At 71.6% G+C, this 57,671-nt stretch carries 45 protein-coding genes and 1 tRNA gene (2 of these 46 cut by a window edge); 1 reads left to right on the top strand and 45 read right to left on the bottom strand.

Going from position 1 to position 57,671, the window contains the following annotated elements:
• The 14 genes from ACZ4TW_RS06720 to ACZ4TW_RS06655 form a co-directional block, all read right to left on the bottom strand.
• Window positions 1–1,166 carry the 5' portion of a phosphoglycerate kinase gene (locus ACZ4TW_RS06720; protein WP_465541376.1) on the bottom strand. Its footprint begins 49 nt before the window's first position, so the window shows 1,166 of its 1,215 coding nt (coding positions 1–1,166); it begins with the start codon at window positions 1,164–1,166; its stop codon lies off the left edge, out of view.
• Between the two features lie 11 nt (window positions 1,167–1,177).
• On the bottom strand, window positions 1,178–2,182 hold the full coding sequence (gap, locus tag ACZ4TW_RS06715; RefSeq protein ID WP_465541374.1) for a type I glyceraldehyde-3-phosphate dehydrogenase: 1,005 nt from the start codon (window positions 2,180–2,182) through the stop codon (window positions 1,178–1,180).
• Window positions 2,183–2,284: 102 nt separating this feature from the next.
• Window positions 2,285–2,911, bottom strand: coding sequence for a superoxide dismutase (locus tag ACZ4TW_RS06710; protein WP_465541373.1), 627 nt, complete (start codon window positions 2,909–2,911; stop codon window positions 2,285–2,287).
• 129 nt (window positions 2,912–3,040) lie between these two features.
• Entirely contained in the window at window positions 3,041–4,021 is a 981-nt protein-coding gene (whiA, locus tag ACZ4TW_RS06705; RefSeq protein ID WP_465541371.1) for a DNA-binding protein WhiA, read from the bottom strand.
• Window positions 4,022–4,071: 50 nt separating this feature from the next.
• On the bottom strand, window positions 4,072–4,944 hold the full coding sequence (gene rapZ, locus ACZ4TW_RS06700) for an RNase adapter RapZ (protein WP_465541369.1): 873 nt from the start codon (window positions 4,942–4,944) through the stop codon (window positions 4,072–4,074).
• Between the two features lie 42 nt (window positions 4,945–4,986).
• Entirely contained in the window at window positions 4,987–6,915 is a 1,929-nt protein-coding gene (gene uvrC, locus ACZ4TW_RS06695; protein ID WP_465541367.1) for an excinuclease ABC subunit UvrC, read from the bottom strand.
• Between the two features lie 2 nt (window positions 6,916–6,917).
• Entirely contained in the window at window positions 6,918–9,809 is a 2,892-nt protein-coding gene (gene uvrA, locus ACZ4TW_RS06690; protein WP_465541365.1) for an excinuclease ABC subunit UvrA, read from the bottom strand.
• Between the two features lie 109 nt (window positions 9,810–9,918).
• Window positions 9,919–11,982 carry an excinuclease ABC subunit UvrB gene (gene uvrB / locus ACZ4TW_RS06685; protein ID WP_465541364.1) on the bottom strand — a complete coding sequence of 688 codons (2,064 nt, stop codon included), beginning with the start codon at window positions 11,980–11,982 and terminating at the stop codon, window positions 9,919–9,921.
• Between the two features lie 84 nt (window positions 11,983–12,066).
• Window positions 12,067–12,684, bottom strand: a complete 618-nt coding sequence (gene coaE / locus ACZ4TW_RS06680; protein ID WP_465541362.1) for a dephospho-CoA kinase — start codon at window positions 12,682–12,684, stop codon at window positions 12,067–12,069.
• 124 nt (window positions 12,685–12,808) lie between these two features.
• A complete protein-coding gene (gene rpsA, locus ACZ4TW_RS06675; RefSeq protein ID WP_465541360.1) occupies window positions 12,809–14,257 on the bottom strand; it encodes a 30S ribosomal protein S1 in 1,449 nt (482 codons plus the stop codon).
• A gap of 160 nt (window positions 14,258–14,417) precedes the next feature.
• Complete coding sequence (locus ACZ4TW_RS06670) at window positions 14,418–16,082, bottom strand: DUF885 domain-containing protein (protein WP_465541359.1); 1,665 nt, start codon at window positions 16,080–16,082, stop codon at window positions 14,418–14,420.
• An 80-nt stretch (window positions 16,083–16,162) separates the two neighbouring features.
• Window positions 16,163–18,850: a DNA polymerase I gene (polA, locus tag ACZ4TW_RS06665; protein ID WP_465541358.1), complete on the bottom strand. Its 2,688-nt coding sequence runs from the start codon at window positions 18,848–18,850 to the stop codon at window positions 16,163–16,165.
• 63 nt (window positions 18,851–18,913) lie between these two features.
• Window positions 18,914–21,229, bottom strand: a complete 2,316-nt coding sequence (gene ppsA, locus ACZ4TW_RS06660; protein WP_465541356.1) for a phosphoenolpyruvate synthase — start codon at window positions 21,227–21,229, stop codon at window positions 18,914–18,916.
• Between the two features lie 95 nt (window positions 21,230–21,324).
• On the bottom strand, window positions 21,325–21,930 hold the full coding sequence (locus ACZ4TW_RS06655) for an ANTAR domain-containing response regulator (RefSeq protein ID WP_129233325.1): 606 nt from the start codon (window positions 21,928–21,930) through the stop codon (window positions 21,325–21,327).
• A gap of 37 nt (window positions 21,931–21,967) precedes the next feature.
• Between ACZ4TW_RS06655 and ACZ4TW_RS06650 the strand changes: the two genes are divergently transcribed.
• Window positions 21,968–22,050: transfer RNA gene (locus ACZ4TW_RS06650), tRNA-Leu, on the top strand.
• A 33-nt stretch (window positions 22,051–22,083) separates the two neighbouring features.
• Here ACZ4TW_RS06650 and ACZ4TW_RS06645 read toward each other — a convergent pair.
• The 31 genes from ACZ4TW_RS06645 to ACZ4TW_RS06495 form a co-directional block, all read right to left on the bottom strand.
• On the bottom strand, window positions 22,084–23,067 hold the full coding sequence (locus ACZ4TW_RS06645; RefSeq protein WP_465541354.1) for a CapA family protein: 984 nt from the start codon (window positions 23,065–23,067) through the stop codon (window positions 22,084–22,086).
• Window positions 23,068–23,168: 101 nt separating this feature from the next.
• Entirely contained in the window at window positions 23,169–24,584 is a 1,416-nt protein-coding gene (pyk, locus tag ACZ4TW_RS06640; RefSeq protein ID WP_465541352.1) for a pyruvate kinase, read from the bottom strand.
• Window positions 24,585–24,654: 70 nt separating this feature from the next.
• Window positions 24,655–26,112: a glutamate synthase subunit beta gene (locus ACZ4TW_RS06635; protein ID WP_465541350.1), complete on the bottom strand. Its 1,458-nt coding sequence runs from the start codon at window positions 26,110–26,112 to the stop codon at window positions 24,655–24,657.
• On the bottom strand, window positions 26,105–30,628 hold the full coding sequence (gltB, locus tag ACZ4TW_RS06630) for a glutamate synthase large subunit (RefSeq protein ID WP_465541437.1): 4,524 nt from the start codon (window positions 30,626–30,628) through the stop codon (window positions 26,105–26,107). Before gltB ends, ACZ4TW_RS06635 begins: the two co-directional genes overlap by 8 nt.
• 166 nt (window positions 30,629–30,794) lie before the next feature.
• On the bottom strand, window positions 30,795–31,787 hold the full coding sequence (gene lgt / locus ACZ4TW_RS06625; protein ID WP_465541348.1) for a prolipoprotein diacylglyceryl transferase: 993 nt from the start codon (window positions 31,785–31,787) through the stop codon (window positions 30,795–30,797).
• A gap of 65 nt (window positions 31,788–31,852) precedes the next feature.
• On the bottom strand, window positions 31,853–32,638 hold the full coding sequence (trpA, locus tag ACZ4TW_RS06620) for a tryptophan synthase subunit alpha (RefSeq protein WP_465541346.1): 786 nt from the start codon (window positions 32,636–32,638) through the stop codon (window positions 31,853–31,855).
• On the bottom strand, window positions 32,635–33,840 hold the full coding sequence (gene trpB, locus ACZ4TW_RS06615; RefSeq protein WP_465541345.1) for a tryptophan synthase subunit beta: 1,206 nt from the start codon (window positions 33,838–33,840) through the stop codon (window positions 32,635–32,637). The genes trpA and trpB overlap by 4 nt, the downstream gene beginning before the upstream one ends.
• Before the next feature lies 1 nt (window position 33,841).
• Entirely contained in the window at window positions 33,842–34,612 is a 771-nt protein-coding gene (gene trpC, locus ACZ4TW_RS06610; RefSeq protein WP_465541343.1) for an indole-3-glycerol phosphate synthase TrpC, read from the bottom strand.
• 3 nt (window positions 34,613–34,615) lie between these two features.
• Window positions 34,616–34,846, bottom strand: a complete 231-nt coding sequence (locus tag ACZ4TW_RS06605) for a DUF6704 family protein (RefSeq protein WP_465541341.1) — start codon at window positions 34,844–34,846, stop codon at window positions 34,616–34,618.
• Window positions 34,847–34,878: 32 nt separating this feature from the next.
• A complete protein-coding gene (locus tag ACZ4TW_RS06600) occupies window positions 34,879–35,517 on the bottom strand; it encodes a Trp biosynthesis-associated membrane protein (RefSeq protein WP_465541339.1) in 639 nt (212 codons plus the stop codon).
• Window positions 35,518–35,528: 11 nt separating this feature from the next.
• The gene (locus ACZ4TW_RS06595; protein ID WP_465541337.1) at window positions 35,529–37,064 is read right to left on the bottom strand and encodes an anthranilate synthase component I; all 1,536 of its coding nucleotides are present in this window, start codon (window positions 37,062–37,064) and stop codon (window positions 35,529–35,531) included.
• Window positions 37,061–37,510: a phosphoribosyl-AMP cyclohydrolase gene (gene hisI, locus ACZ4TW_RS06590; RefSeq protein WP_465541335.1), complete on the bottom strand. Its 450-nt coding sequence runs from the start codon at window positions 37,508–37,510 to the stop codon at window positions 37,061–37,063. The genes ACZ4TW_RS06595 and hisI overlap by 4 nt, the downstream gene beginning before the upstream one ends.
• Entirely contained in the window at window positions 37,507–38,268 is a 762-nt protein-coding gene (gene hisF, locus ACZ4TW_RS06585) for an imidazole glycerol phosphate synthase subunit HisF (protein ID WP_465541333.1), read from the bottom strand. The genes hisI and hisF overlap by 4 nt, the downstream gene beginning before the upstream one ends.
• Window positions 38,269–38,279: 11 nt before the next feature.
• Entirely contained in the window at window positions 38,280–39,119 is an 840-nt protein-coding gene (gene hisG, locus ACZ4TW_RS06580; protein WP_465541331.1) for an ATP phosphoribosyltransferase, read from the bottom strand.
• A gap of 47 nt (window positions 39,120–39,166) precedes the next feature.
• Window positions 39,167–39,430: a phosphoribosyl-ATP diphosphatase gene (locus ACZ4TW_RS06575; RefSeq protein WP_376950775.1), complete on the bottom strand. Its 264-nt coding sequence runs from the start codon at window positions 39,428–39,430 to the stop codon at window positions 39,167–39,169.
• Between the two features lie 9 nt (window positions 39,431–39,439).
• Complete coding sequence (gene rpe / locus ACZ4TW_RS06570; RefSeq protein ID WP_465541328.1) at window positions 39,440–40,108, bottom strand: ribulose-phosphate 3-epimerase; 669 nt, start codon at window positions 40,106–40,108, stop codon at window positions 39,440–39,442.
• 40 nt (window positions 40,109–40,148) lie between these two features.
• Window positions 40,149–41,585, bottom strand: a complete 1,437-nt coding sequence (locus ACZ4TW_RS06565; protein ID WP_465541326.1) for an RsmB/NOP family class I SAM-dependent RNA methyltransferase — start codon at window positions 41,583–41,585, stop codon at window positions 40,149–40,151.
• On the bottom strand, window positions 41,582–42,517 hold the full coding sequence (gene fmt, locus ACZ4TW_RS06560) for a methionyl-tRNA formyltransferase (protein WP_465541324.1): 936 nt from the start codon (window positions 42,515–42,517) through the stop codon (window positions 41,582–41,584). Before fmt ends, ACZ4TW_RS06565 begins: the two co-directional genes overlap by 4 nt.
• 38 nt (window positions 42,518–42,555) lie before the next feature.
• Window positions 42,556–44,496 carry a primosomal protein N' family DNA-binding protein gene (locus ACZ4TW_RS06555; protein WP_465541323.1) on the bottom strand — a complete coding sequence of 647 codons (1,941 nt, stop codon included), beginning with the start codon at window positions 44,494–44,496 and terminating at the stop codon, window positions 42,556–42,558.
• Window positions 44,497–44,512: 16 nt separating this feature from the next.
• Complete coding sequence (gene metK / locus ACZ4TW_RS06550) at window positions 44,513–45,706, bottom strand: methionine adenosyltransferase (protein WP_465541321.1); 1,194 nt, start codon at window positions 45,704–45,706, stop codon at window positions 44,513–44,515.
• Entirely contained in the window at window positions 45,703–47,019 is a 1,317-nt protein-coding gene (locus ACZ4TW_RS06545) for a bifunctional phosphopantothenoylcysteine decarboxylase/phosphopantothenate synthase (protein WP_465541435.1), read from the bottom strand. Before ACZ4TW_RS06545 ends, metK begins: the two co-directional genes overlap by 4 nt.
• 19 nt (window positions 47,020–47,038) lie before the next feature.
• The gene (gene rpoZ / locus ACZ4TW_RS06540) at window positions 47,039–47,296 is read right to left on the bottom strand and encodes a DNA-directed RNA polymerase subunit omega (protein ID WP_092669843.1); all 258 of its coding nucleotides are present in this window, start codon (window positions 47,294–47,296) and stop codon (window positions 47,039–47,041) included.
• Window positions 47,289–48,275, bottom strand: a complete 987-nt coding sequence (gene gmk / locus ACZ4TW_RS06535; protein ID WP_465541319.1) for a guanylate kinase — start codon at window positions 48,273–48,275, stop codon at window positions 47,289–47,291. Before gmk ends, rpoZ begins: the two co-directional genes overlap by 8 nt.
• Entirely contained in the window at window positions 48,268–49,146 is an 879-nt protein-coding gene (gene pyrF, locus ACZ4TW_RS06530; protein WP_465541317.1) for an orotidine-5'-phosphate decarboxylase, read from the bottom strand. The genes gmk and pyrF overlap by 8 nt, the downstream gene beginning before the upstream one ends.
• Complete coding sequence (carB, locus tag ACZ4TW_RS06525) at window positions 49,143–52,436, bottom strand: carbamoyl-phosphate synthase large subunit (protein WP_465541315.1); 3,294 nt, start codon at window positions 52,434–52,436, stop codon at window positions 49,143–49,145. Before carB ends, pyrF begins: the two co-directional genes overlap by 4 nt.
• Complete coding sequence (carA, locus tag ACZ4TW_RS06520; RefSeq protein ID WP_465541313.1) at window positions 52,436–53,647, bottom strand: glutamine-hydrolyzing carbamoyl-phosphate synthase small subunit; 1,212 nt, start codon at window positions 53,645–53,647, stop codon at window positions 52,436–52,438. The genes carB and carA overlap by 1 nt, the downstream gene beginning before the upstream one ends.
• Window positions 53,640–54,206: a PH-like domain-containing protein gene (locus ACZ4TW_RS06515; protein WP_465541311.1), complete on the bottom strand. Its 567-nt coding sequence runs from the start codon at window positions 54,204–54,206 to the stop codon at window positions 53,640–53,642. Before ACZ4TW_RS06515 ends, carA begins: the two co-directional genes overlap by 8 nt.
• Window positions 54,199–55,512 (bottom strand): dihydroorotase, encoded by a 1,314-nt coding sequence (locus tag ACZ4TW_RS06510; RefSeq protein WP_465541310.1) that lies wholly within the window; start codon window positions 55,510–55,512, stop codon window positions 54,199–54,201. The genes ACZ4TW_RS06515 and ACZ4TW_RS06510 overlap by 8 nt, the downstream gene beginning before the upstream one ends.
• The gene (locus tag ACZ4TW_RS06505) at window positions 55,509–56,462 is read right to left on the bottom strand and encodes an aspartate carbamoyltransferase catalytic subunit (protein ID WP_465541308.1); all 954 of its coding nucleotides are present in this window, start codon (window positions 56,460–56,462) and stop codon (window positions 55,509–55,511) included. The genes ACZ4TW_RS06510 and ACZ4TW_RS06505 overlap by 4 nt, the downstream gene beginning before the upstream one ends.
• A complete protein-coding gene (pyrR, locus tag ACZ4TW_RS06500) occupies window positions 56,459–56,998 on the bottom strand; it encodes a bifunctional pyr operon transcriptional regulator/uracil phosphoribosyltransferase PyrR (RefSeq protein ID WP_465541433.1) in 540 nt (179 codons plus the stop codon). The genes ACZ4TW_RS06505 and pyrR overlap by 4 nt, the downstream gene beginning before the upstream one ends.
• A 215-nt stretch (window positions 56,999–57,213) precedes the next feature.
• Window positions 57,214–57,671: the 3' portion of a DoxX family membrane protein gene (locus ACZ4TW_RS06495; RefSeq protein ID WP_465541306.1), read on the bottom strand. It continues 73 nt past the right edge of the window; the window shows 458 of its 531 coding nt (coding positions 74–531); its start codon lies beyond the right edge, outside the window; it ends in the stop codon at window positions 57,214–57,216.

The following is a 57,671-nucleotide window of genomic DNA, read 5'->3' as shown; positions in this document are numbered from 1 at the left end:
AATTCCAGGCTCGCGCCGCCTCCGGTCGAGATGTGCCCGAAGGCGCCCTCGTCGAAGCCGAGCTGGCGGACCGCCGCGGCCGAGTCACCGCCGCCGACCACGCTGAGGCCGTCGACCTCGGTCAGGGCGGATGCCACCGTGCGGGTGCCCTCGGCGAAGGGCGCGAGTTCGAACACGCCCATCGGGCCGTTCCAGAACACGGTCTTCGCGCCGCGGATCCGCTCGGCGAACGCGGCCGCCGTGTCGGGTCCGATGTCGAGCCCGAGGCCGGAGGCACCAAACGGCGTCTCCTCGATCGCGTCGGCCGCGGCGACCTGGTGCTCGGCATCGGCCGAGAACGAGGCGGCGACCACGACATCGGTCGGCAGGACGATGTCGACGCCGCGCTCCGTCGCATCCGCGAGGTAGCCCTTCACGGTGCCGATCTGGTCGGCCTCGAGCAGGCTCGAGCCGACCTTGTGGCCCTGCGCGGCGAGGAACGTGAACAGCATGCCGCCCCCGATGAGCAGCGCGTCGACGCGGGGAAGCAGGTGCTCGATCACGCCCAGCTTGTCGGACACCTTGGACCCGCCGAGCACGACCACGTACGGGCGCTCGGGGTTCTCGGTGAGCCGGTCGAGCACGTCGAGCTCGGACGCGATCAGCGTGCCGGCCGCGCTGGGGCGCAGCTGCTCGAGTTCGTACACGCTCGCCTGCTTGCGGTGCACGACGCCGAAGCCGTCGGAGACGACGGCATCGGCGAACTCGGCGAGCTGCCCGGCGAATGCCGTGCGCTCGGCCTCGTTCTTGCTGGTCTCCCCCGGGTTGAAGCGCAGGTTCTCGAGCACGAGCACCTCGCCGTCGCCGAGGGCGGCGACCTTGGCCGCGGCATCCTCGCCGACCGTGTCGGTCGCGAACGAGACGGGAGCCTGGAGCAGCTCGCCGAGTCGCGTCGCGACCGGTTCGAGGCTGTATTTCGGGTCTGGCGCGCCCTCGGGACGGCCCAGGTGCGAGATCACGATCACCCGGGCGCCCTGGTCGACGAGCGCGGTGAGCGTGGGGACCGACGCGCGCACGCGGCCGTCGTCCGTGATGACCCCGTCCTTCAGCGGGACGTTGAGGTCGCAACGGACGACGACACGCGAGCCGGCGAGCGGACCCAGGGAATCGATGGTTCGGAGGGTCACGTCGTCTCGATTCAGAGACGCTCGGCGACGTACTCGGTCAGGTCGACGAGTCGGTTCGAGTAGCCCCACTCGTTGTCGTACCACGCCGAGAGCTTGACCTGGTCGCCGATGACGCGCGTGAGACCGGCGTCGAAGATCGACGAGTGCGGGTCGGTCACGATGTCGCTCGAGACGATGTCATCCTCGGTGTACTTGAGGATGCCCTTGAGCGGCCCCTCGGCGGCCTTCCTGTAGGCGGCCTTCACCTCGTCGACCGTGACCGGGCGCGACGCGGTGACCGTGAGGTCGGTGATGGAGCCGGTCGGCACCGGGACGCGAAGCGCGAAGCCGTCGAGCTTGCCGACGAGCTCGGGCAGCACCAGGCCGATGGCCTTCGCGGCACCCGTCGAGGTCGGCACGATGTTCACGGCCGCCGCGCGGGCGCGGCGGAGGTCCTTGTGCGGGCCATCCTGGAGGTTCTGGTCGGCCGTGTACGCGTGCACGGTCGTCATGAGGCCGCGCTCGATGCCGAACTCGTCGTTGAAGACCTTCGCGAGCGGTGCGAGGCAGTTCGTCGTGCACGACGCGTTCGAGATGATGTGGTGCTTCTCGGGGTCGTACGAGTCCTCGTTCACGCCGATGACGAACGTGGCATCCTCGTCGGTCGCCGGTGCCGAGATGAGCACCTTCTTGGCGCCGGCATCGATGTGCTTGCGCGCATCGGCGGCCTTCGTGAAGAACCCGGTCGACTCGATGACGATGTCGACGCCGAGCTCGCCCCAGGGCAGGTTCGCGGGATCGCGCTCCGCGAACGCCTTGATCGGCTTGCCGTCGACGATCAGGTGCTCGTCGTCGTAGTCGACGGTCGCATCGAGGCGGCCGGTGATCGAGTCGTACTTCAGCAGGTGGGCGAGCGTCTTGTTGTCGGTGAGGTCGTTGACGGCGACGATCTCGAGGTCGGCGCCCTGGGCGAGGGCGGCGCGGAAGTAGTTGCGGCCGATGCGGCCGAAGCCGTTGATGCCGATCTTTACGGACACAGGTGTCTCCTGGGTGACGGGCGCGATCGCGCTTTCGAGATGGATCTGTTGGAGCTGATCGGACGGCGGTGTCCCCGGACGGCGCCCGGGGACGCCATCCGTTTACGACAGTAGCAGCAGCCCTGAGGTCTTCTCAGTCGCGGCCTGGAGGCGCTGCTGGACGTTCTCCCAGTTCACGATGTTCCAGAACGCCGTCACGTAGTCGGCACGCACGTTCTTGTAGTCGAGGTAGTAGGCGTGCTCCCACACGTCGAGCATGAGCAGCGGCACGATGCCGGCAGGGAGGTTGCCCTGCTGGTCGAAGAACTGCACCACGATCGGCCGCTGGCCGATCGAGTCCCATGCGAGGACGGCCCAGCCCGAGCCCTGCACGCCCAGCGCCGTCGCGGTGAAGTGCGCCTGGAACTTGTCGAACGACCCGAAGTGGTCGTCGATCGCCGAGGCGAGCTCGCCGGTGGGCTTGTCGCCGCCGTCGGGCGAGAGGTTCGTCCAGAAGATCGAGTGGTTCACGTGACCGCCGAGGTTGAAGGCGAGGTCCTTCTCGAGCTTGTTCACGTTCGCCAGGTTGCCGGAGTCGCGCGCCTCGGCGAGCTGCGCCAGGGCGGTGTTCGCGCCGGTGACGTAGGCCTGGTGGTGCTTCGTGTGGTGCAGCTCCATGATGGTGCCGCTGATCGACGGTTCGAGCGCCGAGTAGTCGTAGGCGAGTTCAGGGAGGGTGTAGTCAGCCATTGCTTCTCCTTGTCAGCAGCCGGGCGACCCGGACCCCTGCCCGGGCGGACCGCGGCTTCCTCGATCCTATGCCCGTGCCCACGGCGGATGACGGGGGTTGACGAGGTTCGCCGCTCGTTCGAGCGCCGTTCAGACGTCGTCGAGGTCGGCCGGCAGGTTCGCCTCGGTGCCCGGGAGGCCCAAGTCGGCCGCGCGCTTGTCGGCCATGGCGAGCAGCCGGCGGATGCGGCCGGCGACCGCGTCCTTCGTCAGCGGCGGGTCGGCGTGGTGGCCGAGCTCGTCGAGGCTCGCATCGCGGTGCGCGAGTCGCAGCTCGCCCGCGTACTTCAGGTGGTCGGGGATGTCGTCGCCGAGCAGCTCCATGGCGCGCTCGACGCGTGCGCACGCCGCGACCGCCGCCTGCGCGGAGCGGCGGAGGTTCGCATCGTCGAAGTTCACCAGGCGGTTGGCCGTCGCGCGCACCTCGCGACGCTGCCGCAGTTCCTCCCAGTTGCGCACGGTCTCGCTCGCGCCCATGAGCGCGAGCATCGAGCTGATGGCCTCGCCGTCGCGGATCACCACGCGGTGCACGCCCCGGACCTCGCGCGCCTTGGCCGACACGCCGAGGCGGCCGGCGGCGCCGACGAGCGCCATCGCGGTCTCACCGCCTGGGCACGTCACCTCGAGGGCGGCGGAGCGGCCGGGGTCGGTGAGACTGCCGCGTGCGAGGAACGCGCCGCGCCAGACGGCGGCGACGTCGTCGCGCGACCCGGTCGTCAGCTTGTTCGGCAGGCCGCGCACCGGTCGACGCCGCGCATCGAGCAGGCCCGTCTGCCGGGCCAGGGTCTCACCGCCCTCGAGGACGCGCACGAGGTACTGGTTGGTGCGACGCAGCCCCGACGCGGAGATCACCGACACGTCGGGCCGCACGCCGTACAGCTCGCCGAGATCGCGCGTCACGCGGCGTGCGATCGTGGGCGAGTCGAGCTCGGCCTCGATGGCGATCCGCCCCGAGATGATGTGGAGTCCTCCGGCGAACCGGAGCACCGAGGCGAGCTCGGCGGCGCGCACCGAGGTCTTGGTCACCTCGACTCTCGCGAGCTCCTCTTTCACCTCAGCCGTCAGGGCCACGTGGTCGTCCTCTCTGTCGTCTCAGTCGTCGGCCGGCGCTTCGCGCCCGGTCATTCTCGTCCGAGGTCGCGGTGCTTCACGCTGACCGCCAGCCCCGGGATGGATCGGAGTCGCGCCGCGAGCTCGCGGACCAGTGCGACCGAGCGGTGCTTGCCCCCGGTGCAGCCGATCGCGATCATCGCGTGGCGCTTGTTCTCCCGCTGGTAGCCCTCGAGCACCGGCCGCAGCGCGGCGACGTACGCGTCGAGGAACTCGCGCGCCCCCGGCTGGTCCATCACGTAGTCGCCCACCCTCTGGTCCTCGCCGGTCAGCGGGCGCAATTCATCATTCCAGAAGGGATTGGGCAGGAACCGCGCGTCGGCGACGAGATCGGCGTCGGCCGGCACCCCGTACTTGAAGCCGAAGCTCTGGACGGCCACCCGGAGCCCGGCGCGGCCGGCCTCGGCGAAGGTCTCGGTCACGAGGTTCGCCAGCTGGTGGATGTTCAGGTCGGACGTGTCGACGATCAGGTCGCTCGCCTCGCGGACCTCGGCGAGCCGCACCCGCTCGGCGGCGATGCCGTCGAGCAGCGTGCCGTCGCCCTGGAGCGGATGGGGACGCCGGACGGACTCGAAGCGCCGCACCAGCACGGCATCGTCGGCGTCGAGGAACATCACGCGCACGTTCACGCCGTTGCGCAGCACCTGGACGACGTCGCGGATCTCGGAGAAGAATCCGCCGCCGCGGATGTCGACGACGGCGGCGATCCTCGGCAGCGATGCGCCGGCGCGTTCCGCGAGGTCGACCAGGGGCCGCAGCATCTGCGGTGGAAGGTTGTCGACGACGTACCAGCCCAGGTCCTCCAGCGCGTCGGCCACCGTCGACCGTCCGGCACCGGACATCCCCGTGACGATGAGCATCTCCTGCCGGTCGCCGTCGCCCATGCTGTCGGCGCTCCCTTCCTGCAACTCCCCCGGCCTCCCAGCCTAGTCGGCGCCCGAGGCGGCCTCTCGCCGCAGGTGGGCCCGGACGCTCGTCGCGAGCGCCGGGCCGATGCCCGGAACCTCGGAGATGGCGGCCTCGTCGGCGCCGCGCAGGCGCGCGACGGAGCCGAAGTGCTTCAGGAGCGCGCGAACGCGCGCAGGACCGAGTCCGGGCACCTCGGAGAGGACCGTGCCGATGTCGCGCTTGCGCCGCTGCCGCTGGTGCGTGATCGCGAACCGGTGCGCCTCGTCGCGGATGCGCTGGAACAGGAAGAGCGCGTCGCTGTTGCGCGGCAGGATGACCGGGAAGTCGGAGTCGGGCGTCCAGATCTCCTCGAGGCGCTTCGCGATGCCGCAGAGGGAGATGCCCTCGACGCCGGATTCTCGGAGCGCGCGCTCGGCCGCGGCGACCTGCGGCTGCCCGCCGTCGACGACGAGCAGGTTCGGCCGGTAGGCGAACTTCGCTCGGCGCTGCGGCGTGACGGGGGCCTCGGTCGGCGGCGCAGCGTCGGCCGCCGGCTCGCCCTCCGAGGGTGCGCTCCGCTCGGCCGGCTCGGCAAGGTAGGCGAGCCGACGGGTGAGGACCTGGTGGATCGAATCGGTGTCGTCGGTCGAGCTCGGGATGACGAAGCGCCGGTACTCGTCCTTGCGCGGCAGGCCGTCTTCGAAGACGACCATCGACGCCACGATGTTCGTGCCGCTCAGGTGCGACACGTCGAAGCACTCGATGCGCAACGGGGCGTCGGCCATGCCGAGCGCCTCCTGGATGTCCTCGAGCGCCTGGGAGCGCGTGGTGAAGTCGGCGCTGCGACGGGTCTTGTAGAGCATCAGCGACTGCTTGGCGTTCTGCGTCGCCGTGGCGAGCAGCTGCGCCTTCGCGCCGCGCTGCGCCACGCGCAGGCTCACGTTGCGGCCCGCCAGCCCTCCGAGCCAGGCCTCGAGCGCCTCGACGCCGTCGGGCAGCTCGGGCACGACCACTTCGCGGGCCGGCGTCTGGCCGTCGCCGTAGGCGTTCTCGACCACGAAGCCGACGAGCTCGCCGAGCGGCACGTCGAGCTCCTTGTCGACCGTCCACGACCGTTCGCCGCGGATGCGACCGCCGCGGACCATGAACAGGTGCACCGCGGCCGCGAGCTCGTCGTGCTCGATGCCGAACACATCGAGGTCGACGCGGTCGCCGAGCACGACGGCGCTCTTCTCGAAGAACGCCGTGGCGGCCTGCAGCTGGTCGCGCTTGCGGGCGGCCGTCTCGTAGTCCTGCGCGGCCGACGCCTCGCGCATCTCGCGCTCGAGGTCGCGGACGATGCGCGGGTCCTGGTTCTGCATGAACGCGACGAACCGGTCGACGTTGGCGCGGTGCTCCTCGATGCTGACCTTGCCCGAGCACGGCCCGAAGCATCGACCGATCTGGCCGGCGAAGCACGGCTTGCCCGTCGCCATCGCGCGCCGGTAGTCGCTGTCTTTGCAGGTGCGGATCGGGAAGAGCTTGATGAGGATCTCGAGCATGTCGGTCACGGCCCACATCTTGGGATACGGGCCGAAGTAGCGGGCGCCGGGGATGCCGCGCTTGCGCGAGACCATCGCCCGTGGCGCCTCGTCGGCGACCGTCACGACCAGGTACGGGTAGGACTTGTCGTCCTTGAAGCGGACGTTGAACGGCGGCTTCAGCTCGTTGATCCACGTGATCTCGAGGTTGAGGGCCTCGACGTCGCTCGCGACCACGGTCCATTCGACGGACGCCGCGGTGGTGACCATGCGGCGGGTGCGCTCGTGGAGTGTGTGCAGCGGTGCGAAATAGTTCGAGAGCCGCGCGCGGAGGTTCTTCGCCTTGCCGACGTAGAGGACCCGGCGCTCGGCGTCGCGGAACCGGTAGACGCCGGGGTCGGTCGGGATCTCCCCCGGTCGCGGCCGATAGGGAACGGTGCTGCGCATCGTCAGCTCGCGGCGACGGCGGGCGGCGCCGCGGCCTCGAAGATCTCGCGCAGGAAGTACCCGGTGTGGCTCTCGTGGACCTCGGCCACCTGCTCGGGCGTGCCCACCGCGACGACCTGGCCCCCGCCGGAGCCGCCCTCGGGGCCGAGGTCGACGATCCAGTCGGCCGACTTGATCACGTCGAGGCTGTGCTCGATGACGATCACGGTGTTGCCCTTGTCGACCAGCTTGCCGAGCACCTTGAGGAGCTTCCGCACGTCCTCGAAGTGGAGGCCGGTCGTGGGCTCGTCGAGCACGTAGACGCTGCGCCCGTTCGAGCGGCGCTGGAGCTCGGTCGCGAGCTTGACGCGCTGCGCCTCGCCACCGGAGAGCGTCGTGGCGCTCTGGCCGAGCTGCACGTAGCCGAGGCCGACGTCGACGAGCGTCTTGAGGTAGCGGTGGATGGCCGAGATGGGCTCGAAGAACTCGGCCGCCTCGCTGATGGGCATCTCGAGCACCTCGGCGATGTTCTTGCCCTTGTAGTGCACCTGCAGGGTCTCCCGGTTGTACCGCTGGCCGCCGCACACCTCGCACGCCACGTACACGTCGGGCAGGAAGTTCATCTCGATCTTGATGGTGCCGTCGCCCGAGCACGCCTCGCAGCGCCCGCCCTTGACGTTGAAGCTGAATCGACCCGGCAGGTAGCCGCGCGCCTTGGCCTCGGCGGTCTCGGAGAACAGCGTGCGGATGCGGTCGAACACGCCCGTGTACGTCGCCGGGTTGGAGCGGGGCGTACGGCCGATGGGTGCCTGGTCGACGTGCACGACCTTGTCGAGGTGGTCGAGTCCGCCGACGCGGCGGTGCTTCCCGGGAACCTTGCGGGCGCCGTTGAGCCGGTTGGCGAGCACGCGATACAGGATGTCGTTGACGAGCGACGACTTGCCCGAGCCGCTCACGCCGGTCACCGCCGTGAACGTGCCGAGGGGGAACGACACGTCGACGTTCCGGAGGTTGTTCGCCTGGGCGCCCTCGACCGTGATCATCCGATCGGGATCGATCGGGCGTCGCCTGGCGGGGATCGGGATCTCCCTGCGGCCTGCGAGGTAGTCGCCGGTGAGCGAGCGCGTGTTCTTCACGAGGTCGGCGTAGCTGCCGCTGTGCACGACGGTACCGCCGTGCACCCCGGCGCCCGGGCCGATGTCGACGATCCAGTCGGCGGTGCGGATGGTGTCTTCGTCGTGCTCGACGACGATGAGCGTGTTGCCGAGGTCGCGCAGCGCCACGAGGGTGTCGATGAGGCGCCGGTTGTCGCGCTGGTGCAGGCCGATGCTCGGCTCGTCGAGCACGTAGAGGACGCCCGTGAGGCCGGAGCCGATCTGGGTCGCGAGCCTGATGCGCTGCGCCTCGCCGCCGGAGAGCGTTCCCGCGGCGCGGGCGAGGTCGAGGTAGCTGAGGCCGACGCGGATGAGGAAGTCGAGCCGGAGCTTGATCTCGCGCAGCACCTGCGCAGCGATCGTCTGCTCGCGGTCGGTGAGCTGGAGCCGGTCCATGAACGATCGCGCATCGTGCAGGCTGAGCCGGCACACGTCGGCGATCGACGCGTCGTGGATGAGGACGGAGAGCACCTCGGGCTTCAGCCGGTCGCCCTCGCACACGGGGCACGGCACCTCGCGCAGGTACTCGGCCCAGCGAGCGCGCTGCACGTCGGTCTCGGCCTGCAGGTATTGCCGCTCGATGTACGGCACGACGCCCTCGAAGCCCGAGGTGTAGCTCATCTCGCGCCCGTAGCGGTTGCGCCAGCGCACCTTGACCTCGAAGTTGTCGCCGCGGAGCACCGCATTGCGCGCGGCCCCCGGCAGCTGCTCCCACGGGGTGTCGAGCGAGAAGCCGAAGTCGCGCGCGAGCCCGTCGAGCAGCTTCTCGTAGTAGTTGTAGAGGCTCTTGCCCTGCGAGGTCCAGGGAAGGATGACGCCCTCGGCGATGCTCATCGTGGGGTCGCCGAGCAGCAGCTCCTCGTCGACCGACATGCGCGTGCCGAGACCCGAGCATTCGGGACAGGCGCCGAACGGCGCATTGAACGAGAACGTGCGCGGCTCGATCTCGGTGAGCGCGATCGGGTGCTGGTTGGGACAGCTGAGCTTCTCGGAGAAGGTCTGCCATGCGTCGTCGCCCTCGCGGTCGACGAAGTTGATCTGCACGACGCCGTCGGTGAGGCGCAGCGCCGTCTCGAGCGAGTCGGTGAGGCGGCCGAGCATCTCGTCGGATGCCACGAGCCGGTCGATCACGACCGAGATGTCGTGCTTGACCTGCTTCTTCAGCTGCGGCGGCTCGTCGAGGCGGATGACCTCGCCGTCGACGACGGCCCGCGAGTAGCCCTGCGAGGAGAGCTCGCGGAACAGGTCGACGAACTCGCCCTTCTTCTGCGAGACCATGGGGCTGAGGATCTGGAAGCGCGTGCCGGCCTCGAGCTCCATCAGCCGGTCGGCGATCTGCTGCACGGTCTGACGCTGGATGCGCTCGCCGCACACCGGGCAATGCGGAACACCGATGCGGGCCCACAGCAGCCGCATGTAGTCGTAGATCTCGGTGATCGTACCGACGGTCGAGCGCGGATTGCGGTTCGTGGACTTCTGGTCGATCGAGACCGCGGGGCTCAGGCCCTCGATGAAGTCGACGTCGGGACGGTCGACCTGGCCCAGGAACTGGCGCGCGTACGCCGAGAGCGACTCGACGTACCGTCGCTGGCCCTCGGCGAAGATGGTGTCGAACGCGAGGGAGGACTTGCCCGAGCCCGAGAGGCCCGTGAAGACGACCATGGCGTCGCGCGGGATCTCGACGTCGACGTTGCGCAGGTTGTGCACGCGGGCACCGCGGACGCTCAGGCGCGAGTGGGCATCGAGACGTGAAACTGGCACCCTACGAGTGTACGAACGCCCTCCGACACTCCGCCCCCGATCGCACGTGCCGAGAGCGAACACACGTTCGATTCAGGACGACGGGCCGGTCACGGTGGTGCCAGGCGGGTCAGCCGAGGTGCCCCGCCTTCTCCATCTGGCGCAGTTCGCGCTTGAGCTCGGACACCTCGTCGCGAAGCCTAGCGGCGAGCTCGAACTTGAGCTCGCCCGCGGCCTCGAGCATCTGGTCGTTGAGGTCGCGGATCAGCTCCTCGAGGTCGTTCGCGCCGGCCGCGGCGATCCCCTCCCTGCGCATCGGCACCGGCGAGGTCTTGCGAGTGTCGCGGCCGGCGAGCAGGGCCGCCGTGTCGGCCTCCTCGCGCGCGAGCACCTCGGTGATGTCGGCGATGCGCTTGCGCAGCGGCGTCGGGTCGATGCCGTTGACGCGGTTGTACTCGAGCTGCTTGTCGCGACGGCGGTTCGTCTCGTCGATCGCCGAGGCCATCGACTCGGTCATGACGTCGGCGTACATGTGCACCGCGCCAGAGACGTTGCGGGCGGCGCGCCCGATCGTCTGGATGAGCGAGGTCGACGAGCGGAGGAAGCCCTCCTTGTCGGCGTCGAGGATCGCGACCAGCGAGACCTCGGGCAGGTCGAGGCCCTCGCGGAGCAGGTTGATGCCGACGAGCACGTCGTACACGCCCGCGCGCAACTCGGTGAGCAGCTCGACGCGGCGCAGCGTGTCGACGTCGGAGTGAAGGTAGCGCACGCGCACGCCTGCCTCGGTGAGGAAGTCGGTGAGCTCCTCGGCCATGCGCTTGGTGAGCGTGGTGACCAGCACGCGCTCGTCGCGCTCGGCGCGAGTGCGGATCTCCTCCAGCAGGTCGTCGATCTGGCCCTTGGAGGGCTTCACCACGATCTGCGGGTCGACGAGGCCGGTGGGCCGGATGATCTGCTCGACCACGCCGTCGGCGATCCCGAGCTCGTACTTGCCCGGCGTCGCCGAGAGGTAGACGGTCTGGCCGACGCGCGCCTTGAACTCATCCCACTTCAGCGGACGGTTGTCGAGCGCGCTCGGGAGCCGGAAGCCGTGCTCGACGAGCGTGCGCTTGCGCGACGCGTCGCCCTCGTACATCGCGCCGATCTGCGGCACGGTGACATGCGACTCGTCGATCACCACCAGGTAGTCGTCGGGGAAGTAGTCGAGCAGGCAGTGCGGCGCCTCGCCCGGCGCGCGCCCGTCGATGTGCCGCGAGTAGTTCTCGATGCCCGAGCAGAAGCCGATCTGCTCCATCATCTCGAGGTCGAACGTGGTGCGCATGCGGAGCCGCTGGGCCTCGAGCAGCTTGCCCTCGCGCTCGAGCTCCTGCAGCCGCTCGTCGAGCTCGTCGCGGATGGTGCCGATCGCGCGCTGCATAACGTCGACGCTGGCGACGTAGTGCGAGGCCGGGAAGACCGGGACCGCGTCGAGCTTGGCGAGCACCGATCCGGTGAGCGGGTGCAGGCTGTGCAGCGACTCGACCTCATCGCCGAACATCTCGATGCGGATCGCGTGCTCCTCGTACACCGGGATGATCTCGATCGTGTCGCCCCGCACCCGGAACGTGCCCCGGGAGAAGGCGACGTCGTTGCGCTGGTACTGCATCGAGACGAACTTGCGGATGAGCCAGTCGCGGTCGACGCGCTGACCCACCTGGAGGGGCATCATCGCATTGAGGTACTCCTCGGGCGTGCCGAGGCCGTAGATGCACGACACGGTCGAGACGACGACGACGTCGCGCCGGCTCAGCAGCGAGTTGGTGGTCGAGTGCCGCAACCGCTCGACCTCGGCGTTGATCGAGCTGTCCTTCTCGATGAAGGTGTCGGTCTGCGGGACGTACGCCTCGGGCTGGTAGTAGTCGTAGTACGACACGAAGTACTCGACCGCGTTGTTCGGCATGAGCTCGCGGAACTCGTTCGCGAGCTGCGCGGCGAGCGTCTTGTTGTGCGCGAGCACGAGCGTGGGACGCTGCACCTGCTCGATGAGCCACGCGGTGGTCGCGGACTTGCCGGTGCCGGTCGCACCGAGGAGCACGACGTCGGTCTCGCCGGCGTTGATCCGGGCGGCGAGCTCGGCGATCGCCTGCGGCTGGTCGCCGCTCGGCGCGTACTCGCTGACGACCTCGAATGGGCGCACGGAACGGGTCGACTGCATGGATTCGAGTCTAGGTCGGCCCACCGACACGGGGGCCGGGTACGCCCAGGGCGAAGCGGATGGCGCGCCTGCGCCATCGGCTCGTCAGCGCTTCGCCGCGCGTCGCGCCCGATCGATGCGCACCCAGAGGTCGTCGGCCTGGCCCATCGTGTGCGCGAGCGAACCGCCCGTGTCGATGACGACATCGGCGACCGCCCGACGGTCGGCGTCGTCGACCTGCGCGTCGACCCGGGCCTCGGCCTGGATGGGGTCGAGCCCACGCTCCTCGACCAGCCGCCTCACCTGTGTGCGCTTGGGCGCGCTCGTCACGACGATGAGGTCGAACGGGTGGTCGACCTGTGCTTCGACGAGGAGCGGCACGTCGTACACGACGACCGCGTCGGGGTCCTCCTGCTCGGCCTTCGCGATGAGCCGGCCCGAGAGCTCGCGCACGGCCGGATGGACGATCGCGTTGAGGCGGGCGCGCGCGTCCTCGTCGTGGAAGACGATCTCGCCGAGCTTGTGCCGGTCGAGCATGCCGTCGTGGTTCAGCACGCCCTCGCCGAACTCGCGCACGATGGCGTCGAGGCACGGGGAACCGGGCTCGACGACGCGACGCGCGAGCTGGTCGGCATCGAGGTGGATGGCGCCGTGCTCGACGAGACGGCGGGCGACAGTGGACTTTCCGGAGGCGATCCCGCCGGTGAGGCCGATCAGATACACATGCCCACCCTATCCGGGTGCGGCGTCCGCGCCCGACCCGCGGCCGCCCGACGGCGCACCTGCGGAGACGCCGGAAGGCCGGCCCCGTGCGGGACCGGCCTTCCGTGTGCCGTTCGAGCGGCGACTAGTTGCTCGAGAGCTTCTCGCGCAGCGCCGCAAGCGACGCGTCGTCGGCGAGGGTGCCGCCCGATGCGGAGTCGCTCGAGTACGACGAGGTGCCCGACGAGAACGAGTCGTCCGAAGCCTGGGCCGCGAGCGACGCGGCGACCTGCTTCTTGTGCGCCTCCCAGCGAGCCTGGGCCGCAGCGTACTCCTGCTCCCACTTCTCGCGCTGGGCCTCGAAGCCCTCGCGCCACTCGTTGGTCTCGGGGTCGAAGCCCTCGGGGTACTTGTAGTTGCCCTGCTCGTCGTACTCGGTGAGCATGCCGTAGAGCGCCGGGTCGAACTCGGTGCCCTCGGGGTCGACGCCCTCGTTCGCCTGCTTGAGCGAGAGCGAGATGCGGCGACGCTCGAGGTCGATGTCGATGACCTTGACGAAGACCTCCTCGCCCACCGACACGACCTGCTCGGCGAGCTCGACGTGACGGCCGGACAGCTCGGAGATGTGCACGAGGCCCTCGATGCCGTCGGCGACGCGGACGAACGCACCGAACGGCACCAGCTTGGTGACCTTTCCGGGCGTGACCTGGCCGATGGCGTGCGTACGGGCGAAGACCTGCCACGGGTCCTCCTGCGTCGCCTTGAGCGACAGCGAGACGCGCTCGCGGTCGAGCTCGACGGAGAGCACCTCGACGGTGACCTCCTGGCCGACCTCGACGACCTCGGACGCGTGCTCGATGTGCTTCCACGAGAGCTCGGAGACGTGGACGAGACCATCGACGCCACCGAGGTCGACGAACGCACCGAAGTTGACGATCGACGAGATGACGCCCTTGCGGATCTGGCCCGGGTGGAGGTTCTGGAGGAAGGTCGAGCGCGACTCCGACTGGGTCTGCTCGAGCAGCGCACGGCGCGAGAGGACCACGTTGTTGCGGTTCTTGTCGAGCTCGAGGATCTTCGCCTCGATCTCCTGGCCGAGGTACGGCGTGAGGTCGCGCACGCGGCGCAGCTCGATGAGCGAGGCGGGCAGGAAGCCGCGGAGGCCGATGTCGACGATGAGGCCGCCCTTGACGACCTCGATGACCGAGCCGGTGACGACGCCGTCGTTCTCCTTGATCTTCTCCACGTCGCCCCAGGCGCGCTCGTACTGCGCGCGCTTCTTCGACAGGATCAGACGGCCTTCCTTGTCCTCCTTCTGGAGGACGAGGGCCTCGACGGTGTCGCCGACCTCGACGACCTCGCTGGGGTCGACGTCGTGCTTGATGGAAAGTTCGCGCGAGGGGATGACGCCCTCGGTCTTGTAGCCGACGTCGAGGAGGACCTCGTCGCGGTCGATCTTCACGACGGTGCCCTCGATGAGGTCGCCGTCGTTGAAGAACTTCAGAGTCTTCTCGACCGCGGCGAGGAAATCGTCAGCAGACCCGATGTCGTTGATCGCGACCTGCTTGGGCGCCTTGGTCGTTGCGGTTGTCATGTAGTGGATGCTCCGTTAATGGACAGAATCAGGCCCGTGGCGGAAAAGAGCGTTGTGTTGGGATCCGCGGCGGGCAGGCGGACATGGATGTCACACGAGTGACGCTCCATCCTAGCGGCTTCATTCCCGGTGCGGCAACCGCACCGTGCCGGCACGCGCCTCAGCCGGCCAGCGCTCCCCGGAGCGTGTCGAGCCCGACGCCGCCGAGCGCGAGCGCACGGGAGTGGAACGAGCGGATGTCGAAGCGCTCCCCCTCGCGGCGGCGCACGTCGTCGCGCACCTGCTCCCAGATCCGCTGGCCCACCTTGTACGACGGCGCCTGGCCGGGCCATCCGAGGTACCGATGCACCTCGAAGCGGACGAACTCCTCGGGCATGTTCACGTTCGCGGCCATGAACTCGAACGCGTACTCGCCGGTCCACGCACCCTCGCCGTCGGGCCGGGGCTTGCCGAGGTGCACGCCGATGTCGAGCACGATCCGCGCCGCGCGCATCCGCTGGCCGTCGAGCATGCCCAGCCGGTCGGCCGGGTCGTCGAGGTAGCCGAGCTCCTCCATGAGCCGCTCGGCGTAGAGCGCCCAGCCCTCGGCATGCCCGGACGTGCCCGCGAGTTGGCGGCGCCACGTGTTCAGCTGCCCGCGGTTCACCACGGCCTGGCCGATCTGCAGGTGGTGGCCCGGCACGCCCTCGTGGTAGACCGTCGTCTTCTCCCGCCACGTGTCGAATTCCGTGACGCCCTCGGGCACCGACCACCACATGCGTCCGGGGCGAGTGAAGTCGTCGCTCGGCCCCGTGTAGTAGATGCCGCCCTCCTGCGTGGGCGCGATGAGGCACTCGAGGGTACGGATCTCGTCGGGGATGTCGAAGTGCGTCGCCCCGAGCTCGGCGACCGCCTGATCACTCGTCGCCTGCATCCAGCGCTGCAGCGCCTCCGTGCCCACCAGCTTCCGCGAGGCGTCGGCCTCGAGATGCGCGACCGCCTCGTCGACCGAGGCCCCCGGCAGGATCTCCCGGGCGATGGACTCCTGCTCGGCGACCATGCGCGCGAGTTCCTGGATGCCCCACTCGTAGGTCTCGTCGAGGTCGACGACCGCACCGAGGAACCGGCGCGACTGCAGCGCGTACGCGTCGCGGCCGACCGCGTCTGTGCTGCCCGCGCGCGGGGCGAGCTCCCGGTCGAGGAACTCGGCCAGCCGGTCGTAGGCGGATGCCGCGCGTGCGGCGTTCGCGTCGAGCTCGCGACCCAGCGACTCGCCCGCGATCCCGGCCGCGCCCTCGACGAAGGTCGGGAAGAACCCGTCGGACCGCGCGGTGCGGCGCGCCTGCTCGGCCACCTCCCGGACCTGGCGGACGGCGGGCACGACGCCGCGATCGATGCCGAGCCGGAGCGTGTCGACGTAGCCGTCGATGGCGGCGGGCACCGCGGCGAGTCGTGCGGCGATGCGCGCCCACTCGTCGGCTCCGGTCGTCGGCATGAGGTCGAAGACCTCGCGGATCTCCTGCGCCGGGCTCGCGATCACATTGAGGTCACGCAGCTGCAGCGCCGCGTCGTCACTCTCGAGTGCGAGCTCGAGCTGGCTGCCGAGGTCGGCGACGGTGATGCGGTCGACGTCGTCGGCGGGGGCCGCCGAACGCAGCGCCGCGAGCGTCGCACGCACGGCCCCGAGCCGAGCCGCGTGCCCCTCCGGCGAGTAGTCGGGGAGCCGATGGTCCTGCTCGGTGCGTCCGATGTACGTCGCGGTCGCGGGGTCGAGTTCGACGAGGGCGTCCACCCAGTCCTCGGCGACGCGGTCGACCTCGGTGGCGGTGCGCTCTGGGGTGGCCATGCGCGCGAGCCTAGACGAGCGGATGGCGCGGCCGCCAACCTGCGAGCACTCCTCGGATCGCCCGGGACCCCGACCGCGGCTCAGTGCGCCGCATCCTCCCAGTCGCGACCGCGACCGACCTGGACGTCGAGCGGCACGAGCAGGTCGACGGCATGCGACATACGGTCGTGCACGATGGCCTCGACCTCGTCGCCTTCACCCGCGGCCACCTCGAAGATGAGCTCGTCATGCACCTGCATGAGCATGCGCGAGCGCAGCTCGCGAGCCACCAGTTCGCGTTCGACGCCGATCATCGCGAACTTCATGATGTCGGCGGCGGAGCCCTGGATCGGGGCGTTGAGCGCCGCACGCTCGGCGTTCTCGCGCAGCACGCGGTTGGGGCTGTTCAGGTCGGGGAACGGGCGACGCCGGCCGAAGATCGTCTCGGTGTACCCGTCGACCTTGGCCTGCCCCACGACACCCCGCAGGTAGTCGCGCACGGCGCCGAAGCGCTCGAAGTAGTCCTTCATGAGCTGGGTGGCCTCGGCCCGGTCGATGCGCAGCTGCTTCGAGAGGCCGAACGCGCTGAGCCCGTACGCGAGCCCGTAGGACATGGCCTTGACCTTGGTCCGCATGAGCGGCGTCACGTCGGACGGATCGACGTCGAAGATGCGCGCGCCGACGAAGCGGTGCAGGTCTTCGCCCGAATGGAACGCCTCGATGAGCCCGGGATCCTGCGAGAGGTGCGCCATGATGCGCATCTCGATCTGCGAGTAGTCGGCCGTCAGCAGCTCGCCGAAGTCGGCGCCGTAGGTGAAGGCGCCGCGGATGCGGCGACCCTCCTCGGTGCGGACGGGAATGTTCTGCAGGTTCGGGTCGGTCGAGGAGATCCGGCCGGTGGTCGTGCCGACCTGCACGTAGCTCGTGTGGACGCGCCCGTCGGACTGGATCGACTTGTCGAGCGCGTCGACGATCTGGCGGAGCTTGGTCGCATCGCGATGCTCGAGCAGGAGGCCGAGGAAGGGGTGCGGATGCGACTCCTGCAGGTCGGCGAGGGCGCCGGCATCGGTCGAGTACCCGGTCTTCGTCGCGCGCGTCTTCGGCATGCCGAGCTGGTCGAACAGGATCTCCTGCAGCTGCTTCGGCGAGCCGAGGTTGACCTCGCGGCCGATCTCGGCGTAGGCGGCCTCGGCGAGCGATGCGGCCCGCTCCCCCAGTTGCGCCGAGAGCTCGGCGAGCTTGTCGTGCTCGACGGTCACGCCGCGCAGCTCCATCTCGGCGAGGATGCCGACGATTGGGATCTCGATATCGGCGAGCACCCGGCGAGACCCCTCGGAGAGCGCCGCGAGCACGACCGGCGCGACTCGCAGCGAGTACCACGCGAACTCGGGTGCACCGGCGGTCGAGTCGGCATCGGGGACGAGCTGGGCCGGATCGGCCATCGGGACCGTCTCGCCGAGGTACCGCGAGACGAGGTCGGGCAGGTCCTTCTCGACGAGGCTGGGCCGCATGAGCCATCCGGCCACGAGATTGTCGACGACGAGCCCGGCGAACCCGAGCCCCGAGCGTCGCATCGCCTTCAGCTGCGGCTTGGCGTCGGTCATGACCTTCGGCGCATCGCTCGCGAGCCATCGTTCGAACGGCTCGAGGTCGGGCGTGCCCGGGCGCCACGCGAGCTGCACCGACTCGGTCGTCGAGGCCACACCCGCACCGATCACCTTGCCGTCGAGGATCTCGAGGCTCAGGCCGAGTCCGGCCGGCTCCGCGGCGGTCGCCGTGGCGAACCAGGCCGCGAGCTCGGCGCCGCGCAACTGCTGCGGCACCGGCGCGACGGCGGCCGGCGTCGACTCGGCGGCGAGGGCCTCGGTGCCATCGGCCGTGAGCCCGTTGGACTCGGCCGCCATCTTGGTGACCCGCTCGAGCAGCGTCTTGAACTCGAGCCGGTCGAACAGCTCGCGCACGGCCGCCTCGTCCATCGGCTGCGCCGCGAGGTCGGGCACGTCGACGTCGAGGTCGAGGTCGCGCACGAGCCGGTTGAGGCGCCGGTTGCGGATCGCGTTCTCGCGCTCGCGGCGGAGGTTGTCGCCGACGACGCCCTTGATCTCGTCGATGTGCTCGATGATGCCGTCGAGGCTGCCGTACATGCCGAGCCACTTGACGGCGGTCTTCTCGCCGACCTTCGTGATGCCGGGCAGGTTGTCGCTGGTCTCCCCCACGAGCGCCGCGACATCGGGATACTGCTCGGGCCGCACGCCGTAGCGCTCGACGACGGCGTCGGCGTCGTAGCGCTTGAGCTGCGACACGCCCTGCACGTTCGGGTAGAGGAGCGTGATGTCGTCGTCGACGAGCTGGATGGTGTCGCGGTCGCCCGAGACGACCAGGACGTCGTACCCCTCGGCCTTGCCGCGCGTCGCGAGCGTCGCCAGGATGTCGTCGGCCTCGTAGTCCTCCTTCTCGAGCACCGTGATGCGCATGGCGCGGAGGGCATCCTTCAGGAGGCCGATCTGGCCCTTGAACTCGGGCGGGGTCTGGCTGCGGTTGGCCTTGTACTCGGTGTACTCGCGCGTGCGGAACGACTGGCGCGAGGTGTCGAACGCGACGGCGAGGTGCGTGGGCTTCTCGTTGCGCAGCAGCATGAGCAGCATCGACAGGAAGCCGTGGATGGCGTTGGTGTGCTGGCCGTCGCGGGTGCTGAAGCTGTCGACGGGCAGCGCGTAGAAGGCGCGGTAGGCCAGCGAGTGGCCGTCGACGACGAGGAGGGTGGGCTTTTCGGGGGTGGGGTCCGACACCCCCCAAGACTACAAGCGGCCACCGACGTCCCGACGGTCGCGAGGGCCCCGCCGAGGGCGCCGTCAGTCGGCCGCCGACCGCCGCGCCGCGTCCAGCAGGATGCGCCGCTCCGCGGCCGCGATGACGCGTCTCGTGCGATCCGCGGCATCCGGGTTCACCGAGATCGAGTCGATGCCGAACCGCACCAGGTGCTCGGCGAACGCGGGCGAGTTGGAGGGCGCCTGACCGCACAGCGACGAGGTGATCCCCGCCGCTCGGCATGCCGTGACGATGCGCTCGATCGCGTCGAGCACCGCCGCATCCGACTCGTCGAACAGCTCGGCGCACACCTCCGAGTCGCGGTCGACGCCGAGCATGAGCTGCGTGAGGTCGTTCGAGCCGATCGAGACGCCGTCGATGCCCATCGCGGCGTACTCCGGGATCCGGTACACGATCGAGGGGACCTCGGCCATGACCCAGCGCTTCAGCCCGCGCTGGCGGCCGAGCGGGCTCCCGTCGATCAGGTCCAGGCACGCCTCCAGCTCCCAGCGCGTGCGGACGAACGGCAGCATGACATGGAGGTTCGGCGTCTCCTCGCGCACGCGCGCGAGCAGTTCGAGCTCGAGCTCGAACAGCTCCGACTCCTTCACGTACCGGAACGCGCCCCGGTACCCGATCATCGGGTTGTTCTCCTTCGGCTCGAACCGATCGCCGCCCTCGAGCCCGCGGAACTCGTTGGTGCGGAAGTCGATCGTGCGGTACACCACGGGGCGGCGGCCGAACGCACGCGTCACCTCGAGCAGCGATCCGGTCATCCGGCGGACGAACTCCTCGCGCTGCCCGCGAGCGAGCATCTCGCGGGGATGCAGGCCGCCGAGCGCGTCGGTGATCATGAACTCCGCGCGCAGCAGGCCCACGCCGTCGACCTCCAGCGCGGCGACGTCCGCAGCACGCTCGGCGATCGCCAGGTTGACGTAGAGCTTCGTCGCGAGCGCCTCCGGCGCCACGGGGGCCCGCACCTCGGAGACGACGGCCGCCGGTGCCCGTGCGACGGATGGCGCGACATCCGCCCCCTCGACGATCTCGCCCTTGGCCCCGTCGACCGTGACCAGCTCGCCGTCGCGCAGTACGGTCGTCGCCGTGCGGGCGCCCACGACGGCGGGCACGCCGAGTTCGCGCGCGACGATCGCGGCGTGGCAGGTCATGCCGCCACCGTCGGTGACGACCGCGCCGGCGCGTCGCATCGTCGGTACCCAGTCGGGGTTCGTCATTGGCGCCACCAGGATCTCCCCCGACTGCAGTGCGGCGCCCTCGGCCGGACCTTGCAGGATGCGCACGCGCCCCGACACGCGACCCGGCGCCGCTGCCAGCCCGCGGAGCAGCACCGTGCCGACCGGCGGGCCGTCGGTCGGCACGCCCCCCGGGCCGCCGCCCAGCGTGGTGACCGGGCGCGACTGCAGCATCCAGAGCCGACCGCCAGAGTACGCCCACTCGGTGTCCTGCGGCTCGCCGTAGTGCGCCTCGACGCGCAGGCCCAGGGCGGCCACCTCGAGCACCTCGTCGTCCGTGAGCACTCGGGCATCCGCCGACGCGGACTCGAGATCCTCGCGCTGCACGGTGCCGTCGCCGGCCGCCACGAGCCGATGCGTCTGGCGGCCCACGCGGACCGACAGCATCCGCGGGCCGTCCTTGGCGACGATGTACGTGTCGGGCTCCACCGCGCCCGACACGACGACCTCGCCCAGCCCGAGCGCGGCCTCGATCACGAGCCGGTCGCGGGCACCGGTCGACGGGTCCACCGTGAACATGACCCCCGAGCGGTCGGACACGACCTGCGTCTGGACGACGACCGCGAGCTCCGGCTCCTCGTCCATGTGCTGGCTCGCGCGGTAGGAGATGACGCGGTCGCCGTACAGCGACGCCCAGCAGTCCCGCACGCGCTCGATCACGGCGTCGTCGCCGACGACGTTGTTGTAGGTCTCGTGCATTCCCGCGAACGAGGTGCCCTCGGCATCCTCGGACGTGGCCGACGAGCGGACCGCGACCGCCATGCCGTCGCCGAGCCGGTGGTACTCCCCCAGGATGGCCTCGCGCACCTCGTCGGGCACGGCGATGGCGCCCACCGTGTCGCGCAGGGAGGCCGCCGCCTCCGCCAGCGCCGCCGGATCGTCGACGGCCTTGGCCGCCGCACGGAACCCCTCGAGGAGGCCCTGCCGCACCCCCGCTGCATCCACCGCGCGAAGGTAGGCCTCGGCGGTGACGACGAAGCCGGGCGGGATGGGCAGCCCTGCCGAGGTCATCTCGCCGAGGTTCGCCCCCTTGCCCCCGACGACGGGCGCGTCACCGAGTCTGACCTCCTCGAACCGGCTGACCAGCCTGGACGTCGCGTCGTGCAGCATGCGTGTACCCCCGCTCCGGACGGAACCGGGCGCGTCGCCCGGGATACACCCACACTCGCCCGTGATCGGGGCACGGCCTAGGGCCGGAGGGCCTACTACTTCTTCGGCGCGAGCTGCTCGATGATGGCCTGCGAGACGTCCTTCATCGTGAGGCGTCGGTCCATCGAGGCCTTCTGGATCCAGCGGAACGCCTCGGGCTCGGTGAGGCCCATCTTCTCGTTGAGCAGGCCCTTGGCGCGGTCGACGAGCTTGCGCGTCTCGAACCGCTCGACGAGGTCGCCGACCTCGGCCTCGAGCGCGATGATCTGCGCGTGGCGGGCCAGGGCGATCTCGATCGCGGGCAGCAGGTCGTTCGGGGTGAACGGCTTCACGACGTAGGCGAGGGCGCCGGCCTCGCTCGCGCGCTCGACGAGCTCCTTCTGGCTGAACGCCGTGAGGAGCACGACCGGCGCGATGTGGCCCTTCGAGAGCCGCTCCGCGGCCGAGATGCCGTCGAGCTGCGGCATCTTCACGTCCATGATGACCAGGTCGGGTCGCAGCTCGGTGGCGAGCTGGACCGCGGTCTCGCCGTCGCCGGCCTCGCCGACCACCTCGTAGCCGTTGTCGCGCAGGATCTCGACGATGTCGAGGCGGATGAGCGACTCGTCCTCCGCGACGACGACGCGTCGCGGTGCCGGCTGGGTGTCTTCGGTGTCTGTCACGCAGGAAAGCCTACGGTATTCTGGCCGGGGCCTCCGGGCCGGTGTGGCGGAATGGCAGACGCGGAGCACTCAAAATGCTTTGCCCGTGAGGGCGTGTGGGTTCGACCCCCACCACCGGCACCGCGGTGGTCCGCGCGCGCCGCTGGTTCACGATCAGCGCGCCGTCGGGTCGATCCCGATGACGAGGCAGTCCTCCTCGGCGTCCCAGGTCGTGCGCGTGCCGAGCACGCCGCACCGCCTCGCCATCACGTCCGCGGCCTCGCGCGCGTGCCGGCGGGCGAGCCCGACGCGGCATCCGGCGATCTCCGTCGGGTGCAGGCGCAGCTCGACGGGTGCGCCCGCCTCCGTGCGGAGCAGGAAGACGAAGGCGCGGTCGTTGCGCTCGACCGGATCGACCGCGTAGTCGTCGACGAAGTCGCCGGCACCGTAGAGGATCGGACGACCCCGGAACACCTCGACGCCGCGCACGACGTGCGGCGAATGGCCGAACACGACGTCGGCCCCCGCCTCCACGAGGGCGTGCGCGAACGCCCGGTGCGAGCGGGGCGGCTCCACGCCCCAGTTGCCGCCCCAGTGCGCCGACGCGATCATCAGGTCGACGGTCCCGCTCGTGCGCGCGACGGCGTCGAGGATCGCCGCCGCACGATGGTCGCGCGGATCCACGGGTGCGTAGTGCACCCCTGGAGCGACTGGACCGGCGGCCCAGCCGGGCTCATTGTCGGTGAAGGCGATCATCCCGATCGTTCCGCCTGCCCTCGACACGACGGCGGCACGCCGTGCCGCCTCGAGGTCGGCTCCGGCGCCGGCGAAGCGGATGCCGCGATCGGCGAGGGTCGCGAGCGACGCCATCGCCGCCTCGACGCCGAAGTCGAGCACGTGGTTGTTCGCCACGGAGACGAGTGCGAACCCGGCGGCCTCGAGGCTCGCCACCGCGGCCGGGTCGGCGCGGAAGTGGAAGACCTTGCCGGGCCACGGCCGGCCCTCGGCCGCCAGCACGCACTCGAGGTTGCCGACGAGCATGTCGGCCCGCCGCAGCAGCGGGAGCGTGTCGCCCCACGGGAAGTCCGGCGGGCGACGGCGCAGCTCGTCCGCGACGAGCCGCCCGAGCATCACGTCCCCGACGAACGCGATCTCCATGGCTGCCATGATGCGCCCTCCGCCGGTCCGAAGCCATGCCCCGAGCGGGCCGGAGGCCCGGCCGTCCCGCGGACGACCGGGCCTCGGGAGCGACCAAGCGGCTAGAGCACCTCGCCGACGACGTGCACGCGCACGTCGTTGGTGGTGCCGGGGATGCCGGGAGGGGAACCCGAGATGATGACGACCTTCTCGCCCGCCTCGGCCTTGCCGGTGCGCGCCAGCACCTCGTCGACCTGGCCGACCATCTGGTCGGTGTGCGTGACGCGATCGACGACGAACGACTCGACACCCCAGTTCAGCGCCATGCGGCGACGGATGTCGGGGTACGGCGTGAAGGCCAGGATGGGGATGATGCTGCGCAGTCGCGACATCCGGCGGACCGACTCGCCCGTCTCGGTGAACACGCACAGGTACTTCGCCTCGACGAAGTCGGCGACCTCGACCGCGGCGAGCGTGATCGCGCCCGCCTGCGTGCGGGGCTTCGTGCCGAGCGGCGCGATGCGGTGCAGGCCGTGCTGCTCGGTCGACTCGATGATGCGCGCCATGGTCTTCACGGTCTGCACGGGGTACTCGCCGACGCTCGTCTCGCCCGACAGCATGACCGCGTCGGCGCCGTCGAGGATGGCGTTCGCGACGTCGGAGGTCTCGGCGCGGGTCGGCACGGGTGCGTGCGTCATGGACTCGAGCATCTGCGTCGCGACGATGACGGGCTTGGCCAGGCGGCGGGCGATCTCGATCGCGCGCTTCTGCACGATCGGCACGGCCTCGAGCGGGAGCTCGACGCCGAGGTCGCCTCGGGCGACCATGATGCCGTCGAAGGCCTCGACGATGTCCTCCAGCGCGTCGACGGCCTGCGGCTTCTCGATCTTCGCGATGACGGGGAGGCGGCGGCCCTCCTCCGACATGATCGCGTGCACGCGGTCGATGTCTGCGGCGTTGCGCACGAACGACAGCGCGATGATGTCGGCCCCGAGCTGGAGGGCCCAGCGCAGGTCGGCCTCGTCCTTCTCGGACAGCGCGGGCACGTTCACGGCGACACCCGGAAGGTTGATGCCCTTGTTGTTCGACACCGGGCCGGCCACGATGACCTTCGTCGTGACGACCGTGCCGTCGGTCTCGAGGACCTCGACCCGGACCTTGCCGTCGTCGATCAGCAGGTGGTCGCCGGTCTCGACGTCGTGGGGCAGGCCCTTGAACGTGGTCCCGACGATCTCCTTGGTGCCGAGGATCTCCTCGGTGGTGATCTTGAAGATGTCGCCCTCGGCGAGCTCGTGGGGACCGTCGGCGAACTTGCCGAGCCGGATCTTCGGGCCCTGGAGGTCGACCAAGACCGCCACCGCGCGACCGGAGTCGTTGGCCGCCTTGCGCACGTTCTGGTAGACGCCCTCGTGCACGTCGTAGCTGCCGTGGCTGAGGTTCATGCGGGCGACGTCGATGCCCGCATCGATGATCGCGCGGATCTGCTCGTAGCTGGATGTTGCCGGCCCGAGCGTGGCGACGATCTTCGCTCTTCTCATGTGGTGTCTGCTCCAGGGGGTTGTGCGCCGTAGCGCTGATACGGACTCGTCGTGCGCCGGGGGGCGCGGGTCAGATGGCGAAGGCTCGCGCGTTCGCGGGGATCGGGCTCGGCAGCTGCGTCTCACCCTCAAGGTAGCGGTCGACGGCCGCGGCCGCAGCACGGCCCTCGGCGATGGCCCACACGATGAGCGACTGGCCGCGGCCCGCGTCGCCCGCGACGAACACGCCGGCCTCCGAGGTCGCGTAGTCGGCGCCGCGGGCGAAGTTCCCGCGGTCGGTGGACTGGAGGCCGAGCTGCTCGCCCGCCGCGTCCGTCTCGGGTCCGGTGAAGCCGAGGGCCAGGAGCACCAGGTCGGCCGGGATCTCCCGCTCGGTGCCGGCCTTCGGCACGCGGCGGCCGTCGAGGTACTCGGTCTCGGCCACGCGGATGGCGCGGACCTCCCCCGCCTCGTTGGCGAGGAACTCGACCGTCGAGGCGAGGTACTGGCGCACGCCGCCCTCCTCGTGCGCGCTCTGCACCTCGAACAGCGTCGGGTGCATCGGCCACGGCTGCTCGGTCGGCCGGGTGGGGCTCGGCTGCTTGCCGATCGCGAGGTTCGTCACCGACAGCGCGCCTTGGCGGTGCGCGGTGCCGATGCAGTCGGCGCCGGTGTCGCCGCCGCCGAGGACGACGACGTGCTTGCCCTCGGCCGTGATCTGGTCGAACACCTCCTCGCCGGCGATGCGACGGTTCGCCTGGACCAGGTACTCCATGGCGAAGTGCACGCCGGGCAGGTCGCGCCCGGGGATGGGCAGGTCGCGCGGCACGAGCGCGCCCGTCGCGACGACGACCGCGTCGTACCGGCGGCGCAGCTCGTCCCACGAGAGGTCGACGCCGATCTCGACGCCGGCGCGGAACCGGGTGCCCTCGGCGGTCATCTGCGCCAGGCGCGCGTCGAGGACCTTCTTCTCCATCTTGAAGTCGGGGATGCCGTAGCGCAGCAGGCCGCCGATGCGGTCGTCGCGCTCGTAGACGGCGACCGTGTGGCCCGCGCGCGTGAGCTGCTGCGCGGCGGCCAGGCCCGCGGGTCCGGAGCCGACCACGGCCACGGTCTTGCCGGTGAGGCGACCGGGCGGCTGCGGCTGCACCCATCCGTTGCCGAACGCCTGGTCGGCGATCGAGACCTCGACCTGCTTGATGGTGACGGCCGGCTGGTTGATCCCGAGCACGCACGCCGACTCGCACGGCGCCGGGCAGAGCCGGCCCGTGAACTCGGGGAAGTTGTTCGTCGCGTGCAGGCGCTCGCTCGCCGCGCGGCCCTCGCCGCGCCACGTGAGGTCGTTCCACTCGGGGATCAGGTTGCCGAGCGGGCAGCCCTGGTGGCAGAACGGGATGCCGCAGTCCATGCAGCGCCCGGCCTGCCGGCGGAGCTGCGCCGAGTCGCCGGCCTCGTAGACCTCTTTCCAGTCCATGATGCGCACCGGCACGGGGCGCCGCTTCGGCAGCTCGCGCTCGGTGACCTTCAGAAAGCCCTTCGGGTCAGCCACCCGTCACCTCCAAGATTCTGGTCCACACGACGTCGCCGTCGGGGTCGAGCCCCTCGTCGACCGCCGTCTGACGGGTACGGAGCACTGCCGCGTAGTCGCGCGGGAGCACCTTGGTGAAGCGGTCGAACGCGGAGGCCCCCTCGGCGAGGAGGGTGGCCGCGACCGCGGAGTCGGTGTGCTCGAGGTGCTGCTCGAGCAGGTCGCGCACGATCTCGTGGTCGGCGCTGCCGAGCGGATGCAGCTGCAGCTCGCCGCTCGAGAGTGCCTCGCGGTTCACGCGCGACTCGGCGAGGTCGAGCACGTAGGCCGTGCCGCCCGACATGCCCGCGCCGAGGTTGCGGCCGGTCGCGCCGAGGATGAGCGCCAGGCCGCCGGTCATGTACTCGAGCGCGTGGTCGCCCACGCCCTCGACCACGGCGGTCGCCCCGGAGTTGCGCACCAGGAACCGCTCGCCCACGATGCCGCGGATGAACATGCTGCCCTGCGTGGCGCCGTAGCCGATCACGTTGCCGGCGATGACGTTGCGCTCGGCGGCGAAGCCGGCCTCGCGCGACGGGCGCACGATGATCTGGCCGCCCGAGAGGCCCTTGCCGACGTAGTCGTTCGAGTCGCCCTCGAGCCGCAGGGTGATGCCGCTCGGCAGGAACGCGCCGAACGACTGGCCCGCGGATCCGGTCAACGTCACGTCGATCGACCCCGTCGGCAGGCCCTGAGCTCCGTGCCGCACGGTGACCTCGTGGCCGAGCATCGTGCCGACGGCGCGCTCGGTGTTGCGGATCGGGAGCGAGACCTCGATGCGGCCGCCCTGCTCGAGCACGAGCTGGCTGCGGCGGATGAGCTCGTTGTCGAAGTGCTCGTCGAGCTCGTGGTCCTGCGCGCGACTGTTGCGGCGCGGGTCCGACTCCGAGAAGTCGGGGCCGACGAGCACCGGCGTGAGGTCGAGGCCCGACGCCTTCCAGTGCGCGACGGCGCGATCGACGTCGAGCAGCTCGCGACGGCCGATGATCTCGTCGAGCGACCGGTAGCCGAGCTCGGCGAGGTACTCGCGCACCTCCTGGGCGATGAACTCGAAGAAGTTCACGACGAACTCGGGCTTGCCCGTGAACCGCTTGCGCAGCTCGGGGTTCTGCGTGGCGACGCCGACCGGGCACGTGTCGAGGTGGCAGACGCGCATCATGACGCAGCCCTCGACGATGAGCGGGGCCGTGGCGAACCCGAACTCCTCGGCGCCGAGCAGCGCGCCGATGACGACGTCGCGGCCGGTCTTCAGCTGGCCGTCGACCTGCACCACGACGCGGTCGCGCATCCCGTTGAGCATGAGCGTCTGCTGCGTCTCGGCCAGGCCGAGTTCCCACGGGGTGCCCGCGTGCTTGAGCGAGTTCAGTGGGCTCGCGCCCGTGCCGCCATCGTGACCCGAGACGAGGATGACGTCGGCCAGCGCCTTCGCGGTGCCGGCCGCGACCGCGCCGATACCCGACTGGCTCACCAGCTTGACGTGGATGCGGGCGCCGGGGTTGGCGCGCTTGAGGTCGAAGATCAGCTGCTTGAGGTCTTCGATCGAGTAGATGTCGTGGTGCGGCGGCGGCGAGATGAGTCCGACGCCCGCGGTCGCGTGCCGGGTGCGGGCGACCCACGGGTACACCTTCGTCGGCGGGAGCTGGCCGCCCTCGCCGGGCTTCGCGCCCTGGGCGAGCTTGATCTGGATGTCGTCGGCGTGCGTGAGGTACATGCTCGTGACGCCGAAGCGGCCGGATGCCACCTGCTTGATCGCGCTGCGACGCTCCGGGTCGAGCAGCCGGTCGAGGTCTTCGCCGCCCTCGCCGGTGTTCGACTTGGCGCCGAGCCGGTTCATGGCGATCGCGAGCGTCTCGTGCGCCTCCTTGGAGATCGAGCCGTAGCTCATCGCGCCCGTGGAGAACCGCTTGACGATCGACTCGATCGGCTCGACCTCGTCGAGCGGCACGGGCGTGCGGACGCCCGTGCGGAGCGCGAACATGCCGCGGAGCGTCATGAGCTGCTCGGCCTGCGAGTCGACCATCTCGGTGTATTCGCGGAAGACGTCGTAGCGGCGGTTCCGCGTGGAGTGCTGCAGGCGGAACACGGTCTCGGGGTTGAACAGGTGCGGTGAGCCGTCGCGACGCCACTGGTACTCGCCGCCCGTCTGCAGGCGCTCATGCGCCCGCACCGCGGCATCCGCCGGGTAGGCAACGGCATGGCGCGCGAGGTTCTCGGAGGCGATCACGTCGATGCCCACGCCGCCCAGCTTCGAGGTCGTGCCCGTGAAGAACTCGTCGATGAAGTCCTGTGCGAGCCCGACGGCCTCGAAGGCCTGGGCGCCCGCGTACGACGAGATGGTCGAGATGCCCATCTTCGACATGATCTTCAGCACGCCCTTGCCGAGCGCCGTGATGACGTTGCGCACGGCCTGCTCGGGCGTCACGCTCGCGAGGACACCCGAGCGGACCAGGTCCTCGCAGGTCTCCATCGCGAGGTACGGGTTGACCGCCGACGCGCCGAACCCGACGAGCAGCGCCACATGGTGCACCTCGCGGACGTCGCCCGCCTCGACCACCAGGCCGACGTTCATGCGGGTCTCGGAGCGGATCAGGTGGTGGTGCACCGCCGAGAGCATGAGCAGCGAGGGGATCGGCGCGAGGTCCTTGGTCGAGTCGCGGTCGCTGAGGACGATGAACGACGCCCCCTCGTCGATCGCCTCATCGACCTCGCGGCACAGCTCGGCGAGCCTCGCGCGCAGGCCGTCGGGGCCGTCGTCGACGCGGTAGAGGCCGCGCAGCGTGCGGGACGCCCGGGCGCCGGTCGGCGCGGTCATGTGCACGATCTTCGCGAGCTGGTCGTTGTCGATCACCGGGAAGTCGAGCGAGACCTGGCGGGCGTGCTCGGCGCCCGCCGAGAGCAGGTTGCGTTCGGGCCCGAGCGACGTCGCGAGCGAGGTCACGACCTGCTCTCGGATCGAGTCGAGCGGAGGGTTGGTGACCTGCGCGAACTGCTGCGTGAAGTAGTCGAAGAGCAGGCGCGGGCGCTGCGACAGCACCGCGATCGGCGTGTCGGAGCCCATCGCGCCGATCGGCTCCTGGCCGGTGGCGGCCATGGGAGCGAGGAGGATCTTGACCTCCTCCTCGGTGTAGCCGAAGGTGCGCTGGCGCCGGTTCACCGAAGCCGGCGGGTGCACGATGTGCTCGCGCTCGGGCAGGTCGGCCAGCCGGATGCGGCTCTCGTCGAGCCATTCCCCCCACGGGGCGGATGCCGCGAGCTCGGACTTGATCTCGTCATCCTCGATGAGGCGGCCCGCCTCGGTGTCGACGAGGAACATGCGGCCCGGCTGCAGCCGCCCCTTGCGGACGACCTTGCGCTGCGGCAGGTCGAGGACCCCGATCTCGCTCGCGAGGACGACGAGCCCGTCGTCGGTCACGAGGTAGCGGCCCGGGCGGAGGCCGTTGCGGTCGAGCGTCGCGCCGACCAGCGTGCCGTCGGTGAACACGATCGCGGCGGGCCCGTCCCACGGCTCCATGAGCATCGAGTGGTACTCGTAGAACGACCGGCGGGCGGGGTCGATCTCGGTCTGCTTCTCCCACGCCTCGGGCACCATCATCATGACGGCGTGCGGCAGGCTCCGGCCGGCGAGCGTGAGGAGCTCGACGACCTCGTCGAACGAGGCGGAGTCGCTCGCTCCCGGCGTCACGATCGGCATGAGCGGGGCGAGGTCGCCGAGGACCTCCGACTCGAGCTGCGACTGGCGCGCGCGCATCCAGTTGCGGTTGCCCTGGATGGTGTTGATCTCGCCGTTGTGCGCGATCATGCGGAACGGCTGCGCGAGCGGCCACGACGGGAACGTGTTCGTCGAGTACCGCGAGTGCACGAGCGCGAGCTTCGAGGCGAACCGCTCGTCGGAGAGGTCGGGGTAGAACGGCTCGAGCTGGAGCGTGGTGACCATGCCCTTGTAGACGAGCGTTCGACTGGACAGCGACGCGAAGTACAGCTCGAGCTCGCGCTCGGCGCGCTTCCGCAGGCGGAAGGTGAGGCGGTCGAGCGCGATGCCCTCGAGGTGCTCGCCCTCGGACGTGGTCGCGGCGCTGCGCACGTAGAGCTGCTGCACGACCGGCATGGCGGCCCGGGCGAGCGTGCCGAGCTCGTCAGGGCGCACGGGGACCTCGCGCCATCCGAGCACGTCGAGGCCCTCGGATGCCGCGATGCGCTGCAGCTGCTGCTTCACGCCGCTGCGCGCGGTCGGGTCGACCGGGAGGAACGCGTTGCCGACGGCGTAGCTGCCCGCGGGCGGAAGCGGGAAGCCGGCGACCTCGCGCAGGAACGCGTCGGGCACCTGGGTGATGATGCCCGCACCGTCGCCCGTGCCGGCGTCGGAGCCCACCGCGCCGCGATGCTCGAGGTTGCGGAGCGCGTCGAGCGCGGCCGTGATGATGTCGTGGCCGGCGGTGCCGCGCAGGGTCGCCACCATGGCGAGCCCGCAGGCGTCCTTCTCGGCGGCCGGGTCGTACATGCCCTGCGCGGGCGGCACGGTTCCGAACCTGGAGTGGGGAGGGGGGAGCGACACGTTGGACCGTCCTCGGTGTATCGGTGGCAACGGGGACGACGTCGGCCCACGATGGAGGATTCGCGGCGCTAGGTGCGGCGCCGCGGCGGAGAACGCGGTGGTGGCGGGGCCCCTACGAGGAGGCCGAGCGGCTCGAGCTTGTGGCAGCCGGCTCGCCGGGTTCGTTCTCACCCTCGACGCCATCGTCGAGAGAGTCTGAGTCGGACTCGGTATGGTCGTCCGAGTCTACCTCAGCATCTGCGGGCGTCCATTCACGGCCCGGGCGGTAGACGCTCGGCTCGATGCCGGGGTGCCGGCGACGCTGCACGAGGATGATGACCAGGCCGATGAGGATGGCGAGGAAGGAGGCCCACACGTTCGACCTGATGCCGAGGAACATCTCGCTCGGGTCGACGCGGATGGTCTCGAACACCGCGCGGCCGACGCCGTACCAGATGAGGTACGCGCCGAACATCATGCCCCAGCGGAGGCGGAAGAACCGCTCGAGCGCGAGCAGCACGACCACGCCGGCCACGTTCCAGACGATCTCGTAGAGGAACGTCGGGTGGAAGAGCGTGCCGTCGGCGAGGCCGGCCGGGAACGCCGCGTTGGTCGATTCGATCTCGAGGCCCCAGGGCAGGTCGGTCGGCCAGCCGTAGAGCTCGTGGTTGAACCAGTTGCCGAGGCGCCCGATCGCCTGGGCGAGCAGCAGGCCGGGCGCGAGCGCGTCGGCGAAGGACCAGAATCGCAGGCCGGTGAGCCGGCACGCGATGATCACGCCGATCGCGCCGCCGATGAGCGAGCCGTAGATGGCGTTGCCGCCCTCCCAGATCGCGAAGATCCGCCACAGCTCCTGGCCGGCGAAGTAGTCGTCGGGGTGGGTGAGCACGTGGTAGATCCGAGCGCCGATGATGCCGAGCGGCACCGCCCAGAGCACGACGTCGAGCACGATGCCCGGCTCGGCGCCGCGCTTGGTGAGCCGGCGCGAGGTCATGATCGTCGCGACGATGATGCCGACGAGGATGAAGAGCGCGTACAACTGGATGTTGAGCGTGCCCCAGGGGACGGGGATCTCGAGGGTGCGCCACTCCGGGTCGGGGCTCGGGATGCTGATCGGTGCGATCACGCCGGCGTCTGCCTTTCGTCGATGGTGCGGGGCTCGCCGCGCGCGGCGGCCTCGTCGAGACTACTTCACTTGCGGGCGGTGCCGCGCGCGAGCTCGGCCGCGAGCGCGCCGGCCGCGTCGACGCCGCCGTCGGCCAGCGCCTTGACGAGCGCGGAGCCGACGATCGCGCCCTCGGCGTACTCGAGCACCTCGGCCACCTGCGTCGCGCTCGAGATGCCGAGGCCGACGCAACTCGCCTCGGAGCCGGAGTCGCGCAGGCGGTCGACGAGCGTGCGGGCCGCCTGGTCGACGTCGGTGCGCGCACCGGTGATGCCCATGGTCGAGACCGCGTAGACGAAGCCGCGGCTCGCGTCGACGGCCTGCCGCAGGCGCGCGTCGGTCGAGGTGGGTGCGGCGAGGAACACGCGGTCGAGGCCCGTGCGATCGGACGCCGCGATCCAGTCGGCCGCCTCGTCGGGGATGAGGTCGGGGGTGATGAGCCCCGCTCCCCCGGCGGCCGCCAGGTCGTCGGCGAACCGGTCGACGCCGTACTGCACGACCGGGTTCCAGTAGGTCATGATGAGCACCGGCGCGTCGACGCGCTCGGTGATGCGGCGCACGGCCTCGAAGCCGTGCGCGAGGCGGAACCCGTTCGCCAGCGCCTGCTGCGTCGCGGCCTGGATGACCGTGCCGTCCATGACGGGGTCGGAGTACGGCAGGCCCAGCTCGAGCACGTCGACGCCGTTCTCGACGAGTGCGACCGCGGCCTCGACGCTCTCGTCGAGAGTCGGGAAGCCGACCGGCAGGTACCCGATCAGCGCGCCGGCGGCCTCCTCGTTGCGGCGACGGATGACGGGACCGACGTGCCTCACTGCGCTTCCTCGTCGTACAGGCCGAAGTACTTCGCGGCCGTGTCCATGTCCTTGTCGCCGCGCCCCGAGAGGTTCACGAGGATCGTGGCGTCGCGGCCGAGCTCGCGGCCGAGATCGAGGGCGCCCGCGAGCGCGTGCGCCGACTCGATCGCGGGGATGATGCCCTCGGTGCGCGTGAGCAGGCGCAGCGCCTGCATCGCCGCGTCGTCGGTGACCGGACGGTACTGCGCGCGGCCGAGCGCGGCGAGCCACGAGTGCTCGGGACCCACGCCCGGGTAGTCGAGCCCGGCGGAGATCGAGTGCGACTCGATCGTCTGACCGTCGTCGTCCTGGAGGAGGTAGCTGCGGGCGCCGTGCAGCACCCCGGGCCGGCCCTTGGAGATCGTCGCGGCGTGACGGGGCGTCTCCACGCCCTCGCCGCCCGCCTCGAAGCCGTACAGGGCGACGTCGCCGTCATCGAGGAAGGCATGGAAGATGCCGATCGCGTTCGAGCCGCCGCCGACGCACGCCGCGACCGCGGTCGGAAGCGCGCCGGTCAGGTCGAGCACCTGCTGCCGGGCCTCCTCGCCGATGACCTTCTGGAAGTCGCGAACCATCTCGGGGAACGGGTGCGGACCGGCGACCGTGCCGAAGATGTAGTTCGTGGACTCGACATTGGTCACCCAGTCGCGCATCGCGTCGTTGATCGCGTCCTTCAGCGTGCGGGAGCCGGTCTTCACGGCGATGACCTCGGCGCCGAGCAGGCGCATGCGGGCGACGTTGAGCGCCTGGCGCTCGGTGTCGACCTCGCCCATGTAGATGGTGCAGTCGAGTCCGAAGAGCGCCGCGGCCGTGGCGGTCGCGACGCCGTGCTGGCCGGCGCCGGTCTCGGCGATCACGCGCCGCTTGCCGATGCGCTTGGTGAGCAGCGCCTGGCCCAGCACGTTGTTGATCTTGTGCGAGCCCGTGTGGTTCAGGTCTTCGCGCTTGAGGATGACGCGGGCACCGCCGGCGTGCTCGGCGAAGCGCGGCACCTCGGTGATGATCGAGGGCCGCCCGGTGTAGCTGCGACCGAGCTCGTCGAGCTCGAGCTGGAAGTCGGGGTCGAGCTTGGCGAGGGTGTACGCCTCGCTCAGTTCGTCGAGCGCGGCGATGAGCGACTCGGGGACGAACCGCCCGCCGAAGTCGCCGAAGTACGGACCGGTCTGGGTACGGAGGGCCATGTCACACCGCCAGGAATGCTGAGAGGTTCGCGATGGGATCGCCCGTCACGAGGGCCTCGCCCACGAGCACCACGTCGGCGCCGGCGGCGCGGTAGTGCGCGACGTCGGCCGCCGACAGCACGGCCGACTCGGCCACGCGGATCGCCCCCTCGGGGAAGCGGTCGGCGAGGCGGCCGAACAGGTCGCGGTCGAGTTCGAAGGTGGAGAGGTCACGGGCGTTCACGCCGATGAGCCGGGCGCCGAGCCGGGCGGCGCGGTCGAGCTCCTCGGCGGAGTGGGTCTCGACGAGGGCCGTCATGCCGAGCTCGATGATGAGCGCGTACAGCTCGGCCAGGGTGTCGTCGTCGAGGGCGGCGACGATCAGCAGGACGAGGTCGGCGCCGGCCGCGCGGGCCTCGTACACCTGGTACGGCGTCGCGATGAAGTCCTTGCGGAGCACGGGCAGCGAGACGGCCGCGCGCACCGATTCGAGGTCGGCCAGCGAGCCGCCGAACTTGCGACCCTCGGTGAGCACGCTGATGGCGCTCGCTCCGCCGAGTTCGTACGTGCGCGCGAGGGCGGCGGGGTCGTCGATGGTCGCGAGCGAGCCGCGCGAGGGGCTCGATCGCTTGATCTCGGCGATGATCTTGACCCGGTCGCCCGGAGCGAGCGCCGCCAGGGCGTCGATCGCCGGCGGACGCGCGCGCGCCGCGGCCCGGACCTCGGCGAGGGGCCGTTCGGCACGACGCGCCTCGGCGTCGGCGACCGAGTTCGCCGTGAGCTCGGAGAGCACGCGTCAGTGCGCCTTCGGCGCGATCTTCGCGCCGTCGACGCCGTATCCGGCGCGGGCGAGCGCCCAGCCCGCCACCGCACCGACGATGAGCAGGCCGGCCGACGCCCACACGAGCCACTGCAGGTCGAGGAAGAACGCGACCGTGCCGATGGCGAAGGCAAGGAGCATGATGACCACGGCGGTCCACGCCGCGGGCGAGTGTCCGTGGCCGGGGTCAGCGTGCTCAGTGCTCATGGTGCTCCTTCTGTGCGGTGATCGGTGAAAGTCTAGCGGGTGCCGTCGTGCGGCTCGTCGCCGTCGGCGGTCGGGTCGTCGCCGCGGCTCAGCCCGTCCCAGTCGTCGACGGCGCGATCGGATGTCGCGGCCGGCCGCGACGCGTCGGCCGCCAGCCGCACGCCGCCGCCGTAGCGGCGGGACGTGGGCCACGCGCGCCCCGTCGCGACGACCAGGAGTCCGGCGAGTGCGACCAGCGCTCCGCCGGCGATCGCGATCGCGGGCCACGCCGACGTGGCGACCGACGCCGCGAGCGCGGCGGTGGATTCGGCGCCGGCGACGCCGGTGGCCTCCGCGATCGCCCCGGACACGGCGGAAAGGGGGTCGGCGAGCGTGATCGACGCAGCGAGCACGAGGCATCCGCCCAGCACCGCCGCAAGCAGTCCCAGCACGATCCGGATCAGCGGTCCGGCGATCGCGAGCGCGCCCGCGAGTGCGAGGCCGGCCAGTGCGAGCGCGGCGATCGCCGGCGACGCGACCGCACCGCCGACCTCGAGCGTCGACGCGCCGCCCGCGGATGCGCCCTCGACGAGGGTCACGGCGAACCACGTCTGGCTCCATGCGAGCAGCGCGAGGCCCGAGCCGGCGAGGATGCCGACGATCGCGGGCAGTTTCATGCGGTCGGGTCTCACGCGCGCGACCCCTAGCGCACGCGGCGCATGGCGTTGGCGACCGCGACCGCACGCAGCGGCGCGGCGGCCTTGTTGACCGACTCCTGGAACTCCGATTCGGGGTTGGAATCGGCCACCAGCCCGCCGCCGGCCTGCACGCGCGCGACACCGCCCGAGATCGTGGCCGTGCGGATCGCGATGGCGAGGTCGGCGTCGCCGCCGAACCCGAAGTAGCCCACCACTCCCCCGTACACTCCGCGCTGCGCGGGCTCGAGCTCGTCGATGATCTCGAGCGCGCGCGGCTTCGGCGCACCCGACAGCGTGCCGGCCGGGAAGGTCGCGCGGAACACGTCGATCGCGTTCGCGTCGCCGCGCAGGTCGCCCTCGACGGAGGACACGATGTGCATGATGTGGCTGAACCGCTCGACGCGCATGAACTCGGTGACCTCGACGGAGCCCGCGTCGCACACCTTCGCGAGGTCGTTGCGCGCGAGGTCGACGAGCATGAGGTGCTCGGCCTGTTCCTTGGGGTCGGCCAGGAGCTCGGCCTCGAGGTCGGCGTCGTCCTCGGGCGTGGTCCCGCGGGGCTTGGACCCCGCGATGGGGTGCGTGTACACGCGCCCGTCCTCGACCTTGACGAGGGCCTCGGGCGAGGACCCGACGATCCAGTACGGCTCGCCCGCGACATCCTCGAGGTGCAGGAGGTACATGTAGGGGCTCGGGTTGAGGCTGCGGAGCACGCGGTAGACGTCGACCGGGTGCGCCGTCGCCTCCTGCTCGAAGCGCTGCGAGATGACGACCTGGAAGATGTCGCCCTCGCGGATGTAGTGCTTCGAGCGCTCGACCGCGGCGAGGAAGTCGGCCTTCTCGGTGCGGTGCCGGGGCTCGGGCGCACGGGAGAGGTCGATCTCGGCGAGGTGCGCCTCGGCCGGCTGGGCGAGCGCGGCCTGGAGGCGGTCGAGCCGCGCCTGCGCGTCGCCCCAGAGCGCCTCGGGCGCCTCGCCGAGGTCGTTCAGCACGGATGCCACGAGCTGCACGGTGCCCGTGCGGTGATCGATCACGACCAGCTCGGAGACGAACGCGAAGGCCTGCCCCGGCACGGAGAAGTCGGCGGGCGGGCGATTGGGCAGGTGCTCGATCTGGCGGATCGCCTCCCAGCCGATGAAGCCGACGAGGCCGCCCGTGAGCGGCGGCGCGCCGGGCACGTCTTCCGTGGCCCAGCGCTCGTACAGGGCCTCGAGCGCGGCGAGGGGCTCGAGACCGTCGGATGCCGCCCCGAGGGCGCGCTCGCGCGAGAGGCCCATGTCGATCCAGTCCACGGCGCCGTCGCGCTCGGTGAGCACGCCGTACGACGCGGCGCCCACGAACGAGTACCGCGACCAGATGCCGCCCTGCTCGGCGGACTCGAGCAGGAACGTGCCGGGACGGTCGCCCGCCAGCTTGCGGTAGATGCCGACGGGCGTCTCGCCGTCGGCGAAGAGCTCGCGGACGACGGGCACCACGCGGCGGCCGGGCAGCAGGGCGGCGAAGTCGTCGAAGCGGGTGGTGGCGGTGCGCGTGTCCGTCATCGTGCTCCTCCGGGTTCGACGGGCGGGTCGGCGGGGTCGGGATCGGTGCCGGGCGTTCCCTCCACGACGGCCAGCGGGTCGCCGTCGAAGCAGGTGCGCGTGCCGGTGTGGCAGGCGACGCCGACCTGCTCGACCTTCACGAGCAGCGCGTCGGCGTCGCAGTCGAGCGCAGCGGCCTTCACGTACTGGGCATTGCCCGACGTGTCGCCCTTGCGCCAGTACTCCTGCCGCGAACGCGACCAGAACGTCACGCGGCCCTCGGTCAGCGTCCGTCGCATGGCCTCGCGGTCCATCCAGCCGAGCATGAGCACCTCGCCGGTGTCCCACTGCTGGATGATCGCGGGCAGCAGCCCGTCGGCGTTGAACGCGGCGCGGTCGACTGCGCCGGCGTCGGGCACCCAGGCCTCGCTCGTGAACTCCAGCTCCTCGTCGCCGGTGCCGTTCATCGCACGGTCCTTCCGTCCTCGGCGAGCGCCCCCTTGACGTCGCCGATCGTGAGCTCGCCGTTGTGGAACACGGACGCCGCGAGCACGGCATCGGCGCCGGCCGCGATCGCCGGGGCGAAGTGCTCGACCGCACCCGCGCCGCCCGAGGCGATCACGGGCACGCTCGAGAGCTGGTGCATCAGCCCGACGAGCTCGAGGTCGAAGCCGGCCTTGGTGCCGTCGGCGTCGATCGAGTTGACCAGCAGCTCGCCCGCGCCGAGGTCGATGGCCCGCCGTGCCCACTCGAGCGCGTCGAGGTCGGTCTCGGTGCGGCCGCCGTGGGTGGTCACGACGAAGCCCGAGCCGGTGCGGTCGGAGCGCTTGACGTCGAGCGAGAGCACGCACACCTGGGCGCCGAAGCGGTCGGCGATCTCGGCGATGAGCTCGGGGCGCGCGATCGCCGCGCTGTTGACGCCGATCTTGTCGGCGCCGTGGCCGAGCAGCCGGGCGACATCCTCGTCGGACCGAACGCCGCCGCCCACGGTCAAGGGGATGAAGACCTGCTCGGCGACCTGCCGAACCATGTCGTAGGTCGTCGCGCGCTCGTCGACGGTCGCGGTCACGTCGAGGAACGTGAGCTCGTCGGCACCCTGCTCCGCGTAGCGGGCCGCGAGCTCGACCGGGTCGCCCGCGTCGCGCAGGTTGAGGAAGTTGACGCCCTTCACGACGCGGCCGCCGGCGACGTCGAGGCACGGGATGACACGGACGGCGAGGCTCATGCGCCGCTCCCCTACAGCCGCGCCGCGTGGATCGCGCTGACGAGGATGGCGCGCGCGCCGAGCGCGTAGAGCTCGTCCATGACGTGGTTCATCTCGGTGCGCGGGATCATGACGCGCACCGCGACCCACTCGGGATCGTGCAGCGGCGATACCGTCGGCGACTCGAAGCCGGGCGCGACCTCGGTGGCGGCCTCGAGCTGCGCCACGGGAACGTCGTAGTCGAGCAGCACGTACTGGCGGGCCACCAGCACGCCCTGCAGGCGCCGCACGAGGGTCTGCGTGCCGGGCTTCTCGACGCCGGAGCCGATGAGCACGGCCTCGGACTCGAGGATGACGGGCCCGAAGATGTCGAGCCCGGCCTTGCGGAGGGTCGACCCCGTCGAGACCACGTCGGCCACGGCGTCGGCGACGCCGAGCCGCACCGCCGACTCGACCGCGCCGTCGAGCTTGACGAGCTTCGCGGTCACGCCGCGCCGGGTCAGGAAGTCGCCGACGAGGCCGGGGTAGCTGGTCGCCACGCGAACGCCCTCGAGGTCGTCGAGCTCGGTGAATCCGCCCGGCGCGCCCGCGAACCGGAACGTGGAGTCGCCGAACCCGAGCGGCGCGATCTCGGTCGCCTCGGAACCCGAGTCGAGCAGCAGGTCGCGACCGGTGATGCCGACGTCGAGCGCGCCCGAGCCGACGTACGTCGCGATGTCCCGCGGTCGGAGGTAGAAGAACTCGACCCCGTTGCGGGGATCGGCGACGATGAGTTCCTTGGGGTCGCGACGGCCGGTGTACCCGGCCTCGTAGAGCATCTGCGCGGCGGTCTCGGAGAGCGAGCCCTTGTTGGGCACGGCGATTCGGAGCATTCCCTGGCTTTCGTGTCGACGGAAGTGATCTGCGGTCATGTGCGTGATCACAGATGTCGGTACACGTCGGCCGGGGTCAGTCCCTTCGCGAGCATGAGCACCTGGAGGTGGTAGAGCAGCTGCGAGATCTCCTCGGCCGTCTCGGCGTCGCCCTGGTACTCGGCGGCCATCCAGACCTCGGCCGCCTCCTCGACGATCTTCTTGCCGATGGCGTGCACGCCGGCGTCGAGCTGCCGGACGGTGCCGCTGCCCTCGGGGCGAGTGCGGGCTTTGTCCTCGAGCTCGACGAAGAGGTCGTCGAAGGATTTCACCCGACCAGCCTACCGATGCGCGTGCGGGTGCGACGCCACGGCGTCGCGCAGGAGCGCGATCTGCTCCTCGGGCACGCCGCGGAACACGGCGGAGCCCGCGACGAACGTGTTCGCGCCCGCCTCGGCGGCGATGCCGATCGTGTCGGCGGAGATGCCGCCGTCGACCTGCAACCAGACGTCGAGTCCGGCGTCGGCGACCGCGTCGGCGACGCGCGCGAGCTTGGGCATCGTCTCGGGCATGAAGGACTGGCCGCCGAACCCGGGTTCGACGGTCATGACGAGCACCTGGTCGAACTCGTGGAGCACCTCGAGGAATCCGTCCACTGGGGTGCCGGGCTTGAGCGCGATGCCGGCGCGGGCCCCGATGTCGCGCAGCCGGCGCGCGAGCGCGACGGGGTCGCGCGTGGCCTCGGCGTGGAAGGTGACCGACGCGGCGCCCACCTCGGCGTAGCCCGGCGCCCACCGGTCGGGGTCCTCGATCATGAGGTGCACGTCGAGCGGGATGGGCGTGACCTCGACGAGGCGCTCGACCATCGGCAGGCCGAACGTGAGGTTCGGCACGAAGTGGTTGTCCATGATGTCGACGTGGACGAGGTCGGCGCTCGAGATGCGGCCGAGCTCGCGCTCGAGGTTCGCGAAGTCGGCCGCCAGGATGCTCGGGTTGATGCGCGTGGGCATGCCCACGAGCCTACCGGCGCGGCTGTGGGCGATGACGCGCTCAGCGCTTGCGCACGAGCGCGATGAACATCGCGTCGGTCCCGTGGCGGTGCGGCCACAGTTGGACCGTGCGGCCGTCGCCGGCGAGGTCGAGCGGATGGCGCGAGAGCCCTTGCACGATCGCGGCCGTGTCGAGCGGCTCCGCCTGGGTTCCCCACCGCTCGAGCGCGCGGCCGAGCGTGCCGTGCGTCTCGGCCGTGTGCGGGGAGCACGTGACGTACGCGAGCACTCCCCCGGGCGCGAGCGCACGGAACGCGGCATCCGCGAGCTCGCCCTGCAGGGCCGTGAGCTCGGCGACGTCGGCGGGCGCCTTGCGCCAGCGAGCCTCCGGACGGCGCCTGAGCGCGCCCAAGCCGGTGCAGGGCGCGTCGAGCAGGATCCGATCGAACCCCTCCGGCGCGCCGAGCTCGGCCGGGTCCACGTCGCGGCCGTCGCCCTCGCGCACGGTCACCTCGAGCGGGACGGGCGCGATCGCACGTCGTACGAGGTCCGCTCGGGCCGGGACGACCTCGTTCGCGACGAGCTCGGCCCCGCCCGCGCGCGCCTCGGCGGCGAGCAGCGCGGTCTTGCCGCCGGGGCCCGCGCAGAGGTCGAGCCACCGCTCGCCTTCGCGGACGGGGGCGACGCGGCTGAGCGCGAGCGCCGCGAGCTGCGAGCCCTCGTCCTGCACGCGGACGCGACCGTCGTGCTGTTCGACGACCCGCAGCGGCTCGTCGGCGGTCAGGCCCACCGGCGAGTACCGGTCGGGCTCGCCCAGGGAGTCCGGGTCGTCGACGAGCCCGGGCAGCGCCGCGAGGTTGACGCGCGGCGATGCGTTGTCGGCCTCGAGCAGCGCGACGAGCTCGTCGCCGCGGCCCTCGCGCTCGAGTGCGGCGCGCAGCGCGCGCACCACCCAGACGGGGTGCGAGTGCACCGCGGCGAGCGCCTGGTCGGGCGAGCCCGCCTCGTCGGCGACGAGCTCGCGCCATCCGTCGGCCTCGCGACGGGAGACGGTGCGCAGGACCGCATTGACGAACCCGGCGGCCTGCGGGGCGACCCGGCGCGCGAGCGCCACGGACTCGTTGACGGCAGCGTGGGTCGCCACCCGCGTGGAGAGCAGCTGGTGCGCGCCGAGCCGCAGCACGTCGAGCACCGGTGCGTCGATGGCGTCGACCGGCCGTCCGGCCGCGATCGCGATGACGGCGTCGTAGGAGCCCTGCCGTCGCAGCGTGCCGTACGTCAGCTCGGTCGCGAGCGCGGCATCGGCGTCGGACAGCCGCGCTCGCGTGATGCGCGCCGGCAGCAGCAGGTTGGCGTAGGCGTCGGAGTCGCGGACCGCAGCGAGGACGTCGTAGGCGACCAGCCGCGCCGGCGAGACCGGCTCGGGCCGACCCGGTCGTCGGGCGCGGCCGCCGGGCGGTCGTCGACGGGACCCGCTGCGCCGGCGATCGTCGGTCATCGCGCCTCCGCCCGCCCGACCCCGAGTCCGCGCCACCAGTCCGCGGCCGCCATCGCCGTGCGTCCGGCGGGCTGCACCCGCCGCAGCTCGAGCGCGCCGTCGCCGGTCCCCGCCAGCACGCGGCGGCCGACCAGCCGCAGTTCGCCAGGCGCGAGGCCGGGAGCCTCGCCGTCGACGGTCGCGGGCGCCGCGTCGAGCACCTTCAGGCGGACGCCGTCGACGTCGGTGTGCGCGCCCGGCTCGGGCGTCACCCCGCGGAAGCGCGCGTCGACCTCGGCCGTCGGCCGGGTCCAGTCGAGGCGCGCGTCGTCGATCGTGAGCTTGGGCGCGAACGTCGGCTCGCCGACCTGCGGCATGGCGAGCGCGGCGCGGCCGGCGATCGCGTCGACGACCTCGGCGACGAGGTCGGCCCCGGATGCCGCGAGCGACTCGAGCGCGAGGCCGGCCGTCTCCCCCGGTGCGACGGGCCGGGTGCGCACGGCGTACACGTCGCCCGCGTCGAGCTCGGGCACGAGGCGGAACACGCTCGCGCCGAGTTCGGCGTCGCCTGCGATCAGCGCGTGCTGCACGGGGGCGGCGCCGCGCCAGGCGGGTAGCGCCGAGAAGTGCAGGTTGATCCAGCCGTGCGCGGGCGTGGAGAGCAACGGCTCGCGGACGAGTCCGCCGTAGGCCACGATGACGCCGAGGTCGGGACGCAGCGCGGCGATGCGCTCGGTGGCCTCGTCGTCGAGCCGGCGCGCGTCGATGACCGGGAGCCCGAGGCGCTCTGCGGCCTGCGCGACCGGCGAGGGCGTGAGCACGCGCTTGCGCCCGAGCGGCGCAGGCGGGCGGGTCACGACGCCGACGACCTGGTGGGACGAGTCGGCGAGCCGGTCGAGGGCGGGCACGGCGGCGGCGGGCGTTCCCGCGAACACGATCCGGAGGTGGGGCACCACCCCATCATCCCAGCCGCTCGGCACGACCTCGGCGATCAGGGCAGGTCGGGATCGTCCATCCGCACCCGGAGGGTCGGCGGGCGACCGGGCCGGCGACCGGCGACCGGCCTGCGCCGCTCGGTGGCGGCACGGATCGCCTCGGCCTTCAGACGCGCGGCGACCTCGGTGCCCTGCGCGTAGCCGAATCGCACGATGGCCCGCTCGAGCGACTCGTCGACCGGAGTGGGGCCGAGCACGTCGACGCCCTCGAGCCCGCGGATGCGCTCCAGGCCCTCGGCGAGCCGCTCGCGGTCGGAGACGACGGAGGCCATCCGCACGGCGGGCGGGAACCGCAGGGCCCGGCGCGACTCGAGCTCCTCGGACGCCCACGCCGGCTGCGTCCAGGTCGCGAGCGCCGTGCCCAGCGCCCCGCCGACGCCCACCAGGAAGACGGGCGCACCGGGGGCGGCCAGCGCGGCCGCGTTCGACCACCAGCGCAGGCAGTCCTCGGCGACTCGGAGCGACTCGCGCAGCAGCATCCGCTCGCCGTCGAGCAGCAGCACGGCCCGGTACCCTCCGTCGGCGATCGGCTCGGCGCCGCGCGTCGCCACGACGAGCTGCGGATCGGCGCCGACCCGGAGGATCGGCCGCTCTCCGTCGGAGACCACGACCCGCGAGCGCGGGAAGGCGCGCCCGAGCTCCTCGGCGGTGCGGCTCGCGCCGACCACGGCGGCGCGCAGCTTCGTGCCCTCGCACACGCGGCAGCGCCATCGGCTCGCCGTCGTGCCGCACAGCACGCACGCGGCGGGACCGCCCGAACGCGGGACCGCGAGGGCGCCGGCGCACGCCGTGCACCGCGCCGGCTCGCGGCAGCGGTCGCACACCAGCATCGGCGCGTGCCCGGGACGCGCCACCTGGACGAGCACCGGGCCGTGCCCGATCGCCGCCCGGGCCTCGCGCCATGCCGCCGACGGGATCCTCGCGCCGCCGCTCTCGGGCGCCGCCTGCTGCTGGGTGAGGACGACGCGGGGACGGGCGCCTCGACGCAGCGGGACGTCGTGCACCCACCCGAGCTCGACGAGTCGCTGCACCTCGACGCTGCGCGTGTGCGCGAGGAACACCAGGGCGGCGCCGCTCTGCTCCTGCCGGATCAGCGCGGCGTCGCGCACGTGCACCCCCGGCGCCAGCGGCTCGGCCTGCAGCGGGTCGCCGTCGTCGAACACGGCGATGAGCCCGAGGCGGCTCGCGGGCGCGTACACGGTCGACCGGCTGCCGATCACGATGCGCGCGGCGGCGCCCGTCGCGTCGAGGAAGCCCCGGAACCTCGCGGGACCGGACTGCCGCGCGTCGGTGCGGATGGCGCGACGCGGGTCGACGAGCTCGGCGAGGGCCGCCTCGAGTTGCTCTTGGTCGCGGTAGTCGGGAACGGCGATCACCGACGAGCGGTCGTGGGCGAGCACGTGGGCGGCGGCCTCGGCGAGCGTCACGGCCCACGCCCCGACCCATGCACCGGAGCGCAGCCGGACCGGGCGGGCATCGGCGGCCAGCGCCATCCGCTCGCCCGCGGCGAGGCCGCGCTCGACGCGACCGGGTTCGTAGCCGTCGAGCGCCGGCGCCGACCCGGGAAGCGGTCCCGGCTCGCCGGGATCGGCGCGCCAGGCCTTCTCGGCGCGCACGTACCGGCCAGGGATCGCGATGCGCAGGATGTCGCTCGCGTTGCCCGCAGCACGGTCGGCCGCGGCGCGCGCGAGCCGCCACACGTCGGGCATGAGCAGCGGCACGTCGGTGACGACGTCGTCGACCTCGCTCAGCTCGCCCCGGTACTCCGAGCGGTCGGTGAGCTCGACGACCCACGCGTGCGCGATGCGACCGCCCGAGCGCAACGGCACCCGCACGCGCACGCCCGGAGCGACCGACTCGGCGAGCCGGCCGGGCACGCGATAGTCGAGCAGCTGGTCGAGCTGCGGCAGCGGCGAGTCGACGAGGACCCTCGCCACCGACCCGCCGGCCACCTCAGAGCCCGGCGGCGGCGCGCAGGTCGTCGACGCGGTCGAGCCGCTCCCAGGTGAAGGCGGGCAGCTCGCGGCCGAAGTGGCCGTACGTGGCCGTGTCGGCGTAGATCGGCCGCAGCAGGTCGAGATCGCGGATGATCGCGGCGGGACGCAGGTCGAACACCTCTCGGATGGCGCCGATGATGCGGTCCTCGGGCGCGTGCCCCGTGCCGAACGTCTCGACGTAGAGTCCCACCGGCGCGGCGGCGCCGATCGCGTACGCGACCTGCAGCTCCAGCCGATCGGCGAGTCCCGCGGCGACGGCGTTCTTCGCGACCCAGCGCATCGCGTAGGCGGCGGAGCGGTCGACCTTGGACGGGTCCTTGCCGCTGAACGCGCCGCCGCCGTGCCGGCTCGCGCCGCCGTAGGTGTCGATGATGATCTTGCGACCGGTCAGGCCGGCGTCGCCCTGCGGGCCGCCGATCTCGAAGCGGCCGGTCGGGTTGATCAGGACCTTCAGGTCGGGCCGGGAGAGCTCGACGGTGTCGAGCACCGGCCGGATCACCAGTTCTTCGACCTCGGCGCGCAGCTGCTCGGTCGACACGCTCGTCGCGTGCTGCGTGGAGAGCACCACGGTCTCGATCGTGCGGGCGGTCTGGCCCTCGTAGCCGACGGTGACCTGCGTCTTGCCGTCGGGGCGGAGGTAGTCGAGCTCGCCATCCTTGCGCACGCGCGCGAGGCGCTCGGCCAGCCGGTGCGCCAGCCAGATCGGCACGGGCATGAGCTCGGGGGTCTCGCGCACGGCGTAGCCGAACATGATGCCCTGGTCGCCCGCGCCCTGCCGGTCGAGCTCGTCGATGCTCGCGCCCTCGCGCGACTCGTAGGCGTGGTCGACGCCCTGGGCGATGTCGGGCGACTGGCCGCCGATCGACACCGAGACGCCGCACGAGCGGCCGTCGAACCACACGTCGGACGAGTCGTAGCCGATCGACGTGATGCGGTCGCGCACGATGGCCGGGATCTCGACGTACCCCGAGGTCGACACCTCGCCCGCGACGTGCACGAGGCCCGTGGTCACCAGGGTCTCCACGGCGACGCGGGCGTGCGGGTCGACCGCGAGCAGCGCGTCGAGGATCGCGTCGGAGACCTGGTCGCAGATCTTGTCGGGGTGGCCCTCAGTGACGGACTCGGAGGTGAACTGGCGCAGTGCGCTCATGCGGGGTGGGTGTCCTTCGTCGTGGATGCGGCGCGGGCGTCGCCGACGGCCGGGAGCCGCGCGGCGACGAGGTCGAGGATGCCGTGCGCCACCGACATCTTGGTTCCGGATGCCTCGGCGACGACCTCGTCGGACGCCCCGATGACCGACACGGCGTTCTCGTCGGCCGCGAATCCGCGGGTCCAGCCCACGCGATTGACCACGAGCAGGTCGGCGCCCTTCGCGCGGCGCTTGGCGCGCCCCAGCTCGAGCAGCCGCTCGGCATCGGCCTCGGTCTCGGCGGCGAAGCCGACGAGGAGCGTGCCGTCGTGGGGGGCCGCACCCAGCTCGGCGAGGATGTCGGGGTTGCGGACCAGCTCCAGGGTCATGTGGTCGCGGCCGTCGACCTTCTTGATCTTGGCCTCGCTCACGGTCGCCGGGCGGTAGTCGGCCACCGCGGCGGCCATCACCACGACGTCGGCCGTCGCGGCGGCCTCGCGCACGGCATCGCGCAACTCGAGCGCGGTGGAGACGGTGCGCACGCGGCATCCGCCCGGATCGCCCACCTCGAGGTTCGCGGCGATGAGCGTGACCTCGGCGCCCCGCGCCGCGGCGGCATCGGCGATCGCGACGCCCTGCTTGCCGCTCGAGCGGTTGCCGAGGAAGCGCACGGGGTCGAGCGGCTCGCGGGTGCCCCCCGCCGAGACGACGATGCGGCGACCCGCGAGATCCTGCGGGACCGCACCGCGGCGAGCGACGTCGGGCGCGGAGCCGGGCGCGACGCCCGCGCCGCCGGCCTCGAGGCCGTGCCGCGCGGCGACCTCGAGGGCCGCCGCGACGATCACGTCGGGCTCCTCGAGCCGCCCCGGGCCGCTGTCGGTGCCCGTGAGCTGCCCGACCGCGGGCCCGACGATCGTCACGCCGCGCTCGCGGAGGGTCGCGATGTTGGCCCGCGTGGCCGGATGGTTCCACATCTCGGTGTGCATGGCCGGGGCGATGACGACAGGCGCCTCGCTCGCGAGCACGGTGTTGCCGAGCAGGTCGTCGGCGAGCCCCGCGGCGAGCTTCGCGATGCTGTTCGCGGTCGCCGGCGCGATCACGATGAGGTCGGCGGCCTGACCGATGGCGACGTGGCGCACCTCGGCGACGCCCTCGAAGAGGTCAGTGTGCACGGGGTTGCGCGAGATCGCCTCGAGGGTCGGTCGGCCGACGAAGCGAAGCGCCGACTCGGTGGGCACGACGTGCACGTCGTGCCCGGCGAGCACGAGCGAGCGCACGATCGACACGGCCTTGTACGCCGCGATGCCGCCGGTGATGCCGACGACGATGTTCAGCGCCATGCGCGCCTGCCGGCTACTCGCCGATGGGGCGGAGGCGCAGCTTGTCCTCGTTGACCTCGTGGAGCGCGACCGACAGCGGCTTGTCGTCGATCGACGAGTCGACGAGCGGTCCGACGTTGTCGAACAGGCTGCCCTCGTGGAGGTCTGCGTAGTAGTCGTTGATCTGGCGCGCCCGCTTCGAGGCGAAGATGACCAGCTGGTACTTCGAGTCGACCTTCGACAGCAGGTCGTCGATGGGCGGGTCGATGATGCCGGACAGCTTCTCAGCCATGGAGGGACTCCTTCGAGTGGGGCGCACCGTCGGTGCGCGGAAGATCGTGGCGCGAGGCAGGCTGACGCCGACCCCGGCGAGGCCGCATCAAGTCTACGACCTTTTGCGCGGCCTCGCGGACCTCGTGGTTGACGACCTGGTGATCGAACTCCTCGACGGCGGCAAGTTCGACCTTCGCGGTCTCGAGCCGCCGCTGCTGTTCGGCGGCGCTCTCGGTGCCTCGGCCGACCAGCCGGCGTACGAGCTCATCCCACGTCGGCGGCAGCAGGAACACCAGCGTCGCCTCGGGCATGGCCCGGCGCACCGACCGCGCGCCCTGGATGTCGATCTCGAGCAGCACGCTGTTCCCGGCGGCGATCGCCTCCTCGACAGCGCGACGGGGCGTGCCGTACCGGTACGCGTTGTGCACGGTCGCCCATTCGAGCAGCTCGCCGGCCTCGACCATCCGGTCGAACTCGTCGTCGGAGACGAAGAAGTAGTGCTCGCCCTCGACCTCGCCCGGCCGCGGCGCTCGGGTGGTCGCCGAGACGGAGAGCCTGACGTCGGGATGGTGCTCGCGGATGTAGCCGGCGACCGTGCCCTTGCCGACCGCGGTCGGGCCGGCGAGCACCACGAGCCGGTCGCCGGTACCGCCGTGTTCGGCGACCCAGTCGGCCGTGAACTCGCGCAGGCGCCGGCGCTGCAGGCGCCCGAGCCCGCCGAGGCGCTTCGAGGCGGCGATCTGGAGCTCATCCATGGTGCGCGCGCACTTGGTCTGCCCGATCGCCGGGATGGAGGTGAGGAACTCCGTGACCCGCAAGCGCCCCTCGACGCCCTCGGGCTCCTCGTACGCGGCGCGCAGCACGTCGAGCGGGCTCCGCGCTCCGATGGCGATGTCGTGCTTGACGGCCGCGCGGGCGCGGCGGGCGGCGACAGCGGCGCGCGACGCGGCGACGCGGTCGACCTCGGGCGGGGCGGAGGTCGCGGTGCGATCAGACACGGGCCGCTCCGATCTCGTCGGCACGGCGCACGATCGCCTCGACGAGCCCGTCTGGGCCCTCGCCGAGCAGCGATCGCGACTCGCTCACGATCACGCCGGCCGCGAGCGAGCCGTAGATGGCGTCGAGGTCGCGCACGTCGGCGCCCTGGTGCCCGAAGCCCGGCGCGAGCACGGGCAGCGTGGGCGACACGGGGTCGGCCGAGGTGTCGATGCCGGATGCCGCGAGGTCGACGGTCGCGCCGAGGACCACGCCGATCGAGCCCATGGGGCGGTCGCCGGCGTCCTCGCGTGCGGCGTTCCACGCCGCGACGCCCCCGCAGATCGCCCCGGCGACGGTGTCGCCCTCGCGGCTGGACTGCTGCAGGATGGCGCGCTGGATGGCCGCGGCCTCGGGGTTGGAGGTCGCCGCGAGCACGAACAGGCCCTTGCCCGAGGCATCCGCCCGGCGCATCACCGACTCGATCGATCCCAGTCCCTGGTATGCGCTGATCGTCATGGCATCGGACTCGAGGCTCGAGCCGGGCCGCAGCCAGGCCTCGCCGTACGCGTCGACGCTCGTGCCGATGTCGCCGCGCTTGACGTCGGCGATCACGAGCAGGCCGGCGTCGCGGGCCTCGGCGAGCACGCGCTCGAGGGCGGCGTAACCCGCCGCGCCGTGCCGCTCGTAGAACGCGACCTGCGGCTTCACGATGCCCGCCCGACCGGAGGCGGCGCCGACGACGCGCAGTCCGAACTCACGGACGCCCTCGGCCGAGTCGTCGAGCCCCCAGCGATCGAGCAGCGACGCGTGCGGGTCGATCCCCACGCACAGCCGGCCCCACGCGGCGAACGCGCCGTGCAGGCGCTCCCCGAACGAGGCGGACCCGTTCACGCGACCACCTCGGCGGCGCGACGCGCCGAGTACTCCTGCAGGCTGGTCACCTCGAAACCGCCCTCGACGGCGTCGAGCGAGGCGACGGCCGCCGACAGCTCGGCGATCGTGGTGAACAGCGGGATGTCGGCCGCGACGGCCGCCGCCCGGATCTCGTAGCCGTCGGCGCGCGCCGATCGGCCGCTGGGCGTGTTCACGACCACGTCGATCTCGCCGCGGTGGATGAGCTCGACCACCGACGGGTCGGCCTCGTCGTGCTTCTCGCTGAACTTCAGCACGGTGCCCGCCTCGATGCCGTTGCGGCGCAGCACCTCGGCCGTGCCCTCCGTGGCGACGAGCTCGTAGCCGAGCTGCTGCAGGCGCAGCACCGGGAGGATGATGGCCCGCTTGTCGCGGTCGGAGACCGACACGAACACCCGGCCCGACAGCGGCATCCCGCCGTACGCGGCCAGCTGGCTCTTCGCGAACGCGGTCGGGAAGTCCTTGTCGATGCCCATGACCTCGCCGGTCGACCGCATCTCGGGGCCCAGCACGGAATCGACCATGATGCCCTCGCTCGTGCGGAACCGGTGGAAGGGCAGCACGGCCTCCTTCACCGCCACGGGCGCGTCGAGCGGCACGCGGGAGCCGTCTACCTCGGGCAGCATGCCCTCGCCGACGAGCTCGCGGATCGAGGCGCCGACCATGATGCGCGACGCCGCCTTGGCGAGCGGGATGCCGAGCGCCTTCGAGACGAACGGCACCGTGCGGCTCGCGCGCGGGTTGGCCTCGAGCACGTAGAGCACGCCCGCGCCGATCGCGAACTGGACGTTGAGCAGCCCCTTCACGCCGATGCCCTCGGCGATCAGGCGCGTCGCCTCGCGCACGCGGTCGATCTCGGCACGGCCGAGCGTCACGGGCGGGAGGGTGCAGCTCGAGTCGCCCGAGTGGATGCCGGCTTCCTCGATGTGCTCCATGACGCCGCCGACGTACAGCTCGGCGCCGTCGTAGAGCGCGTCGACGTCGATCTCGATCGCGTCGTCGAGGAAGCGGTCGACGAGCAGCGGATGCGTCGGGCCGACGATCCCCTGCCCCTCGATGCGCGCGAAGTAGTCGGCGAGCGAAACGGAGTCGTACACGATCTCCATGCCGCGTCCGCCGAGCACGTAGCTCGGTCGCACCAGGACCGGGTAGCCGATCTGCTCGGCGACCTGCACGGCGCCCGACAGGTCGATCGCGGTGCCGTTGCGCGGCGCGAGCAGGCCCGCGCGGTCGAGGATGGCGGCGAACTGGCCGCGTTCCTCGGCGGAGTCGATCGCCTCGGGGCTCGTGCCGAGGATCGGCACACCCGCCGCCTCGAGGCCGTTCGCGAGCCCCAGCGCCGTCTGGCCGCCGAGCTGCACGACGACCCCGACGAGCTCGCCGGACTGCGACTCGGCGTGGATGACCTCGAGCACGTCCTCGAGCGTGAGCGGCTCGAAGTAGAGCCGGTCGCTCGTGTCGTAGTCGGTGGAGACCGTCTCGGGGTTGCAGTTGATCATGATCGTCTCGAACCCGGCGTCGGACAGCGCGAACGACGCGTGCACGCACGAATAGTCGAACTCGACGCCCTGGCCGATGCGGTTCGGACCGGAGCCCAGGATGACGACCTTGCGGCGCTCGCTCGGCGCGACCTCGGTCTCGAGGTCGTAGCTCGAGTAGTGGTACGGCGTGAGCGCCGGGAACTCGCCCGCGCACGTGTCGACGGTCTTGAACACCGGGCGGATGCCGAGGATGTGGCGGACCTCGCGCACGTCGGCCTCGCCGAAGCCCCGGAGCTGCCCGACCTGGGCGTCGGAGAAGCCGTGGTCCTTCGCGAGCAGCATGGTCTCGGTGTCGAGCGCGTCGGCCGCCGCGACCTGCTCCGCCACCTCGTTGATCAGCGCGATCTGGTCGAGGAACCAGGGGTCGATCTTCGTCGCCTCGAACACCTGCTCGATCGTGGCGCCCTTGCGCAGCGCCTGCTGCACGAGCACGATGCGGCCGTCGGTCGGCACGCTCGCCGCCTCGAGCAGCTCGTCGACCGAGCGCGGCTCGTCCTCCCAGTGGAAGCTGGACCCGCGCTTCTCGAGCGAGCGCAGCGCCTTCTGGAGCGCGGTCGTGAAGTTGCGGCCGATCGCCATGGCCTCGCCGACCGACTTCATGGTCGTGGTCAGCGTCGGGTCGGCCGCCGGGAACTTCTCGAACGCGAACCGCGGCACCTTCACGACGACGTAGTCGAGCGTGGGCTCGAAGGACGCCGGGGTGACCCGGGTGATGTCGTTCGGGATCTCGTCGAGGCGGTAGCCGATGGCGAGCTTCGCGGCGATCTTCGCGATCGGGAAGCCCGTCGCCTTCGACGCGAGCGCCGACGAGCGCGACACGCGCGGGTTCATCTCGATGACGATGACGCGCCCGTCGACCGGGTCGACGGCGAACTGGATGTTGCAGCCGCCCGTGTCGACGCCGACGGCGCGGATGATGTCGATGCCGATGTCGCGGAGCTTCTGGTACTCGCGGTCCGTGAGGGTCAGCGCGGGCGCGACCGTGATCGAGTCGCCCGTGTGCACGCCGACGGGATCGACGTTCTCGATCGAGCAGACCACGACCGTGTTGTCGTGCGTGTCGCGCATGAGCTCGAGCTCGTACTCCTTCCAGCCGAGGATGGACTCCTCGAGGAGCACCTCGGTGGTCGGCGAGTCGTGCAGGCCCTGCGTCACGATGCGCACGAGGTCGGCCTCGGTGTAGGCGAAGCCCGAGCCGAGTCCGCCCATGGTGAACGAGGGACGGACGACGAGCGGGTAGCCGAGGTCCTTCGCGAACTCCTTCGCCTGGTCGAGCGTGGTCGCCACGTGCGAGCGCGCGACATCGGCGCCGGCGGCGATCACGAGGTCCTTGAAGAGCTGGCGGTCCTCGCCCTTGCGGATCGCGTCGACCTTGGCGCCGATGAGCTCGACGCCGTGCTTGTCGAGGATGCCGGCGTCGTGCAGGGCGATCGCGGCGTTCAGCGCGGTCTGGCCGCCGAGCGTCGGCAGCACGGCATCCGGGCGCTCCTTGACGATGATCGACTCGATCACCTCGGGCGTGATCGGCTCGACGTAGGTCGCGTCGGCGAAGCCCGGGTCGGTCATGATCGTCGCCGGGTTCGGGTTGACCAGGATGACGCGCACGCCCTCTGCCCGGAGGACGCGGCAGGCCTGGGTGCCCGAGTAGTCGAACTCGGCCGCCTGGCCGATGACGATCGGCCCGGAGCCGATGACGAGGACGGATTCGATGTCGTCGCGCTTGGGCATTACTCGCCGGCCTCCTGGCTGTCGTCGGTGGTCTTGCTCGCGATGACCATGTCGCGGAAGCGGTCGAAGAGGTAGTTCGCGTCGTGCGGTCCGGCCGCCGACTCGGGATGGTACTGCACCGAGAACGCGGGGATGTCGAGGCAGTTCAGTCCCTCGACGACGTTGTCGTTGAGGCCGACGTGGCTGACCTCGACGCGGCCGAAGCCCTCCGCGGAGTCGCTGACGCGGTCGGTCGGCGCGGCCACGGCGAACCCGTGGTTGTGCGCGGTGATCTCGACCCGACCGGTCTCCTTGTCGAGCACCGGCTGGTTGATGCCGCGGTGGCCGAACGGGAGCTTGTACGTCTCGAAGCCGAGCGCGCGGCCGAGCAGCTGGTTGCCGAAGCAGATCCCGAAGTACGGCACGCCCTCGCGCAGCGTGGTGCGCAGCAGCTCGACATGGCGGTCGGACGCGCCGGGGTCGCCCGGGCCGTTCGAGAAGAAGAGCGCGTCGGGCTTCAGCGCCAGCACGTCGTCGGCCGTCACGGTCTGCGGCAGCACGTGCACGTCGAAGCCGCGCTCGGCGAGGTACTTCAGCGTCGAGGTCTTGACGCCGAGGTCGAGCACGGCGACCGACCCGACACGCTCGCCGATCGCGTCGAGCGAGTACAGCTCGGCGGTCGAGACGGCGCCCGAGAGGTTGCGTCCGGCCATCTGCTCGCCGCCCTGCACGAGCTCGAGCTGCTCGCCGGCCGAGAGGTACGCATCCTCGCCCGAGAACACGCCCGCGCGCATCGCGCCGAGGGAGCGGATGTGGCGCGTGACCGCGCGCGTGTCGATGCGGCTGATGCCGACGATGCCGGCGTCGGCCAGGTCGTCGTCGAGGCTCCGCTGCGAGCGGAAGTTCGAGACGACGCGGGAGGGATCGCGCACGACGAACCCGGCGACCCAGATCTTCGCGGACTCCATGTCGTCGTCGTTCATGCCGGTGTTGCCGATGTGCGGCGCGGTCATCAGCACGATCTGGCCGGCGTACGAGGGGTCGGTGAGCGTCTCCTGGTACCCGGTCATGCCGGTGGCGAACACCGCCTCACCGAACGTGCGGCCGCGCGCGCCGTAGGCGCGACCCTCGTAGCGGGTCCCGTCCTCGAGCACGAGCACGGCGCGGTCGAGGTCGACCGCGGCGGGTGCCGCCTCTGCGTCGGCGGGAAGGGGAATCGGGGTCTCAGTCATCCGAGGCCTCGCTCTCTGCGTTCTCTGCGTCCGGCCGCGGCGCGACGGGCGCTGCGGCGATGTCGTTCAGTGCGGCGACGAGCCGGGCGGACTCGTTCGGGTACCGGCACCGGAGGTAGCTGTCGACCCGGGTCGTCGTGTCTGGGTCGGACCGGTCGTCGACGATCCACGTGAGGGCGACCAGGCCCTCGGGCTCGACGCCGCGATCGATCGCGTAGGTCGCGGTCCCCGCACCCGCGATGCGGCCGGCGGGGATGAAGCTCGGCCGCTCGCCCGCGATCCGCAGCAGGACGCCCTCGGGGTGCAGCTCGACGCGAGCGGAGCCGCGGAAGGCCAGGCCCTCGACCGCGAGGCGCTCGAGCGGCTCGGCCTCGGGCGTGGTCGCGACGTAGAGGGCCTCGACCTCGAGGGTCGGCGCGCCCAGCGCGCCGGGCGCCTCGTACGCGGCGAGAGACCGGTCGCGCGCGGTCCGGCGCCGCCACGAGCGGGCCATGAGCCAGCCCGCGGCCCCGACGAGCACCACGGCGATGGCCGTGCCGAGGATCCAGCCGCTATCCACGAGCGACCTCCTCGGCCGGGCGGACCGCCCCGTCGAGCACGGTCGGCACGCCACGGTGGAACGTCGCCACGACCCGACCGGGCAGGGTGCGCCCGAGGTACGGCGAGTTCGCGCTGCGGCCCGCGAGCCGTTCGGTGCCGAACTCGGCCGACGCCGACGGGTCGACGAGGGTGAGCTCGGCGGCGGAGCCGACCGCGACGGGCTCGCCGTGGCCGGACAGCCGGCCGATGCGCGCGGGCGTCGTGGAGAGCACGCGCGCCACATCGGCCCAGCCCATGAGGCCGGTGTCGACCATCGTCTGCTGTACGACGGAGAGCGCCGACTCGAGGCCGACCATGCCGTTGGCCGCGGCATCCCACTCGCACTCCTTCGCCTCGACGGGGTGCGGAGCGTGGTCTGTCGCGACGATGTCGATCGCGCCGTCGGCGAGGGCGGCGCGCAGCGCCTCGACGTCCTCCTGGCGGCGCAGCGGAGGGTTGACCTTGTAGCGCGGGTCGTACCCGGCGACGAGCTCCTCGGTGAGCAGCAGGTGGTGCGGCGTCACCTCGGCGGTCACGTCGATGCCTCGGCCCTTCGCCCAGCGGATCACCTCGACCGAGCCGGCCGTCGAGACGTGGCACACGTGCAGCCGCGAGCCCACGTGCTCGGCCAGGAGCACGTCGCGGGCGATGATCGACTCCTCGGCGACCGCCGGCCAGCCCGCGAGGCCGAGCTCGCCCGAGAGCGCGCCCTCGTTCATCTGCGCGCCCTGCGTGAGCCGCGGCTCCTGCGCGTGCTGCGCGATGACGCCGTCGAACGCCTTGACGTACTCGAGCGCGCGGCGCATGAGCAGCGGGTCGAAGACGCAGAAGCCGTCGTCGCTGAACACCCGGACCCGGGCGCGCGACGCGGCCATCGCGCCGAGCTCGGCGAGCTGCTCGCCCTTCAGCCCGACGGTGACGGCGCCGATCGGCTGCACCGTCGCGTAGCCCGCGGCCTCGCCGAGCGAGAGCTCCTGCTCGACGACGCCCGCCGTGTCGGCGACCGGGAACGTGTTGGCCATCGCGAAGACGGCCGTGAAGCCGCCGGCCGCGGCCGCCTGCGTGCCGGTGAGCACGGTCTCGCTCTGCTCGTAGCCGGGCTCGCGCAGGTGCGTGTGCAGGTCGACGAGGCCGGGAAGCGCGACGAGGCCGTCGGCGTCGATCACGGTCGAGCCCGCGGCATCCGCCACCGACCCGACCGCGGCGATGCGCCCGCCCTCGAGCAGGACGTCGGCGCGCTCGCCCGTGGGCAGCGCGGCGCCGCGGATGAGGAACGACTCGCTCATCGGGCCTCACCCCGCTCGCCGGACAGCAGGAGGTAGAGGGCGGCCATTCTCACTGATACTCCGTTCGCAACCTGCTCGCGCACCGTGGACTGCGAGGAGTCGGCGGCGCGGGCGGCGATCTCGAGCCCGCGGTTCATCGGGCCGGGATGCATGACCATCGTAGTCGCGGGCAGCTGGGCGAACCTGTGGTCGTCGAGCCCCCACGTGCGTGCGTACTCGCGGCTGTTCGGGAAGAACGCGCCGTGCATGCGCTCGGCCTGGATGCGCAGCATCATGACGACGTCGGGCCGGCCCGCGAGCGCCCGGTCGAGGTCGTACTCGATGCGCGCCGGCCAGCCGCGCACGTCGACGGGCACGAGCGTGGGCGGGGCGACGAGCGTGACCTCGGCCCCGAGCGTCTCGAGCAGCCACACGTTCGAGCGGGCGACGCGCGAGTGGAGGATGTCGCCCACGATCACGACGCGCACGCCGTCGAGGTCGCGACCCCGCGAAGCGGCCCCGTGCAGGCGGCGGCGCATCGTGAACGCGTCGAGCAGCGCCTGGGTGGGGTGCTCGTGCGTGCCGTCGCCCGCGTTGACGACGCCGGCGTCGATCCATCCGCTCGTCGCGAGCGTGAACGGCGCACCCGACGACGGATGGCGGATCACCACGCCGTCGGCGCCCATGGCCTGGAGCGTCTGCGCGGTGTCCTTCAGGCTCTCGCCCTTCGAGACGCTCGAGCCCTTCGCGCTGAAGTTGATGACGTCGGCCGAGAGGCGCTTCGCCGCGGCCTCGAACGAGATGCGCGTGCGCGTGGAGTCCTCGAAGAAGAGGTTCACGACCGTGCGGCCGCGCAAGGTCGGCAGCTTCTTGACCTCGCGCTCCTGCACCGCCGCCATGTCCTCGGCGACGTCGAGCAGCCCGATGGCGTCGTCGCGCGCGAGGTCGCGCGTGCTGAGCAGGTGCCTCACGCGTCGCCCCCCTCGATCGTCACGGCGTCGTCGCCGTCGACTTCGGCGAGGCGCACGTTGATGCGCTCGCGCGTCGAGCTCGGCAGGTTCTTGCCGACGTAGTCGGCGCGGATCGGGAACTCGCGGTGTCCGCGGTCGACGAGCACCGCGAGGCGCACCGCGCGGGCGCGGCCGAGGTCGGCGAGGGCGTCGAAGGCGGCACGGATGGTTCGGCCCGAGTAGAGCACGTCGTCGACGAGCACCACGACGCGGCCATCGATGCCGTCGCCCGGCACCTCGGTCGGGTGCGGGGCGCGCACGGGATTGCGGCCCAGGTCGTCGCGGTACATCGTCACGTCGAGCGCACCGGCGGGCACGTCGGTGCCGGCGATCCGGGACACGATCCGGGCGAGTCGCTCGGCCAGCACCACGCCGCGCGTGGGGATGCCGAGGAGGACGAGATCGTCGGCGCCGCGATTGGCTTCGAGGATCTCGTGGGCGATGCGGGTCAGCGCCCGCTCGAGGTCAGCCTGCTGCAACACGGTGCGCACAGCGATGCGGACTCCCTTCTCCGCCTCACAGGACGGGCTTCAAGGTTGTCGGTCGCTCGATCCTACCAGCGACGCCGTTGCGACGGATGCCGGGCCTCCCGCGCGGAGGCGCCTGTCCGCTGCGTTCGAGCTCAGCGAGCTGCCGGTGACGCACGTCGCCTGCGGAAAGGGGCGGGACGCCCTGCGTCCCGCCCCTTTCGCCCTGCCCGGCATCCGCCGGTTCACCGCGAGTGATGCGTACCGCGGAGCACTCGCGAGGCGACCACGAGCGCGGCCGCGACGAGCACGACGTTCTTCGCGACGTACTGGCCGAGCAGCGTCGGCCCAGCGGCGGTGATCAGCTCGTCGGTGAAGAACACGATCGGCGAGAAGATCCCGACGAACGCGACGGCGAGCACGACGAGCCCCAGGCGGGCGAATCGGCCCGAGATGATGAGCAGGCCCGCGGTCGTCTCGATCACGGCGGTCAGGATCATCGCGAGCTGGCCGCCGATGATGCCGAAGGTGAGCACGCCCCAGGTCGCCTCGACGAGCGATTCGACGGGGCTGACACCGGGGAAGAACTTCAGGACGCCGAACACGGCGAACACGGCGCCGAGAGCGATGCGGAGGGCCGGGATGCTCCAGCGCTCGAGGAAGGCCTTGAGGGCGGTCTCGGCGGTGGCGAGCCGCGCGAGGA

The organism is Agromyces sp. NPDC029043 (genome assembly GCF_055564615.1).
Note: the sequence above shows the minus strand (reverse complement) of the source record. Positions and strands in the feature narration are given on the sequence as shown.

Excerpts from the sequence above, each read along its gene's own strand:
- hisI (WP_465541335.1), bottom strand. The coding sequence starts at position 37,510 with ATGAACGGCACCGGCGACGAGGAGCTGGAGTTCACGAGCGAGGCCTGG.
- carA (WP_465541313.1), bottom strand. The coding sequence starts at position 53,647 with ATGACTGAGACCCCGATTCCCCTTCCCGCCGACGCAGAGGCGGCACCC.
- pyk (WP_465541352.1), bottom strand. The coding sequence starts at position 24,584 with ATGAGAAGAGCGAAGATCGTCGCCACGCTCGGGCCGGCAACATCCAGC.
- ACZ4TW_RS06605 (WP_465541341.1), bottom strand. The coding sequence starts at position 34,846 with ATGAGCACTGAGCACGCTGACCCCGGCCACGGACACTCGCCCGCGGCG.
- uvrC (WP_465541367.1), bottom strand. The coding sequence starts at position 6,915 with ATGCGCAGCACCGTTCCCTATCGGCCGCGACCGGGGGAGATCCCGACC.
- ppsA (WP_465541356.1), bottom strand. The coding sequence starts at position 21,229 with ATGCTGCACGACGCGACGTCCAGGCTGGTCAGCCGGTTCGAGGAGGTC.
- uvrB (WP_465541364.1), bottom strand. The coding sequence starts at position 11,982 with ATGCAGTCGACCCGTTCCGTGCGCCCATTCGAGGTCGTCAGCGAGTAC.
- hisF (WP_465541333.1), bottom strand. The coding sequence starts at position 38,268 with ATGAGCCTCGCCGTCCGTGTCATCCCGTGCCTCGACGTCGCCGGCGGC.
- ACZ4TW_RS06510 (WP_465541310.1), bottom strand. The coding sequence starts at position 55,512 with ATGAGCGAGTCGTTCCTCATCCGCGGCGCCGCGCTGCCCACGGGCGAG.
- rapZ (WP_465541369.1), bottom strand. The coding sequence starts at position 4,944 with ATGGGCGACGGCGACCGGCAGGAGATGCTCATCGTCACGGGGATGTCC.
- rpoZ (WP_092669843.1), bottom strand. The coding sequence starts at position 47,296 with ATGGCTGAGAAGCTGTCCGGCATCATCGACCCGCCCATCGACGACCTG.
- hisG (WP_465541331.1), bottom strand. The coding sequence starts at position 39,119 with ATGCTCCGAATCGCCGTGCCCAACAAGGGCTCGCTCTCCGAGACCGCC.
- rpsA (WP_465541360.1), bottom strand. The coding sequence starts at position 14,257 with ATGACAACCGCAACGACCAAGGCGCCCAAGCAGGTCGCGATCAACGAC.
- ACZ4TW_RS06645 (WP_465541354.1), bottom strand. The coding sequence starts at position 23,067 with ATGGAGATCGCGTTCGTCGGGGACGTGATGCTCGGGCGGCTCGTCGCG.
- ACZ4TW_RS06595 (WP_465541337.1), bottom strand. The coding sequence starts at position 37,064 with ATGACGGACACGCGCACCGCCACCACCCGCTTCGACGACTTCGCCGCC.
- rpe (WP_465541328.1), bottom strand. The coding sequence starts at position 40,108 with ATGCCCACGCGCATCAACCCGAGCATCCTGGCGGCCGACTTCGCGAAC.
- ACZ4TW_RS06710 (WP_465541373.1), bottom strand. The coding sequence starts at position 2,911 with ATGGCTGACTACACCCTCCCTGAACTCGCCTACGACTACTCGGCGCTC.
- ACZ4TW_RS06565 (WP_465541326.1), bottom strand. The coding sequence starts at position 41,585 with ATGACCGACGATCGCCGGCGCAGCGGGTCCCGTCGACGACCGCCCGGC.
- gltB (WP_465541437.1), bottom strand. The coding sequence starts at position 30,628 with ATGTACGACCCGGCCGCCGAGAAGGACGCCTGCGGGCTCGCCATGGTG.
- trpB (WP_465541345.1), bottom strand. The coding sequence starts at position 33,840 with ATGGCCCTCCGTACCCAGACCGGTCCGTACTTCGGCGACTTCGGCGGG.
- metK (WP_465541321.1), bottom strand. The coding sequence starts at position 45,706 with ATGAGCGCACTGCGCCAGTTCACCTCCGAGTCCGTCACTGAGGGCCAC.
- ACZ4TW_RS06670 (WP_465541359.1), bottom strand. The coding sequence starts at position 16,082 with ATGGCCACCCCAGAGCGCACCGCCACCGAGGTCGACCGCGTCGCCGAG.
- carB (WP_465541315.1), bottom strand. The coding sequence starts at position 52,436 with ATGCCCAAGCGCGACGACATCGAATCCGTCCTCGTCATCGGCTCCGGG.